This window comes from Bacillus sp. UNC438CL73TsuS30, from assembly GCF_000482325.1.
Taxonomy (GTDB): Bacteria; Bacillota; Bacilli; order Bacillales; family Cytobacillaceae; genus Neobacillus.
Genome location: NZ_AXVA01000010.1, coordinates 173,014 through 230,684, shown reverse-complemented (window position 1 = coordinate 230,684; position 57,671 = coordinate 173,014). Strand labels below are relative to the sequence as shown.

Genomic DNA, 57,671 nt, shown 5'->3' with positions numbered 1-57,671 from the left:
CTAAGATTACAATATTACGGGTAAAAAAAGGTCCATGACAGCCGCTTAGGGTAAGCAGTGCACTATCATATCCGGCAACGGGAATCACTTTCATATCTGTGATGATGGGGGATCCTTGTTTTCTCATTCCTACTATCCCTCCTTTAAAGAATTATTTGACAGCGCTATCAATTTAGCGTGTTCTGGCTCATTACTAAAAAAAGTTTGCTTTTAAAGCTTCGCAGATAAAAGTCTGAGTATCGCAGATAAATGCCCCAGCAACGCAGATAAAAGTTCATTTTCGGCAGATAGATCTTTTTGAATGTGTAATTTTCTAAGTTAATCTATGAAAATAGCTATTTTTGGCGACCCTTTCGGGGGGATTCCCCACCCAAAGTGTCTCCTATTAGACTCATTGGCGACAATTTCTGCGTGATTCATGGCCTAACTGTCGCCTAGATGCCTTATTGGGGACAATTCCTGCGTGACCCATGGTCCAATTGTCGCCTAGATCATTCATTGGCGACAATTCCAGTGTGATACGTGGTCCAACTGTCGCCTAGATCATTCATTGGCGACATTTCCAGTGTGATACGTGGTCCAACTGTCGCCTACAGGACTCATTGGCGACATTTTCTTCGTGATCCGCGGTCCAACTGTCGCCTAGAGGACCCATTGGCGACATTTCCTGCGTGTTCCGCGGTCCAACTGTCGCCTAGAGCGCTCATTGGCGACATTATCATGCTGATACGTGGTCCAACTGTCGCCTATAAGCAAAGATTTCATCAAAAATTCGGCCATACCAGAAAATTTTCACGTAATCGGAGCTGGATTAAACAAGGCTAAGTCATTGTGCAATCCCCAATGCTCCGTCCATGTTTTCTTTTGGCCGCTTGCCACTTCCAAAATAAAGTGGAAAATCTCCCAGCCCACTTCTTCGATCGTTCTTTCACCCGTCGCAATCGTGCCAGCATTAATATCAATCAAATCGTCCCAATGCTCTGCCAAAGCGTTCCGGGTAGCCACCTTCACGACTGGTGCCATGGCCAATCCATAAGGCGTCCCTCTTCCCGTTGTAAAAACTTGAAGATGCATCCCCGAAGCCAGCTGTAAGGTGCCACAGACAAAATCACTGGCTGGTGTAGCTGCAAAAAGTAACCCTTTTTCAGTTGCCTTTTCACCAGGTGCAAGTACGCCGGAAATCGGACTTTTCCCTGACTTTGCAATCGAACCCAATGATTTCTCCACTACATTGGCTAATCCGCCTTTTTTATTCCCTGGAGACGGATTCGCCGATCGGTCTACTTGCCCTCTGGACAAATACTGATCATACCATTCCATTTCACGAATTAACGCATGTCCTACTTCTTCATTGACCGCCCGCGGTGTTAATAAATGAATCGCATCGCGTACTTCAGTAACCTCTGAAAATAATACCGTTGCCCCAGAGCGAACCAATAAATCGGCTGCATAACCAACGGCTGGGTTCGCTGTGACACCTGAGAAGGCGTCACTTCCCCCGCATTGAAGGCCGATGACTAGATCGGAAACCGGACAGGTTTCCCGTTTTCTTCTATTTAATCGGATTAATCTCTCTTCGGCCATTTCCATAATCGAGTGAACCATGCCCATCATCCCCTGCTGGTCTTGCAGGGAAAGGATATCAGTTTCATTCCGGTTCGGAGTGATTCGAATTGGTGAGAGCTTCTCACATCCCAGACCAATGACCATTGCTTCTCCCCCGAAATTCGGGTGTTTGGCTAGGTTTGTAATGGTACGAATCGGAATTTCAGCTTCTGGGGCATTGATCGCCACCCCGCATCCATAACTATGGTTTAAGGCCACGACATCATCCACATTCGGATACTTCGGTAAAATCTCTGCCTTTATTTTTCGAACAACAAAATCAAGAACGCCGACCACACATTGAACACTTGTGGTAATCCCTAGGATATTCTTGGTTCCGGCACTGCCATCCTGATTCCGAAACCCTTGAAACGTATATCCTTCTAATGGAGGCAACGCTTCGGGAACCTGATTGGCGATCGGCAACTCGTTTAAATTAGGAGAGGCCGGCAGTTTTACTAACGACTCTTCCACCCAGCTGCCTTTCTGAATGAAGGCAGCTGCATAACCAATCACTTCTCCGTAGCGGATAATCGCTTCATCTTCCTGGAGATCGGTTAAGGCTACTTTATGCCCCTGCGGAATTCTTTCTTTCAGTTCCAGTCCACAGGAGAAAACCGTCCCGGAATCCAATCCCCCTGTATTCACGACAATCGCTACATTGTCTTTTTGATCTACTTGAATGTAAAGAGGTGTTTCTTTTACCTTCGTTTTCAAGTTCATGGTCCTCCCGTGTTTTTATTTAACAAAAACCGTTTTAATCGATGTAAAGAACTCTTTTGCGGCTTCTCCTTGTTCACGGGAATGCGAGCTGGAGTTTTTCATGCCACCGAATGGCGCCTGCAGTTCCACCCCGGCACTTTCTGCATTGACCCGAATCAACCCTGCTTCCATATCACTGACGAAGGATAGCAGATTCTGAATGTTTGTGGTAAAAATCGAAGCGCTCAATCCATACTGCACATTGTTCGCAATCTTCAGGGCATCCTCTATAGATTCAGCCTTCAAGAGGGCGATGACTGGTCCAAAGATTTCTTCCTGGACAATCGCCATATCCTCAGTACAGTGATCGAAAATGGTTGGTTCTACATAGAAGCCGTTCGCCAAATCCCCTTCTACCACGCGTTTTCCGCCGGTAAGCAGTTCAGCGCCTTCCTCAAGCCCATTCTCTATGTAGGATAGAACGGTGTTGAGCTGGCTTTCACTTGCACTTGGTCCCATCCATACCGTGCTGTCGAGTCCATTTCCAATTGTAATCTCTTGTGTTTTTTGCATAAGCTTTTCTTTGAATTCTTCATAAATTCCTTGCTCCACGACCACGCGGCTGGTTGCCGTGCATTTTTGCCCAGTGGAACGGAACGCACCGGCAATGACAGCTTCTACTGCAAGATCAAGATCGGCATCCGCTGCCACAATCACAGGGTTTTTCCCGCCCATTTCCAGCTGGTATTTGGCCCCGCGCTGTAAAGCAGCCTGCCCAATTCTTTTTCCAACACCATTTGAACCGGTAAAGGTAATCCCGTTAATATCCTCATGATCGGCAATCCCCTGTCCAATCACACTTCCTGGTCCTGTGACCATATTCACGACACCAGCAGGGAAACCTGCTTCTTCAAAACACTCGATGATTTTTGCAAGGGTAACAGCGGTTTCCGTTGCAGGCTTGACGACAATGGTATTCCCGTAAACTAGTGCCGGTGCCATTTTCCAAATTGGGATCGCAATCGGGAAGTTCCATGGTGTGATTACCCCTACAACCCCAAGCGGCACACGTGTTGTAAACATCAGTGCGCTGCTGTCGGTGGATGGAATCACATCGCCTACTTTGCGCATTCCTTCCCCTGCATAATACTTCAGGATGGCAATCCCGCGGGATGTTTCCCCTTTTGTTTCCGCAAAGGTTTTTCCCATTTCTCTTGTTGCGCATTCAGCAATCTCATCGATCCGTTTTTCAAGAATTGCAGCTGCTTTATAGAGATACTCGCCGCGCGCCGCACCTGAAAGTTTGCGCCAGTTCTCTTTCGCTTGTTTTGCCGCGTTGACCGCGCGGTTCAAATCATCCTCGGTTGATTTTTGTACATAGCCGACAATTTCTTGGCTGTCGGCTGGATTGATACTTATTTCTACTTCATTTGACGCAGAAGCAATCCATTCACCGTTAATATAGTTAAGATAGGTTTTTGTTTGCACAGTTGTTGTCATCTCGAACGCTCCTTTTATATGGATTCAACAGGTGTATTTTTTGGATAAAGATCGATTGCTTTTTTCAAAATTGATTCTAGTTCTCTATAATGTTCTTTTTCTACCGGAAGAATTGGCAGTCTTACAGTTTCCCCTACTGGCAATCCCATAATTTCCATACCGGCTTTAATCAGTGAAACAGCATAGCCCTTGCGCTGGCGGCGAATATTGTTAATCGGTAAAATCACTTGTTGTAATAGGTCGTTTACGACTTCCTGCTCCCCGTTCAATAAGGCTTGGTAAAATTTCCTCGAGATGTGCGGGATGTAATTCGAAATCGCTGATGAGTAAGAGTCAAAACCGAGTGGCACGTATGCCGGCATGGTGACTTCCGCTAATGGCATTCCATTCAGCCAGCTAAACCGCTTTCCAAAGGTTTGAGTCAGAATCGTATTTAGCTCCATATTTCCTAAACCATCTTTTACTCCGACGACCTGAGGGACTTCTGCCAGCGCTTCCAAAGCAGAAATGGATAAAGAAACCTGATCGCGCTGATAGACAATTGCATTTAAATCTGTACTTTCCGCAATTGTTTTAAAATAGCCCGCTATACCTGCTTGTTCCCCAGCCACTAGGTATGGAGGAAGGATCAAATAGCCATCTGCACCTTTGTCTTCTGAAATTTTTGCAAACTCAAGGGACGTTTGAATATTGCCGCCAACTCCTGTGTACACAGGTACCTTTCCGCCTGTAACAGCTACGGCCACGTCGACCATTGCTTCATATTCTTCTTTGCTTATTGATTGATATTCTCCAGCTCCACAAGCTACAAAGATCGCTTCAAGCCCTTCCTCAATTAAAAATTGAATATTGGAAGCAAGCCCCTTCTCATCTAGTTGATTGTTTTCGGTAAAAGGCGCAACTGGAAATCCTAAAATTCCTGTTGGAGCCTTACGTGTTGTCGTCATCCTTGTTCCTCCTTTTTGTTTGGTTGTTCGTTTGTTTTATTGTAAGACAAATAAATTAATCGGTCAATTATTTATTTTCAGAAATTTAAAAATGAAATGATTGACAAACAATTTTATTTGTCTTACCATTTGAGAAAATAAAGTGAAACTTCAATCAGTGATGGGTTTTTCCATCCCCCACTTATGCTTACTGCTTACGCTAAGTATTGAAGTGAAGGTCCTTACTGCCCGTTAAAGCGGGATAAATACTTACCGCGTCTTCTTATCAATAGAGTGGTATTTTGTAACCGGTCTCTTTTTAAAAGAAGGTAAGAAATGTTCTACTAATAAAAAGGAGTGATAGATATGGAAGCACAATTCGTTCAAGACGCTAAAAAAACAAGTACACCAATTATTACAGAAATGCTGGTGGTTCCCGTTGCAGGACATGACAGCATGCTTCTTAATTTGAGCGGCGCCCATGCCCCCTACTTCACACGTAACATTGTCATTCTAAAGGATAATGCAGGAAACACCGGGGTTGGAGAAGTTCCAGGCGGCGAAGCAATCCGTCAGACCCTCGAAGATACGAAACCATTCGTGATTGGACAATCGATTGGTACTTATAAAAATATCTTAACTACGATTCGAAACCAGTTTGCGGACCGAGACACAGCAGGAAGAGGACTTCAAACCTTCGACCTCCGTACCACGATTCATGCGGTTACGGCATTAGAGGCTTCCCTCCTTGACTTAGTCGGACAATATCTGCAAGTTCCTGTTGCCGCTCTTCTCGGTGAAGGCCAACAACGCGAAAAGGTAGAAATGTTAGGGTACTTATTTTATGTAGGAGATCGAAAGAAAACAGATCTTGAGTATGTAAGCGCACCGGAAGCGGAAGATGACTGGTTCCGCCTTCGTCACGAAGAAGCGTTAACACCGGAAGCGATTGTACGTTTGGCGGAAGCGGCCCGTGAGCGCTATGGATTTAATGATTTCAAATTAAAAGGCGGAGTCTTACGGGGCGAAGAGGAAATTGAGGCCGTAACGGCACTTGCGGAGCGCTTCCCTGATGCACGCATTACGCTTGATCCAAATGGCGGCTGGTTATTACAGGACGCGATTCGGCTTTGCCGGGATCAGCACCATGTGTTAGCCTATGCGGAAGATCCTTGTGGTGCAGAAGGCGGATTCTCCGGCCGCGAGATCATGACCGAATTTAGACGGGCAACCGGGCTCCCGACCGCAACGAATATGATTGCGACCGATTGGCGGCAAATGGGGCATTCGATTCAGCTTCAGTCTGTGGACATCCCTCTAGCGGATCCACATTTTTGGACGATGCAGGGCTCTGTCCGCGTTGCGCAAATGTGTCATGAATGGGGTCTGACATGGGGATCGCACTCAAATAACCACTTTGATATTTCACTGGCGATGTTTACCCATGTGGCAGCAGCGGCGCCGGGAAAAATCACGGCGATTGATACCCACTGGATTTGGCAGGACGGGCAGCGTCTAACCAAAGAGCCTTTCAAGATTGTCGGCGGCATGGTGGATGTCCCTGCGAAACCGGGTCTGGGAGTTGAAATTGATATGGAACGGATTGAGAAAGCGCATCAGCTTTATCTGCAAAAAGGGCTTGGCTCCCGCGATGATGCCATTGGCATGCAGTACCTGGTTCCGAACTGGACGTTTGATCCTAAAAAGCCTTGCCTGGTTCGATAAATGTTTTTACGGTGCGTTTCTCGATCGAGGGGCGCACTATTTTTTTAATATGTCTTTTTAAAATGGGAATATGTTAGTATAATTGTATTACAATAAGACTATTAATGGAGTCAAATAGAGGTGTTATACTTTGGAACCATCATCAAAGAAACTAGAGGTTCAATCGGTAAACCGGAATACCCTTTCCAAACAAGTCGTCGACCAGATTGTGCAGCTGCTCGTCAGCGGGCAAATGAAGTCAGGTGACAAACTGCCGCCTGAAATGGAACTGATGAAGGAACTCGATGTAAGCCGGCCGGTTTTGCGCGAGGCGCTTAGTTCACTTGAAACGTTGGGTGTGATTACACGGAAAACACGGGAAGGCACGTTTTTTAATAATAAAGTCGGATCCTATCCCTTCTCGATCATGTTAGCACTGGCTACGGATAACTTGCCCGCCATCATTGAAGCGCGGATGTCTCTTGAACTTGGACTTGTGACGATTGCCGCTGAAAAAATTAAGGATGAAGATCTGGCAAGACTGCAAGAAACCATTGAGGCTATCAAGAATAGCAAAGATAATAATTACGGTGAGGCCGATAAGGAATTTCATCGGATTATTGCCATGAGTGCAAATAATCCAATTGTCGAGGGGATGATTGACTCCCTGCTGATTACCCATGAGAAAACGGATAGCCTTATCCAGTACAGGGAACGCGACCTAACCGTAGCCTTTCACCAAGGCATCTACGAAGCACTCGCAGCGCACAACCCACATGAGGCCTTCAGCCAAATGTACAAACATCTAGATTATGTTCGTCAGAAAATTCTTCAACACTCACAAATTAATTAGGTTGGTTTTCGACAAAAAACGGGTGGTGCACCACCCGTTTTTTTTATGTATAAAACATATTCAGCATGGGGAGATGAGCACCTGTTTAAGAGCCGGCCTTATTGGGACTTTACCCTCCGCTTTTACGGATTTACACTCCGGATTTGCTCGTTTACCCACCACTTTGGCTGAAATACCCTCCGCTTCGATAAAGTCTTCCTCATTAAGAGGCCTCTACCTGGCTCAGATACCTTTTTTTGAAAGGAAATTTCCTTTTTTAGTAAATTCCCGTCCCCTCTTTTCCTACAAAACTGCAAATCTTGCTTTTACCCTCCGGTTTCGAGGCTTTACCCCCTGCTTTTTCCGATTTACACTCCGGTTTTGCTCGTTTACCCTCCACTTTGGCTGAAATACCCTCCACTTCGATAATATCCCCAACTTTCCAAAGCCTCTACCGCATCCAAATACCTTTTTTAATAAATTCCTGTCCCCACTTTTCCTATAAAACTGCAAATCTTGCTTTTACCCACAGGTTTCGGGGCTTTTTTCCCCGCTCTTTCCGATTTACATTCCAGTTTTGCTCGTTTACCCACCACTTGGCCGAACCGTCCGCTTGGTCCATCGTCAAAAATCGAGTGGTGCCGCGGACAGGGAAAGAGACGCTGCTTTGGGCGGCGTCTCTTCTTTGATTGGGATTTGGATTTATGTTCCGATGGCTTTGAAAACTTTCATAATACTTTTCTTAACACGTGAAATCTCTCTATTAGGCTACTATTGTGATTCCGTCCATTCTCGAATCCAAGCAACAATTTCCTCAAAGGATACATCTGGCTGAGCAGGATCCACAATTTGAACGCAAAAATCCTCTGCCTTTTTCGGATCGACGATTAACTTATATTTATTTTGTCTCAGAAACATATATAAACTAGCAAAAGCTGTTCGCTTATTTGCATTATGAAAACAATGATTTTTTAATAAGCTTTCAAATAGAGCTGCAGCCTTTTCATAAATAGTAGGATAAGCATCTTCCCCAAATGCACTCTGTTTTGGACGATTAACAGCACTACTTAAAAGACCTTCCTCTTTTACACCAAGTTGTTCCTTTGGTGAATACAATCGGATTTGATGCATATTTAGAAATATTACTTGCTGTTCGGTTAAATATTTTATTTCGTCCATAATTCCCTACCGATCAACCAAGCCCTTAAAAGTTTGGTCGTATTCATTTATCATATCGTTCATTTGCTCTAAGAATTCTTCATCAATTCCCTTTGGCAGCTTTAAATTTGTTTTTTTCTTAATGGTTACTTGACCATTCACAATTTCAAAACGTACTTCATCACCTTGACGAATTCCCAAGTGTTCTAACACTTCATGTGGAAACGTAACTCCTAAACTATTCCCGATTCTTGTTACTTTTCTTTCCACTTCTCTCACCACCGTTTGAGTCATAATCGTTCCTCCTCACTATTTATATACATTTTTCGGGTGGTTTATAACCGTTAAGACAAATATTCCGTACTAATGTTATAACTATTATAACACGCTAACATTAGGGAGGCCACGGGGACGGTTCTCAATGGTTTATGACTGTTCGACAAAAATCGGGTGGTGACAGGCACCACCCGATTTTTGTCGAATTCTATAGCATTTTCTCAATAACAGCGTTAGCTGTAGCTTCTTTGTTGAGTGTTGATTCTTTGTAGTTTCTTCTGAAGAATTCGGCGTATAGGATGTCCAATAGGTAGAGCTGTGAGATTTTGGCAGAGAGGCTGCCGCCTTGGAGCGGTCCTTCGTTTGATCCGCAAAGCAGGGTAATGTCTGCGTAATTGGTCAAGGGTGATTTGGCAAATCGAGTAATGGAGATGACTTTTGCTCCTCTTTCCTTTGCTGCCTTTGCGACATCGATCGTATCCTTCGTCGATCCTGAATAAGAGATCGCAACTGCCACATCCCTGTCTGTCATTAACGAAGCGGACATAATTTGCAGATGGGAATCAATCGAACATTCCGTTTTATTCGTAATCCTCATAAACTTATTCTTCGCTTCCATTGCCGTCATCAACGAAGACCCTACCCCGAAAAAGTGAACCCGGTCTGCCGCGATGAAACAATCAATCGCTTTCGAAATATCTGTCTCATTAATGAGATTCGAGGTTTCAGTCAGCGCATTAATATTCGTCGCTAAAATTTTCGATGCCAAATCTCCGATCGTATCCTGCAAGGTAATTTCACCGGACATTTGCGGCGTTTCTTCATCCTGGGTAATACTGTGGGCCAAGGCAATTTTAAACTCCTGGTAACCTTTTAAATTCATTGTTTTACAAAATCGAAATACACTGGCCTCCCCTACATTGCATGCATCCGCAAGGTCGGTAATGGACATATAGATGACATCCTGCATATGTTCAAGAATATAGTCGGCTACCTTTTTTTCAGATTTCGTAAAGGCATTGTAGTTTGAACGAATCAATGAAAAAATATCTACTTTTGACATACCTAGCACTCCTTCAAGTTCCCACTTCTCAGATGAAGCGAAACCGCCCCAAGAATTCCAGCTTTATTTCCAAGAGAAGCTTTTAAGATTTTTACATCGGAAAAGCTCTCCATGATTAACTCCCGTACTTCAGCCGCTACCATCTTCACCAAAATTTCCTGTTCCATTACACCGCCGCCAATGATGATCGCACGGGGATTAAAGATGTGGACTAACGAAGTCAATCCGATGGCCACTTCGAATACCCACTGATTGAGCACATTGATCATCCTGCTGTCACCACGGTAAAGTTTTTCAAAAATGACTTTCCCATTCAGGCACTCCGGATCCACTTCTTTTGCCATCCGCACCAATGCGGTCGTGGAGGCATATTGTTCATAACAGCCTTGTCCACCGCAGTTACACGGCAATCCTTTAGGATGGGTCAAGATATGCCCAACTTCAGCCGCTACCCCATTATATCCTGAGTAAATTTCGTTATTTTGAATGATGGCACCGCCGATACCGGTTCCATAGGTCAAACAAAGAAAATCCTGAAAATCCCGGCCGGCACCAAAATACTGTTCTCCCAAAGCAGCCGCATTCACGTCATTCTCTACTTTAACGGGAACCTTAAATTTTTCTTCTAACAGATCCTTTAACCGCGTTCCCGTATAGTTGGGGATATTTTCATTGGCATAAATAATGCAGCCCTCCGCACGGTCCACCTGACCGGCTGTACTGATTCCGATGGCATCAAAGCCATCATATTCGGATATAATTTGCATGAGCTTTTCAACGACAAATTTTCCGCCTTTTTTGCTTTCCGTATCATATTCTTTAAAAACAGCCAAATTTCCTTTTTCATCGGAAATTCCCAGTTTAATCGAGGTTCCACCAATATCAGCCGCTAATATTTTCAAGTTTCTCACCCTTTACCCATTTCCTAAGGCGGTATAAATCCCACGAGAATTACCCGTGGGATTTATGCCTTGTATCTAAGAAATCGCTTGAATAAACCTTTTTGTAATCTCCATTGGTCTCGTAATTGCTGAGCCCACAACCGCTGTATGAGCGCCTCGTTCAAAAGCAGTTTTCAAATCCTCCGGGCACCAAATCCCGCCTTCTGCGATAATCGGAAGATCAAACTCTCTTTTTAATTTCCCGATTAACTCAACATCCGGCAGTTTCTTATCTTGTGTGTAAGAGGTATACCCGCTTAAAGTAGTCCCGATACAATCAAAGCCTAATTCGTACGCTAATAGCCCTTCTTCATAGGTGGAACAATCGGCCATAAAGATTTGGTCTGGGTACTTTTTACGGATGATTGGAAAAATTTCATGAATGGTCTTACCATCCGGTCTGATCCGATTCGTTGCATCTATTGCAATGATATCGACTCCCTCTTGATAAAGCAATTCAATTTCTTCCATCGTAGGGGTGATAAAGACTTCCGATCCCTCATATACACGTTTAATAATTCCAATGATCGGCAAGGAAACGGTTTTTTTAATTTCACGAATATCTTCTACGCTATTCGCCCGTATCCCGCATGCTCCGCCAAGCATTGCAGCGTATGCCATCCTTCCCATGATATATGAGCTGTGAAGCGGCTCTTCTGGAAGTGCTTGACAAGATACGATGAGTTTCCCTTTAATTTTTTCGAATAGTTCTTCCTTGTTCTTCATTTCAAAGCATCTCCAGTTGATTATTTAAAAAATGGTTGGTTTTGATTTGCTTTCCAGGGGATCGACAAACCGATCCAATGAACACCAAAGCTTATCCCTTTTCTGCCCCAATCGCCAATCCTTTTGTAAAGTATCTTTGGAATAGAATAAAGATTACGAGCATTGGCACCGCAGCCACCGTAGCACCTGCCATCTTATAAGCAAAGTTTGGACTTAAATCCTGCATCAACGAAGCAATCCCGACCATTAAAGTTTTTGAACCTTCTTCCTGTCCGACAATTAACTGCCAGAGATAATCGTTCCATACCTGAACGAAATTCAAAATGAATAAGGCCCCAATTCCCGGTTTCACAATCGGCATGATAATTTTATAAAAAGTATAAAACTCCCCTGCTCCGTCAATCCGGGCCGCTTCTCGTAGTGAATCAGGTATCGTATCAAAAAATCCCTTAAGCAGAAATACTCCAAAGGCTGTGGCCACATTCGGCCAAATCATGCCATTTAGTGAATTTACCATTCCAAACTCCTGAATAATCCTGAATAAAGGAACGATCATGACCTCTTTTGGAATCATTAAACTGGAAATAAAAATGATATAAATAACATTTTTCCCCTTAAACTTCAACTTCGAGAACGCATAAGCGGCAAGTGAGCTGACAATAATCACCGCAACGGTTGTCACCAGTGAGACAATAATACTGTTAAATGTCCATCTTAATGCCGGTTGGTTCTGGAATACATCCGCATAGTTACTAAAGGACATTGTTTTCGGAAACCAATCAGGCGGCATTTTGATAACATCCGAACTGTTTTTTAAGGAACTAGTCAAAAGCCAATAAAGAGGAAATATATTTAGGACAGCAAAGAAAATGATGATCACATTGGCGATTACGTCAACGGTTTCTCTTTTTTTCTTGTTTTTCGTTTTCATGCGAATTCACCTCTAATCTTTCTTAAACATTGCTCTTAATTGTGGAACCGATAATATTAATGTAATTAAGAACATAATCACACCTACTGCAGAAGCCACACCAAGCTGATTATACTTAAAGGCATTATTGTATAAGAAATACATAAGAGTCGTAGAAGCATTGTTTGGTCCGCCACCGGTCAATAATTGAATGACAACGAATATCTTTAATACGGCAATAATGTTCATGATAATGATGTACATGGTAGTAGGCTTCACCATTGGAATCAGGATTTTCATGATGATGGTCGTTCTGCTTGCTCCATCCACTTCTGCTGCTTCAAAGAGTTCCTTTGGCACCCCGATCATCGATGCAATGTAGAGAATAATGGCTTGACCTACGTTGGTTGCAAACGTAACGAAGATGATCACCGCTAATACCGTTTTTGGATTCCCTAAGAAGTTCACATTTGAAAATTCCAGTTGTTTGGCAACGTATGGAATCAATCCGTTGGCTGGGTTTAATAAGAAACCCCATACCATACTCATTACAACCATCGAAACCATTACAGGGATATAATAGCTTCCGCGAATAAAGGAAACATATTTTGCATTTTTATCAAAAACGGCCGAAGCAACAAATAAAGCAAATAGGACCGTTAAAGCAACAATGAAGATTACGAATACGACTGTGTTAATGGTTGATTTTACAAAAACTGGGTCATGGAATAATTGGGTGTAGTTTGCAAATCCGACAAATACTTCATTGGTATAATTAATTCGATATAAGCTCAGGCGGATTCCTTCGATTATGGGATAAACAAGAAATACTAGGAAGAGTAATAGTTGTGGTGCAACAAATAGATATCCTGTCATATTCTCTTTGAACGTATGCTTATTGAATTTCATCGTAACCCTTACCTTTCTAAAACGTAAGCCCCTTTAAAGAGGGGCTTATGTTTTTAGTCTTGATCGTACAAGGCTATTGTTTGATGACTGAATTGGCTCTTGCATTATCAATAATTTTATTACCATTTGTTTGATAGTCTTTAATCGCTTGTTCAGGTGATTTTTGTCCAGTTAGTAGAGCTTGAAGTTCTGGGTATAAAGCCTGTCTTAGCTCGCTGTATCCTGGAACGCTGCCAGTAAAATTAAACATATATTGAGCGTTTTTGTCATATGCAGCGAATAATGGGTTTTGCGATTTAAACTCATTTACTACTGAAGTCCTAACAGGAACTCCATTTTTTGAAGCTTTTACTAGTTCAGGATCGGTTGAGAAGAATTTAACAAAATCTTTACTTACCTTAATTCTTGTTTTGTCCTTTGTATTGAATACAGCAGCACCTGATACATAGGTGAAGGTTAACGGTTCGCCGCTTTCAGATGGAATATTCGCAAGGCGGATATCAAACTTAGGTGCTTTACCTGCTGCCATATCGGCTTTTGCATTGTTAAACAGTACAGAATTAGTGAAGCTGATTGCGAGCTTCTGGTTTTGGAACATGGCATTGGCATCATTAGATGAAACCGATTCTGCCCCTGGATTCGTTAGACCAGCATCATAGATTTTCTTTAACCATTTTGCTGCCTTCACTCCGTTTGCATCATCAAGGATAATGTTGCCTTTGTCATCGAAGAACTTATTGCCAAACATTCTTAAATAAGCTAGGTTCCACGTATCACCTTGGTTATTTAACGCATATAGCGCCATTGGATACTTATCCTTCGGTAAATCCTTCTTCAGCGTATTGAGAATTGTTTCGTAATCTTTTAACGTCCAGGTCTTGATTTCGTCCTTGCCGCCAAGATACTTATCAAGTCCTGCTGCCTTGAACATGTCCGCGTTGTACGCTAAGGTTCCAGGCATATGAGAGAATGGATAGAAGTAAACATCCTTGCCAAATGTCACAGTATCCCAGTACTTTTGGTCAATGTCTTTTTTGGCAGCGTCATCGACAATGTCATTTAATGGAACTAATGCGCCGCGATGTGCATAATCCCCCATGGCAAACGTATTTTCGAAGAAGATATCTGGAGGAGTACCGCCGTTTAGCTTAACATTTAAAAGCTCATCCCTTTGTTCACTTGCGACGACTTCCACTTTTACCTTAACATTGTAATCTTTATACTGTTTTGAGAACTTATCTGCCGCATATTTAAAGAAGCTGTCATAGTCTGCTCCTTTTTCGTCAGGACCCATGACTCCTTTCCATTGCGGTGTTAACATCAGCGACAATTCAACGGTCTTTTTACCATTTGCCCCTTCATCTGATTTACTTGTGTCTTTGTTTGCACAACCGGCTAAAGCTCCAAGTGCAAGCACACCAGTTAAAGCGGTGGCTAGAAAGCGTTTTTTCAACATTCCTTTTTCCCCCTTTATAGCATGTTTTTTATTTTTTGAAGAACAAGCTTGGCTAAAAGCTGATGCCCTTCTTGATCCAAATGCATGTAATCAATGGTATTCATCGGAACATGACCGCTTAAATCAAGAAACTCAGTTCCTTGCAGCTCCAGCAGCTCCTTTAAATGGCCGGGCAGTTCAGCTGATTTCCGATCACAATTTATCCCCATCGATTTCCCTACTTCTGTGTCAACGTACTCTTTCCCAATGGGAGGCGGTGCCATTACGAACACTTTAGGTGGTGCGCCATTCAAGCCTGCCGGAGTATTTTTTGCCTTAAGGGCGAGCCTGGCAATTCCTTGAGCGATATTAAAAGAAGTGAGATTAAATCTTTCCTTTGTATCATTGGTTCCAAGCATGATTACCACCAACTCAAGTGGCGCATGACTCATTAAGCAAGGATGGATATAGCTTAATGCATTTAATCCTTCGAATAACGGATCGTCTACGACACTCGTTCTGCCGGAAAGTCCTTCCTCGATAACTTGGAAGTCATCGCCTAATCCCTCTGTTAGCAGGCTGGTCCATCTAACTCCTTCGGGAAATCTCCCCATCGTTGCCGCATCAAAGCCCCATGTGTTTGAATCTCCAAAGCAGACAATTCTTCGCTTCATGTTAGTTTTTTCCGTATTTTTGAATTGCTTGGTCGATCATTTCTTTAATGGCCGGGATTTTGTTTAAATCTTCTCCGTGTACCGGCTCAAAAGGTGCTCGAACGCTTCCAACATTGACGCCATTTAATTTAAGAACTTCTTTTATGACGGAATACATCGAACCATTTAAGGAACATAAAGCGATAATAATGTCATTGATGTCTCGTTGAATGTTTCTAGCTTGTTCAAAGTTTCCAGTTGAAACAAATTGTTCGGCTTTTAAAAACAACTCCGGCATTGCTGCATAGGTTCCGCCGATTCCGCTATCTGCCCCAATGGTTCTTCCAGCCACATATTGTTCGTCAGGTCCGTTAAAGACGATAAAGTCTTCGCCTGCAGCTGCCTTAAAGCGTTCAATGTCCATCGCTGGCATCGAAGAGTTTTTAACACCCATTACTTTTTTATTCTCAATTAATTGCTTGAATAGATTCATTGATAGATTGTACCCAGTTGTTTGTGGAATGTTATAGATAATGAATGGTAGCTCCGCTGCATCCATAATGTCCGTCCAATACTTATAGATTGAACTTTCAGGAAGTTTAAAGTAAATCGGCGGGATGGCGGATAAGGCATCATAGCCCAACTCTTCCGCATATTTCGCTAATTCCACACTGTCTCTTGTGGAAGGTGCCCCAACATGAGCGATGAGCGTCAGCTTCCCTTTTACGGTTTCAGCCACATATCTTAATGTCGCTTTTCTTTCCTCAAGGTTATGGTAAATGCATTCTCCAGAACTTCCGCTTACATAAAGACCTTGAACCCCTTTTTCATAAAGATAGTTACACAGATCCTTTGTCCGGCTCTCTGATATTTCTCCTGCATCGTCGTAGCAAGCATAGAATGCTGGAAAAACACCTTTAAATTTTTGATTTGTCATTTATCTTCGCCACCTGGAAATGAATTTATTGTTACCGTTTACAAAGTAAATATATCACGCTCGAGTAATTCTGTAAATAATTTTCACCATTTTTATTTTTTCTGGAAAAAATATTCTCCTCTTTTGGAAATTATGCTCGAAACTCCAGATTTACTTCCTTGTTTTTTAAGGAGATCCATAATCGTTTTTGAAAATTTTCGTCCTCATTCGGAAAATCTTCGCGATAATGTGCCCCCCTGCTTTCCCTTCTTTCCAACATGGCCTTTAACAGAATCTCAGAAAGCAGCAGAAAGTTTCTCGCTTTGAAGGCGCTTTTTCGTTCATTTTCGTTTTGTACATGAAGACTCATATCGAATGAGGCCTTTAATTCCGTTACCTTCTTTAATGCGGAGGTAAGATTTTTTTCATCTCTGATCACATTTGCCTTATACCACATTAGTTCTCGGATTTCTTCTATTACTTCATGTGGAGTTTTGGAATTGTTGGTTGTTGTTGGAATAGACCCGTGTAACTGATTGATTGCGGTTTGGACATCAAACGGTTCGAGTTGGCTATTGTTCACATAATCCAGACAATTCTGGGCGGCTCTTTTTCCAAAAACCATACAGGAACCGGTTGAATTTCCGCCTAGTCGATTGGCCCCTTCAATTCCCCCCGCAAGCTCGCCTATTGCATACAGGCCGGGAACGGATGTCCGTCCGAAGCTGTCCACTTTGACCCCGCCATTACTTGCATGCGCAAAAGGAGCAATTTTGCATGCGTCCGTCACAAGATTGATTCCTCTTTCTTTCAGCCAATTGAGATAGATCGTGTAGAAATCCCGCTGATCCTCATAAATCTCCTCATCAAAGATAAGCTCGAAACCTGCCTCGCTTTTGGTGCGGATGATTTCCTTCATCATTGCAATATCAAAGTATTTAGATGGGAGAGAATGGGTAAACGGCCCATGGGTACTGCGGATTTCCAAACATTCTTGCATGCTGAGGCCCTCGGGAAGCTCTTTTTCTAAAATACTGTTCCCTTCTTCATCCACAAAATCTTTGCAATAATTCAGGGTGTGTTCGCCCCATAAGGTCTTATATTTTGGTGAGGTGAATCCAGGGATGAATTGGATAAACTCCATATTCACAAGGCTTGCTCCGGCTTCTAACGCAAGGATATGCCCCGATCCATCGACATCATTTGGGTTTAAGTTATGCTTGTAAAGATTCCCGAAACCGCCTGTTGCCAAGATGACTGCCTTACACTGAACCATCATCAGGTTATTATAGTGGTCCAAAAGGAAAGCACCGGTCACCTTTCCGTTTGTTTTGATTAATGAAATGACCGCGGACCGTTCGTAGATAGAAATATTGGGATATTGTCCGAAAATCGTTTTCACATTTTCGCGGATTTGGTCCCAATCTCTCAACATGTAGATTGTCCGGCTATGTTCCGCAAAGCACGCCTTGCGATCGTCAGGCAGCTTATAGGGTTCAATCCCGATTTCAGGGAATTCCGTTACCCGCTCCCGAATTTCATCCACATAGATTTTGGCCATCTCCTTATCTTCCATTTGATGGCTGACGGCCTCTATGTCTTGTAAAAATACTTCTTTGTCTTGATGATCCTTGGTCACCTGTGTTCCTAGTGAGGCTTTCAGCGGATAGAAGCTTGAGCCAGAGCAAATCTGGGTTTTGGTCGACATGATGACGTTTTTACCGGCTTTGGCCAGTTCGATGCTCACTTTAAGACCGGCGATGCCGCTTCCTACGACGAGTACATCTGTTGTGAGGATTTCATGGAGGTTCATGAGCTCACCCCTAAAGTTTTATTTTGAACACGACTTTTCTGACTTTTTCCGTTGTGTCGACCATGATTCCGGTCATATGGGCATCCTGCGGGAAGAGAATCATGAAGTCTCCTTTTTGCATTCGCACCATTGATTTCAAGCCGCCCTCCAAAAGATAGTAGTCGTCTTGTTCATCATACGGTTGTTTGATTTCCATTCTTTCGAATGACTCGCAGCCAATATATTCTTTTCCTTCTAATATATAGTGAACATCTAAATACTTTTTATGCGATTCCCAAAAACGTTCATCTGGTGTTTTGGTTTCGTATTCTATGAGATTGAAGAATAGGTTTTCTCCGTCTATTTCATGTGTACCGGTTTGTATGTTTGTGAAATCGGTTTGTTGGATATAGTCAATTGCTTGATTGATTCTTTCATGGATACCTTTATAGAAATGAAAATTACGGATGTGATCAACAATCATCCTTATTAGCCCCCTTTTTATGGATTCGTTTTCATAATTAGGATACCATGGGGGGATGGTTTCGTAAATAATTTCCACCATTTAATACTATTTTGGTAAAAATTTTCACCTATTTGTTGAGGGGGTGTGGAGTGGTGGGTAAAACCGCTGAACCGGGAGATAAAGTGCTCAAACCAGTTGGTAACCTTTTCAAACCGGTGGGTAACTCTTCGAAAGTGGTGGGTAAATGGATTGGGTTGTAGTTGGTTAGTGGGTTTTTAGTCTTTTTATCGATTAAATTTCATTTTTGCTTCTGATAATTGGTTTTAAAATTACATTTTGGGTTGTTGTAAGTTGAAGTGGAGGGTAAATGTGCTAAAGCGGTGGGTAACGTTACTGAACCGGTTGGTAAATTGCTAAACCGGTGGGTAACGTTACTGAACCGGTTGGTAAATTGCTAAACCGGTGGGTAAACCTTTACCTTAGAACATTCGGGCGGTGACAGTGCACCACCCTTTGTTCTTTCCAGTTCCTAATCAGCCAGAATGAACTCCTTAAATTTCCTATAAGCCTTCATCGTCCATTCTCCCGCAATTCCTTTACCGATGCTTTGTCCATCCACATTGACGATTGGCAGTATTTCCGACGTTGTACTCGTAATAAATACTTCATCAGCTTGAAGCAATTCCTCAGGTGTAAATTTCTTTTCGATGAAAGAACCCCCTAGAGACTCGGTAACCTTTTTAACAGCCATTCGGGTGATCCCGGATAAAATTTGTTTCGATAGCGGTGTCGTATAGACCACACCATCCTTCACCATATACACATTCGAACTGGTTCCCTCTGTAATATATCCATCTCTTACTAGGATCGCTTCATAGCAGCCGGCGTCATGCGCGATTTGTTTTGCTAATATGTTAGGAAGAAGGTTTAAGGATTTAATATAACAATTGGCCCAGCGCTCATCTTCATGAAAGATTGCCTTCATTCCTTTTTCTCTTGCCTCATTATCCATCGCCTGCACCTTTCGAACCGTCATCGTAATGGATACGGGGGCAGACGGGAATAGATGCTGCCTTATACCAACCCCTCTAGTTATTTGCAAATAAACAGCACTTTCCAGTTCGTTCGATTTTTGAACCGCTTCTAAAATGAGTGCTTTAAAATCTTCCGCTGATTGTTGAATTGGTAATTTAATTGCCTTTGCACTTTGAATCAGCCGTTGTAAGTGCTCCTCCAGCATAAAAGGTTTTCCATTATACACCCGAATCACTTCATAGACACCGTCACCAAATTGATGACCTCGTTCATCAATTGGAATGACCGGTTCATCCAATTGGACATACTTACCGTTAGCGTAGCCAATGTTCATCATTTTTTCCTCCCTTTGATATTTTAAGTAAACGGCAAATGAACTAAAAAATCCAATCAAAGTTTGTCATAATGGCTATAGAATATTTTTATAAGGGGCAACTTGAATGAATATCGAACAAATTGAAGCATTTATTTTTGTGGCGGTCACAAGGAGTTTTAGCAAGGCGGGCGAAGCGTTATTTACCACACAGCCAACGGTCAGCGCACGGATTAAGGCACTAGAAAACTCACTGAACTGTCAATTATTTTATCGATCAGGCAATACTGTGAATTTAACCAAAGAAGGGAGTACGTTCCTCCCTTATGCAAAAGATATCCTTCACAGCCTAAAAGACGGCCAATATGCGATTCAGCGGGAGCAACTGAAATTGGAAGGGGAAATTGAGATTTCAGCCGTTTTTGTAGCTGCCTTTCATTTTCTTCCGGATTTAATGAAAGCATTCCATCATGAATTCCCTCAAGTGAAAGTCAACCTGTATACCGGCCATTCCACTCAGGTCTTGGACATGGTGTTAAATCATCAAGTAACATTTGGGATTGCACGGGCTGTTGATCATCCAAAAATTGAAAGTATCCATTTGTTCCATGATGAAATGATCCTGGCCATATATCCTGAACATCCTTTTGGAGCAAGTGAAGTGGTAACGATGGAGGAGTTGGCCCGCGAAAAATTTATATTGTATAATCGAAATTCGATTGATTGGACCCTGATTCATAATGCTTTTGACCATCTCCAGCTCCAGAAGAATGTCATTATGGAAACAGATAATATCGAAGTCGTCAATAGAATGGTAAAACAAAAAATCGGAATCGCCATTTTGCCTAAGTCGGCAATTCGAGAAGAACTGAATAACGGTACCTTACTAGAGGTAAAAGTGACGAATCTCCCTTACATTCAAAGAGATTATGAATTAATTTACTTAAAAGACAGAAACTTTGACCGCATCTCGGAGAGTTTTCTTGATTTTCTGGTGGAGGGGAAGGAATCTATGGATTCGACAAAATTCGGGCGGTGACAGGCACCACCCGATTTTTGTCGATTCATTTTCCTCCATAAATAAAGGACCTTCCTAAGTATTGCATTAGAAAGGTCCTCTCTTTTATTCCGCTTTATAACTTACCTTTACTTTTGAACTAGTCGTCATTCCGTCCGCTCTTACTGTTAAATATACGTAGCTTTTTTGGGTGCTAAGCTGTTTAACGTAGATGGTTACGGTCGATGAAGTTGATTTTTTGGATGCAAGGAACTTTCCCTTTTTGTTATAGACATAAACCGTATCGTATTTCTGCAGTCCTTTAACGGTTATTGTATCCGACTTTTTCTTGTTGTTTTTAATCGTCACTCTTTTAAGTTTGGATGTAGACGTTTTTTCACCGGTAAAACTTACTGATGTTCTACTGCTTTCTAACATTGTCCCTCTTTTACTAGAAAGATAGAGTTTTCCGCTTTTTGGGCCGATTTGCGGAATCCAGAAGGTAATGGTAGATCTTGTTGCTTTTGGCGATGTGGCTAGCAGCTTACCGGTGCTGGCGTAAACCTTTATGATATCCCCTTTTGCAACATTAGAAATTGTAACAACATCTTTCTTATCAGTATAATTGACGGCTTTTATCTGAGTGTTTTTTAGAGCAGGTGTGTAGGAATAATACCTGAATTGGGCATTTCCAAGCACCACACCTTGGGTTCCTAATGCACCCTTTGTTTGCTTAATTAAGATTTTAAAGCTGGTCGTATTGTTTGGCAGGCGAAGGAAAAGCGGTTTAACCCCTGTTGCCTTTGTTACGTTTTGTGAATAAAGCAATTTGTTGTTTGCGTAAAAGAATATCGCTGTTTTGCCGTAATTGCCCACAATCCACTTGGAATCGAGTGATAAATTCGCAGTGAAGGTATTGTAGTTCATTCCGGTAATATCGTAATTCGCATATGCGCCATCACCTTTGAGCCCAATTCCGGAAGTGACTAAGTTACCGTTCACATCTTGGAAGGCGTTGCCCTGCTGCCAATACCAGTTCCATTCCCCAATCCCATATTCACTTTTGAAATCAGTCGCTCCAACAGTGGTGATATTCGCATTCATCGGAACCACCAATGGAGCATTGCTTGTTTTCTTAATAACTGGGTTAATGAAAACAACTCGTTGTTCTCCCCTCGCCCCTTTTATTTGTTTCGTAATGAGGTATAGGTTTTTTGTGTTTTTCGGTATTTTAAGTTTAAGGGTTTGAACTGGAGTTTCCTTTGTCAGCTGTTTTTCATAAAGCTTATAATCATCAGCGTAAATCCCGACTGCGGTTTTCCCGTAATCACCAATCGTGTAATTGGAGTCAAGAGAAAGCTTTGTTTCAAAAAGATTATAGCCTAATTGGTCGATATTAAATTTAGCTGACGCCGTTCCGTATCCGTTATAAAGTTCCATTCCGGTGGTTACGACATTCCCGTTGATATCGAGGAAAGGGTCATAGTTTAAAAAGTCCTTTTTATAGCTGCCTGCGTAACTAAATGCACCGAGCGTATTTAGGCTCATTTCCTCGTCAAGTTTGACGGTCTTTCCCCCTGTTGATAGGCGGGCTTTGCCAAAGATGATTCCATAAACCCCTTTAGCCCCTTTTACCTGTCTCACGAGGATTTTTAGTTTTTTCGTATTTTGCGGCAAGTCGATATGTACATTTAGGTTTGCATTTTTTAGGGTCAGCTGTTTTTCAAAGAGCAGATGGTCGTCTGCAAAGATTGCAACGGCCGTTTTCCCGAGGTCCCCTAGGATCCATTTTTTATCGATTGTGATTTGCGAGTCGAAAGTTGTGTAATTCATGCCATCGATGTTATAGGTGGCATATGGGGTGTAGTAGCTTGTATAGAAGCCAATCCCTCGATCGATCAGGTTCCCATTAATATCCTCAAACGCCTGGTAACTCCAATCGTAATACCACTGATTCTTGTAAAAATTATCACCCTTTGACTCAGGAGCCATCTCATCCAAATACGTCGTTGTCACTTGTGGTGTGGCCGCCGCTGCTATTGGGAATGACCCAGTTCCCGGCACAACCGGTATAACTAGTAAAGCTAGTAACATAAAAAATATAATTCTAGTAATTCTATTTGTAATTTCCATAAATCCACCTCCCATACAATAATTTACCACGCATTGGATGTGGGCACCATCTAAAATTCGACAGAAATCATGCGGTGACAGTGATTAACCCTAATTTTTTCGAATAAGGAATGGCGTACCTACTGAAATACCTTTTCTTACTATCCTTATGCTTGTCCTTTTACTGCATATTTTGATCATTTTCCGGCATCATGCAGGTACCTTGGCATGAGCGATTTCGATTTCCTACCTTTTTGTAGGTCTCTTCCTTTTCTTCTAGCTCTTTCGTGGCCTCTAAAGTTGCCGAATCCAATAAACTTTACTTTAACACTATTTATAAGAGCATTTTTAATGGTACTGAATATCGCATCTACCACATTTATACAGAAAGCTAAACAGGCGTTCTTTAAAACAACAGTAATTATCATTGCCTTTTATCAGGTGATTTTATTTTATTCTTCCTCTAATAGTTCATCATCATCTGATATGGGGCTACCGTTTACCTCCAGAACATATTCATCATCATTTAAGTAGTATTTAGGTTCAAGGTTATCAGCTAATAGTAGGTTATCAAATCTATTTCGTAAGATGCTTCGAAGTGCTCTATTCATTCCTGTATAGAAGAGGTGAGGATTTATCATATAGCCATATTCACACTTCGCAATAAATTGATTATCACGTAGTTTTTTTACTGACTTCGAGATATTGCCCTTATCCATACGTAACCGCCTAGCCAACTCCTTTTGTTTTATATATGCGATGTTATCTTCATTCTTCATCTTTTCACACAAGTAAAATAGCACTCGATATTCTGGACCGCCTAAGTTACTATTTCGCATTTCACGAAACCATCCTAAAACAAACGACCCCCAGTAAAACTGATATTGCCTAGTGCGACCTCTTGCCATTTCAACCCCTCCAATAGTTGTATTTATTACAATTTTTATCATATTTATTGCTTTATTTACAACTTTAGTATGTAAATTTTACAACTTTTTATAAAACAACACCTCACAAAAACTGTTGGTACAATTGGGCCTATCTCCACTTTTTTACTTTTTTATCGGTGGCCTATATATAATAAGCAGATTAAACTAATGGACAAGCACAGTAATTATTAAATTTTTACTTTTTTGATCTAGGAAAGGGGTTTTTTTAATGTTGTCTTGGCTTCAAAAACATACATGGTGGATAAGTCTTATCGTTGCTTTATCGGTAGCTCTCTTCCCAAATGCCTTCGTAAAGTTAGGTAAACTAATTATCACTTTGGTTTCATTAGATTGGTTACCGATTGGTATAATCATCATCATTGGTTTATTAATCGTTCTGATAGCAATGAATGCAAAAAGAGCTCCCTAGTGAATACTAGGAAGCTTTTTTTGCAATTATGTGTAGAATTCTAATCCTTTTAAAATTGATTTTAAGATTTTTCTAATTCTTCATTTACTGTATTTTAATAATCTGACAACAAAAATAAAATTTATTGTCAGTTCTTACCGATTTTATTTATACACAGAGCTCGGAATTTTTACAGTCGGAAATCCTACAGCATATGGTCCTACTTCGTATTCTTGGAAAACTAATTTAATGCCGCCATCTGTATAATAAAATTGGGTATCTTTATCAATAACAACTTCACTAAGTTTTGTAACTGTGAAAATCTCTGGATGCTTCACCATGTAGTTGTAGGCGTATTTTTGTACCTTGCTGATTTTGGTTTTCGATGTAAGCTTATCCAAAAGCTTTACTTGTTTTCCACTGCTGATGATGAAATTATAGGAGGTTGCAGTTTCTGAGCCATGTGCGCCGCCTAGATACAAAGAATCGTAGATAATAATACTTAAGTGTTTTCCGTCATTGTATTTAACACTATAGAAGGTAGAGTAATCATAGTCACACGCATAAGAATATTCACTGCACCATTCCGGCTCATCTTGTTTGACCTGCTTTTCGTCTGCCAGCATCTTGAGATAATTCTGATATGCGTCCTTCGCATAGCCTAATAATGCCTGGTTCATCTTCTTTTCAGCTGTTTTGCTTTTCAGACCCTTCACCTGTGGGTAAGGCAGATTGCCTTTCCCTTTATAGTAATATTTTTTTACCGTTACTCCAAATTTTAGATATTTGGTTGCGACATAGGCCTTTTTCTCTTTATAGCGGATTTGAGACCAACTTGATTTTTGGGCATAAACCGTTACCTTTGTTCCTTTTTTCAGGGATCCAACCTTTTTATACTGGGTTCCTGCCCCGCTCCTTACATTTAATTTATCGACCGCAACAGTTGCCGTTTTCGTGGTAGCCGCTTTAACCGGTACATTGCTTAAAACAAACGTGGAAACCATCGACAAAACGACCGCCAAAACCAATGAAAGCTTCATTGTCTTTAATGCCTTCATTCCTTTTTCCCCCTTTTCACTTTTCACAACAATCCAAATTTTAACAGAATTGATGTATGATTTACACCAGAAAGTATTCGACAAAAATCGGGCGGTGACAGGCACCACCCGATTTTTGTCGAATGTTTTTGATGCTGTATAATGGTTATACGGATTCGTTTCCTGTTCAAAACTATTAAATGAATGATGAATTTCAGGAGATAAAAGATGAAATTATTACTTGCTGAGCGGGATGAGTTAGAAAGAAAAGGTATGAAATGGCTTTTATTAACCAATCAGGTGCCGATTGATGAATTAAAAGAGACAAGTAGCGAAGAGGAATGCATGGCATTATTGGTAGAATGGAAGCCTGATATTTTTGTTATGGAGCTTGAAATGTTTCAACCAAATCAGCGGGAAAATTTATTCCGGACCGTAAGGAACATGAAAGTTCAAACCATTATGCATACAAGCCATAAAACCTTTCAGGCAGCTGAACAAGCGGTAAAAATAAAGGCAGAAGCTTTGTTTGTTAAACCATATGTTGCCGACGAATGGTTGAAAGCAATGAAACAAATGATCCGCAACCAAAGAAATATTCCCAAAAAAGAAGGAGAAAGTTCGTTATATCATGGGTGGGCTTATGATCTGTTATTTGGGCGGGTCTTCAATGAGTCATTTATGAATGAACAAATTAAAAATTGGGGATATGACCAAGTTCCGAGTATTGTCGCCGTTTTGGCTTTAGATCAACAAAATAAAAAAGAATTTGAACCGATTACCTTGATTCAGTATATTCATGATGAACTTCAGGAATATCGTCCATTTGTTTTGTCCGTTGATGAACATATCGCCCTTCTGGTTAGTGAGGAATATCTTCCAAAAAGTAACGATCCCATCCATTCACTATGGCTGGTCATGATGGTATTTTGCGAACGGATGAAGGAAAAAAATAATTTTTCCATTTCTGTTGGGATCGGAAATCAATATGTTTCACCGAAACTTCTTTATAAATCTTATTTTGAAGCAAAGCAAGCATTGCTACGCCGATTTTATTTTGGCGGCAACCAAGTTTTCCCTTCCATGACTAAAAAATTACATGATCAGTATGAGCATTTTCTTTCTCCAACTGAGAGTGACGAATTAACTCGTTATCTAAATGAAGGCAATCGAGAAATGACAAAAACCTGGCTTTATCAGGTTTTTGGCGGATTTCCCTATGAGGATGGCAGCTATCCTCACTCCGACTTTGTCCGAATTAAGTTAACAAATGTACTATCCCATATTCGCCGATTTATGACAGAAAAACACTTTTTGTTCCAGCATGATCAAGAATATCAGGAAGTATTTCACGAAGTTTTATACGGTGAGGTATTATACGATATCATCCAAAAAATACTCCAGTTTTGTTCTTTACTTTTTGATCGTGTGGAAAAGGAAAATGTACAATTCGGCTCCTTGTTAATTAAAAAAGCAGTTCAATATATCGATCAGTATTACTGCCAGCCCATAACATTGGAGGATGTTTCGGGAATGGTCGGAAGAAGCAGTCAGTATTTTAGTTCATTATTTAAACAGCAAATGGGGTCTACTTTTACAGAGTATCTTCAGGCAAAAAAGATTGAAAAGGCAAAAGAATATTTGAAAACCACTTCCATGAGTGTGTCGGAAGTGGCTGAAGCCGTTGGTTATGTGGATCCTAATTATTTCAGCCGTGTTTTTAAAATAGTTACGGGGAACTCTCCAAGGGCATGGAAAACTAAAAATTGTGCAGATATATTAAAATAATCTAGTTTATCTGATAAACGAATAAGAAATAATTGAAGAAAAAAATATACAGTACTAAAATTCGGAATATCCTCTATGGATATTCCTTTCTTTTTTCATTACCATTATAACTAATAAGAGAATTCAATTTATTTACGAGGAGGAATATTTATGCATTATTCACCAAAGAAAGGTCAGCACCATGGCTTACCCTATGATCCCTTTAAAAGTAGTGCGATACCCCGCCCTATCGGATGGCTTTCAACCCAATCAAAAGATGGAATAGATAACCTTGCACCATACAGCCAATATCAAAATCTTACCTGGGATCCACCTATGGTCATGTTTGCGGCCAATCAATCAATATATGGTGGAAGAAAGGATACGGTTCGAAACGCGGAGGAAACCGGTTGGTTTGTTTGGAACATGGCGACTTGGGATTTACGCGAAGCAGTCAATATTTCTGCAAAGGCGTCTTCGGCAGATTTTGATGAGTTTGAGGCTGCTGGTGTAACGAAGAAAAGTTGCATGGAGGCTCCTGGGTTCCGTGTTGCCGAGTCACCCGTTCAATTTGAATGTGAGTATGTTCAGACCATCAGAATCCCAACTGGTAATGAGGTTTCCACAGTCGATATTGTGATCGGACGAGTAGCACATGTGCATATTGCGGATGACATCATTCTACCTAGTGGGAAACTAGATATCTTGAAAATTAAACCAATTGCCCGCCTTGGGTATTATGATTATACTGTTGTCAACGAAATATTTGAAATGAAGGCACCAGCTGCTTCAAAAGAAGAGTTGGCCGGCCTTGAGGGACGAAACGTTTAATTAGGAAACCTTTTTAAAAATTAATATTTTCATCATTTAAATGACTACAAGAGGCCATGTTTGATCCTCGTGTTAACTCTAACATGCCTCTTAGTCTTTTAATTTTTAAAAGTATGAAAGCGGTTTCGATATATTCAACAATATGGAAATTAAGATGCCTTAAAAGGAGGTTAATTGGATGCAAATTGAACAGCGAAGTATTGAATTTATTCCAGAATCGGAACGTCACGGGAATCCTCGAAGCTTGTTCCCACTTTGGTTTTCGGCAAATTCGCATATCACCACAGTGGTAACGGGGGCACTTGCTATTAAATTAGGTTTAAATCTATGGCAGGCGGTAATTGCCATTATTCTGGGTAATGCGATAGGTGGAATTTTCATGGCATTACAATCAGCACAGGGGCCAAAATTAGGAATTCCGCAGATGATTCAAAGTCGAGCACAATTTGGAATCATCGGAGCCATTTTTCCTCTCGTTCTCGTCATCATGATTTACGTCGGATTCTTCTCCACTGGAACTGTTTTTGGAGCCGAGGCACTTTCTGGGGTATTCCATCTTCCCTATGCTATATGTGTAGTAATTGTCAATGTCTTATCCGTGATATTGGTCATATATGGTTATGATTTTATCCATCGTTTTGAAAGAATTATATCCATTCTCTTCTTTTTGTTATTTATTTACTTAACTTTTCGTCTTCTGCAACATCCCATTCCAGTTAGCACACATATTCAGGAGTTTTCATGGGGTCCATTTATGCTTGTTTTGTCCATTATGGCATCTTGGCAATTGACCTATGGCCCATATGCAGCCGATTATTCCAGGTATTTGCCGACCAATACTTCCAAAAAATCAACTTTCCTCTATACCTATCTTGGATCCGTTTTTGGGGCTAGCTGGTTGATGATTATTGGGGCATTAGCCACCGTTATCGCGCCAAAACAATCTGCACAAATGGTCTCCTATCTTGCAGGTGTATCTGGTTCAGGGTTAACTACAATTACTTATATTATTACAGTACTTGGTGTTTTGGCCATTAATACGTTAACTTTATATGGCGGTTTTATGTCCGTTATGACCACAGTGAGTGCTTTTTCAAAGTCAAAAATCACTTCCAGGAGCCGAATTCTTTTCATTCTGATTCTTCCTATCATTGGAACTTTCCTTAGCATTTGGGGACAAGGCAATTTCTTGGATAACTTTTTCAATTTCTTGCTTGTTTTATTGTATTTCATGATCCCCTGGTCAGCTATTAATATTGTTGATTTCTATCTAGTGAGGAAAGGGAAGTATAATGTGAACGCAGTATTCGATCCAAATGGTGAATATGGACGATTCAACTGGACTGCCATCTCTGTGTATGTCTTCGCTGTCCTTGTGCAATTTCCGTTTATGAATACGAGCCTTTATGTAGGTCCAATCGCTAAATATTTGAACGGAGCCGATATTGCTTGGATTGTTGGGCTGATCGCAGCCTCAGCCTTATACTACTTCCCCATGAAAAAAAAGGTTGCTAAGTCTGAAGGACATTTAACAGTTATTCAAGATGCCACTTTAGAACCGTAGAAAAGTATTCGACAAAATTCGGGTGGTGCCTGTCACCACCCGAATTTTGTCGAACAGCTCCACCACCACCCAATACTTCTGCTATAATGGGTTTAATATGTGAGTGTGCGGGAATGGGGTGAACTACTTGAAAATACGTCTAGGTTTGTTGGGGGTAGCGGATTCGTTGAAGATTATTCAGTCGGTGACGCGTGAGTATTCGGAGTTTATTTGTACGCCGGTTGAGGTGCTGACGGAGGAGGATTTGGATGAGAAGGTAGCTCCTCTGATCAATGAAATGGATATGTGGTTATGTACGGGGCCGATTACCTATGAAATCGTTCAGGATTGGAACAAGATTGATGCCCCTGTCTTTCACGTCGGCTACAATGGATCGACTCTATACAAAACCGTGCTGCGGGTACTATATGAACAAAAAATTGCTGTCGATGAAATCAGTTTTGACTCGTGCGATGCCCCCACCTGGGAAAATGCCTTACAGGAGGCCGGAATTACCACCAAGCTAAAATATGTAGAATCCGAAGTGATTTCGCTCGAAGGATTAATTCACTACCATTATGAACTCTGGAAAAGCGGCAAAACGAAAGCAGCCATCACCGGACACCCGATTCACCATGAACTGCAGCGTCTCGGTGTTCCGGCCTATCGAAGCCTTCCGTCCACCATGGCGGCTGAAGCGGTGCTGACTCAAATCCTCCGCACTTACGAAATGCTGCATTATAAATCAACCCAGATTGCTGTCCAGATCATCGAAATCGACTCTTTTTTAGACTTGAAAAAAGATAATTTTTCGACCGACGAACTTTTTCGCATCGAGCTCAAATACATGGAAACCCTGCTCTCCTACACCAAAACCGTTCATGGATCGGTGAAACCGTCGGGGCTTGGCCGTTATGTTATTTTTACCACAAGAGGTTTATTACAAGATGTAACGAGCAACTTTAGTCAAATTCCGGATATGGAAGATTTTGATCAGATCAGCAAAGAGGCTGTTACCTGCGGAATTGGAATCGGACAAACCGTCTATGATGCGGAAATAAATGCAGGAAACGCCTTATTGCACGCGAAAGAGGCCGGAAAAGGCTCCTGGATGGTTTGTTTTGATGATAAAACGATTGCCGGTCCGCTAGGAAAGCCCGAGCAGCTGACCTATTCCTATACATCCGAACAACTAGAAACCCTCAGCCAAGAAACATCACTGAGTGTCATGACCTTAAATAAACTCAAATCTTCTTTGAAAAAATTAGCAAGTGACGAACTAAACGCCAATGAGCTTGCGAAATACATGCAGATCCCAGCAAGAAGTGCGCGCCGGATCTTAACGACGCTTGAAGAAAAAGGGTATGCTGAGGTCGTTGCTGAGGAAAAGCCGCATACACGGGGAAGACCGCGGAAAATCTATAAGATTGCTCCTTTTTAAAATGAGGAACCTCCACCTAAACAAGAAAACACGCTGAATTAGACTCAGCGTGTTTTCTTCCCTATTGATTCGAAACCTTCATAAAACTTATAGAAAAAAACTCCCTTACGTTGAAGGGGGCTTTCCTATAAATTATTTATTTTGGTTTCTAAGTGCTTCTCGATCAATGGATTGAGGAGGTTTTTCAAACCAGCCATGATCAATTAAGAGTTTTGCACCTTCCCCGGCATATGCTCCGACCTTAAGGATATAACCTTCATAATTGACCGTTAAATCTTTTCGAAGGGATGCGGCAATGGCAAGTCCAAAGTCTCCAAGCCCAATCGCACTTTGCGCATTCGTATGAAATAACATTAATTTATCCGAAAAAGGGGCGTCCGTGCTATTGGTAATCGTTGAATCCCATGTGGAGGGATGAGAATCATCATCTTCATTTAGTTTCATCATAAAATCTTCCACCATTTTCTTCCCTAAATCATATCCCTCTTTAAAGTAGTCACTAAGTTTTTTAGACTGAGCGACTTGGCTAAATCCCAAAAGCATGGTTTTCGCTACATTTGCCACTTCAATGTTAACCCCTAAATGGGCAATTTCCATTCCAAGAAGCGGCCTTCGATGGCCTACTAGTCCACCAAGGAATTTTTTATCTGTAACATACTCTACTTTGTCAGGGTAAGAAATATAGGGAGCTCGGACAAAGACCCCTTTTTCCTGCATCAGTTCCACATTACGGTCATACAACGTTTCTGTTTGATTTAAAAATTGTTTGAACAAGTTACGGACATCTTTGCGGGCAGAAATGGACTTAGCCAAGCTGTATGAATTCAATCCCGTCCTCCCCATATGATGCAAGTAACGCATGTACGTTACATCTGAAAAAAGTTTCTTTGCTTGCAAGTTCACATCCTGTTCTCCAAATCCATTCGGAAGAGGAATCCCTTCCTTTGTGAATAGATCAGCTATTTGAGCGACATGGTCATATGAATAGCTAAGAGCAAGTTCGATGATCGGCCTAATGTCCTGATCTTCGCACGTTTGTAAAAAATGTTTTAGAACACAAATAGACATGGTGTCACCAATATAGGTACTCCACAACATCGAAATTTCAGCAGATGTTATTTTGGGTAAGTGTTCTACCATTCATTTTCATTCCCATCCCATAATTTTTCTTTATCATTTCCATAATTATGGAAGTTGATGCAAACTTAAATAATCCCTCCATCCATTTGGGCATACTTCAAGATGAGGTGTAATGATGAAAAAAACTTTCGAGAAAAGTGTATTATGGGCTTTATTCATTTTTGGGATCATCTCATTTATCAATTTGATTCGAAAGCCCCCCGCTAAGGATTGGTTACTGATTTTTCTTTTTAAAGGATTTTTAGCTTCCATTTTAGATAATTTAATTGTCAAAAAAGGATACATCAAATATCCAGTTAAATTATTTAAATCCTTTGATTTTAGCTTTATTTTTGATTATGTACTTTACCCGATAACATGTGTTTACTATAACCAGGTTACAAAGAAGTCCAATATTTTTGGGATATTTTTTAAAGTATTCTATTTCAGTATTCCGATGACTGTAACAGAGCATCTCTTAGAAAAATACACGTCTTTGATTAAATTTAAAAAAGGGTGGAATTCCTTCACTAGCTTTTATTCCTTGAGTATCACTTTTCTTATTGCTCGGGCTTTTATCGCAATCGTCAGAAAAGCAGATAACAATCCTGTTCCCAAAAATTAATGTTCTTTTGGAACAGGATTGTTAATTAGTGTTGTTCTACCTTTATGACAACATTCCCCTTCTTGTGCCCCTTCTCGACATATCGATGAGCTTCCACAATTTCGTCAAACCTATAGGATCTATCAATGACCACTTTTAACTTCCCCGTCTCAACCAGTTCTTTAAGAAATTCCAATGCTTCCGGGGTTTCAGGTGAATTTCGACTCAATAATAATTTCTTGTTGCTCGTCAATTGTGTCCAAAGCATTCGAGCACTTGGCAGCGGTTCGGTGATATTGATATAGGTACCGCCCTTCTTTAACCCTTTCATACAAGCAGCAAACGAACTCTTGTTTACCGCTTCAAAGATCACATCATACGTCTCGTCTATCTTGGAAAAATCCCCCGTCGTGTAGTCAATCACCTTGTCAGCTCCCAGAGATTTGACCCATTCCAAATTCGTGGTACTGCACACCCCTGTCACATGCGCTCCGAAATACTTGGCAAGCTGAACCGCATAACTTCCTACACTTCCAGAAGCACCATAAACGAGAACCCTTTGACCCCTTTGGATATTAGCCTTTTTTAGGAAGAATAAGGCTGTGCGGGCTCCAATTGGGATGGCGGCGGCTTCCTCATACGTGATATTGGCAGGTTTAAAGGTTACTGGCCCCTCCTCCGGCAGACACTTATATTCAGCATAAGTGCCAAACCCCGCCAGTGATGCCGCAAAAACGGGGTCCCCTTCCTTGAAGCGTTTGACCTTTTTCCCAACGGACTCCACTTCTCCTGCCAACTCCATTCCTAGGATCACTTTTTTGGGTTGTCTAAAACCAAGCGTGATTCGTGCCGGCAGCCAGAAAGCGGGAGGAACGGTAAAGCTCCGCGCCCGAACATCTGCAACGGTAACAGTGGTGGCTTTTATTTTTACCAAGATTTCATTCTCTTTCGGAATCGGTTTTTCTACCTCTTCTAGTTTAAGAACATCAGGGGGACCGTATTTGGTGTACACAATTGCCTTCATTCTATCCTCCTCCATCCGTTATATTTATTGCTTTCAATAAATAAATAGAACATGACCATCGAGTGATGCCCATGTTAAAAGTAAAAATTAAAACAAAGGATCGAAAATTCACGATACCTGTTCCATATGCCCTTTTAACGATGCTTAGTGCCATTCTTACGTCAGAACGGATATTAAACTATGCAAATAAAGCAATCGAAAAAGAAGGAAAATCCTTTAAGGTTCCAAAAATAGATCGAAAAGATTTGAAACCACTGCTGCATGCCCTTTCTGAGAACAAAGGATTACTATTGGTCGAAACCGTCCTAAAGGATGGAACAGAAGTAACGGTTAAACTTTAAAGCATTATTCTTGAAGAATGGACGCAAAAAATGAGCACGCCAAGGCGGCGTGCTATTCTTTATGAATCATAATCTAATAAAGGTATTTTGCACCATAATTGTTCAACAAATTTCGATAGGTAAGAGTAGCTGGTGATACCGGTGATGGAAAAAATGGCACATAAATGGGTGTATGCCATGGATGGTAGTGATGCAAAATTATGTAGTAAGCCATTCCAATCATCCTCTCATTTAAAGTTACAGTAGATTATGAGTGTTCACCCAAATATGATTGGATGGATGCCTAGTTTATTACAAACATCCTAAAAACTAGTATTACAAAAAGGGCAAGCAAAAGCTTGTCCTTTTTGTTTTTTAAGGCTCTTTTCGTCATCTTTGTTGCTGATCGTACAAAATAACGGAACAAAATCGCAATCTGAATTCATATTCTGCGTCCTATGTTCGTTATAATGATTGTCCCCGTATTGCCTTCTCCAGCCCCCCGAAGTGTTTTTGCTACAGTGATCGGTGAATTAAAAGCTGACCCACCGAAGTTGACAACCCCGCCTGAAATGGTACCAATATGGATACCGTCTTTTTTAACAAACAAGTGTATTCCCCCTAAAGAGCTCTTACATCATCGTATGTGCAAGCTGGTATACTTGTTTGTACATATATAATATGATCATTCGCGTCCTGGTAGGGCTTGGCTACCCGAATGGAAAAAAATACCGAGGAATGTTGTGCTGGCTTCCGCCACTTTTTATGCACTTTCATTCCCTGGTATTTTTTATATTCCCTGAATTTAAGAAATTCCAAATCACGAAGGGGAAAAATCACTTTAGCTATTACCATAAATCGGCTGGTCCACTAGATCAGGGTCAACATAATTTGTAGCATTTACACCGGTATTTGATATCACGGCCCCCCCTGTGTTAAATCCTCCAGAACCAGCATAGGTTTTGGATTCATGCTTTGGTGTCATAAAAGCGGTGTCACCAAATTGGACATTACCATCTGTGGTGATATTATCGATTGTTATGGGTCCATTAATAATTGCAGGCATTTAGGCAGCCATCCTTTTCATTATTTTTTACTTTCTTGGAATTTTAAGAGATTCCAAATCACGAAGGGAAAACCGTTTTTATTACTTTAGGCATTACCAATTGTTGGCTGGTCAACTCCGTCAGGGTCAATAAAATTCGTAGAACTTACACCGGTATTTGTTACTATGAACGCTCCTGTGTTAAATCCACCAGCACCAGCAGGAGTCTTAGATGCAACCTTTGGTGAGTTGAACAAGCTATCACCAAATTGGACATCACCATTCCCAGTGATATTATTTATTGTTACTGGTCCAAAAATAATCGCAGGCATTTTGACAGCCATCCTTTTTATTTAAGTAAACTCGTTTTAATAGGCTATGCACCCATTCCTGTTCTTGTGCTTTTTTTCTTTGGAACAGGATTTTTTTAATGATCAAAAGATTGTGTTAGATTGTTCCACTTTTATGACAACATTCCCCTTCTTATATTCAGTCCTATGATAAATGGCTCTTGTTACAATAGGCGTTGTACTATATGGTTAAAACGACTTCAAAGTGACAATTTTATACAATAGGAGGATTAGCTATGGAAGACTTAAAATCCGAATTACATATTGTGGGAATATGCGGCAGCTTACGTAAACATTCGTTTAACCGCGGTCTATTACGTGCATTTGGGCAGCAGCTGCCCGATCACATTAAATTTACAATAGCTGATTTATCAGAACTCCCCTTTTTTAGCGAAGAAAGAGAAAACAACTTGCCTGAAACCGTATTAAAACTTAAAGAATTAGTGGAGTCTGCGGATGCTGTCATCGTTAGTACACCCGAATACAATTTGTCCTATACGGCTGTACTAAAAAATGCTCTAGAATGGTTATCACGCGGTTCTTTACAAAGACCATTAGCAGGCAAACCCACTGCCGTTATGGGTGCTGCCTCCATTCAGGTTGGAGTCTCACAGAGTCATTTACGGGATGTTATGCTTGCTTTAAATGTAAAGTTGATCAATAGACCTATGATCCAAGTGGGGAATGCCCGTGAGAAGTTTGATGAGAAAGGAAATCTGATTGATCGCGGTGTCAAAGAGCAGTTAGAGAAATTAAAAGATGAATTCATGAACGTTTTAAATCCTCATTGAATATAAAAAGGCGTGCTTACAAGGTGCACGCCTTTTCCTTGTCATCAGATCCGAACCTTATATTCCTTTACCTCGGGCGGTAATGGACACACATACTCTTCCCCATCCCGGCGCTCCACCAGTTCCGCCTTTGCTTTTTCGATGAGTTCCGGCTTCTGCAAGACATCGACTGCGGTTGCGGCCATAATTTTTCCAGCATGAAGCATTCCCTTGTGCGCAAGCGACGTCGTTCCCGTCGCAACAATTTGCCACGTATGGAGCGGGGTACCGAGCGGTTCGCAGGCCGTCATACATTGCGCAGTCGGCACAATCCAGCTCACATCCCCCACATCGGTCGAACCTGCCATGAATTCGTCAGGAGAGAACGGATTAATGAGATCCGCCATATCTTTACCGGCCAAAGCTTGATTCTTCTCCACCTCAAACTTCTTGTCCGCCTCCGCCAGTGTCGCACGGATTTTTTGTGCAAATTGAAGCTCCTCTCCAGTATGCTCCGGCACACCCAATTCCACGAAGTTCTCATACATCGCTTTTTCAAGCGTCGTATTCGGAATCACATTCGAGAGCGCTGAGGCAAGGTCAATTTCAACCTCGGTGCCACTCATAAGCGCCGCTCCCCTCGCAATCTCGCAAACCCGCTGGTAGATTTCCTCCGTCTGCGAAACCCTTGGTGCCCTCACAAAATACAAGACTTCTGCCTCCGCCTGAACAACATTTGGGGAAAAGCCGCCCGTGTTGGTGATCGCGTAATGTACCCGTGCTTCAGGAATGATATGTTCCCGTAAATAATTTACACCGATATTCATCAGTTCAACACCGTCAAGGGCGCTTCTACCTAAATGCGGAGTTGCTGCCGCGTGTGAACTTTTTCCCTTGAATTTGAAATAGACTTCATAACAAGCAAGGGTTCTCGCCGACCAGATATTATTCGTAGTTCCCGGGTGCCAGGTTAAGGCAAAATCGACATCATCAAACACTCCCGCTCTCGCCATAAATGTTTTGCCGCCGCCAATTTCCTCTCCCGGGCAGCCGTAATAACGGACCGTTCCTTCTAGATTATTTTCTATCATATAAGTTCTTAGGGCGATCGCTGCAGCAAGAGAACCTGTTCCGAGCAGGTTATGTCCGCAGCCATGGCCATTGCCACCAGTTTTTTCAGGGTCCGGTTGTGTGGCGCCGCCGTTTTGGCTTAACCCTGTAAGGGCATCAAACTCTCCTAAAAAAGCAATGACTGGTTTGCCGCTTCCGTAGCTGCCGATAAAAGCGGTTTCAATATCGGCGATGCCTTTTTCTACCGAAAATCCCTCTTCTTCTAATGTCTTGCATAGCAGGTCTGCTGATTGAAATTCTTCGAAACCTGTTTCCGCATAGCTCCAAATTTTATCACTTACTTGAATTAGTTTTTCCCGCTTTTCTTCGATGATTGCTGATAATCTTGTGCGAAAATCCATGTTTAGTCACCTCTTATGCTGATTGTTTATTCTCTATAATACTAGGGTTATTTTTTGGAATTTTATAGAATAAGCCGCAAATTAACACGACCGCCAGTGCGCAAATGAGGAAGATGAATGCTGCTTGGAATGACCCTCCAAAACTGTCGATTAGCGCCCCCATTGCGGTTGGTGCAATAAACCCGGCCATTCCCCCGGCAAAATACATCATTCCCATAAACGAGCCAATGATATTTTGTGAAACATATTTGAGCGGAATCGTGATAATTGCCATCGCAATCGCCGAATCACCCACAGAGAAGATACTTTGATACGTAAGTGCCTCTTGAATATTTGGTGCTTTAAACATTAAATAGAGGCAAATTCCAGAAACAATTGCACCAATTAAAACGATGAATTTTTCCTTGCCTGCTAAGGATTTGTCGATTAAAAAGCCTGTAAGAACGGCCGCTAGCAATCCACATGCTTGTGGAATCATCGAAAGTGAGCCCACATCTCGTAAATTTAGGTGGCGGGTTTGCTCCAAATATGACGGTAGCCAGGAGGAGAATCCCCAGTGGACCACACTTGAACAAAAATACATGATGACGATCGTCCAAAGAAGTTTGCTTTTGTATAGGTCTTTCATTGGTAAGGTTGTAGATTGATTGCTGGTTGATTTTTCAACCTTTGGTGGATTGTAATATTTAAAGAGTAATAGGGTTGTAATGAGCCCTAGACCGCCAACGATGTAAAACATCACGCGCCAGCCCCATGTGTCAGCGATAATTCCAGCTAGATATAAGGCGAGGACTCCGCCGATTAATTGTGCAGCAAGCAGCATCGACTTGGCCCGTGCGCGAACTTCTCTTTTGTAAATTTCAGTGATCGCGACACCAGAGCCTGTAGGAAGACCCCCGTCCCCTAATCCAAGAACAAAACGAATGGCTAGAATTGCGATGAATGATCCAGTCATCCCGGTTAGCAATGAAAATAATGAAATGATAAATACGGCAATAACGATGATTTTTCTGGACCCAAATTTGTCGGAGACCCAGCCGGCAATCAAGGTCATTAACGCACTGCTCAACCAGAAGCTGCTAATCACCATCCCGCTCTGTGTCTGCGACAAATGCAACTCCTTACTAATCGGAATAATTGCCACATTCATCCCAAACAACGTCAATGAATCCACCAACCACCCCAGGAACAACAACGAAAAAATAAAATGACGCCTACCACTACCCATTCAACTCACCCTCCATCTTTTTGATTGAAATAATTTCGGTTAATAACGGTCCTGACCATAATTATATAACCCAACTCTCCATCGCGCAATAGATTTCTAAATATTCGACAAAATTCGGGCGGTGCCTGTCACCACCCGAATTTTGTCGAATGGCTTAGTGGGCGGGTTGAAATCAATGTGGACGGTAAAGTTGCAAAAGTGGAGGGTAAAACTACCGAGCTGGTATGTAAATGGACTAAATCGGTGGGTGAACCTTTAAATGTGGAGGGTAAACGGATTGGTAGGTAGTTGGTTGGTGGATTTTTCGTAGTTTTGTTTGGAAATCTCACTTTTCCCCTCAGGGAATGTCACCTTTTTCGGAATTAAGATCAAGGAAAGGTCGTAGTGGACGGTTAAACAGCAAAAGCGGAAGGTAAAACTACGGAACTGGTGGGTAAATGACCCAAACCGGAGAGTAAATTCAAATCACCAAAAGCGAAAGCTACCCAAAATAAAAACTAACCCCATATCGTAAACCCTAGATTAACCTGGCTAGAAGGTAACCAAATCAGAGCTAAAATACGATAGGAGCTAGTTCAGTACTAACAGAATGCCCAAGAAACAGTAATTTATTCACCATAGCGGAAAAAATACAATCGACAAATTTCGGGCAGTGCCTGTCACCACCCGAAATTTGTCGATTCAAGCACTCCCCTCCTCTTACCATGATTTTTTGGGTATAATAATGGAATATGGATTTTTTCGGGTAAAGGGGGTTTTGGTTTTGGAGTTGACGGAGGAGATACAGGGATTTGCGGCGGAGATTGCGGATTTGCTTAGTCCGAATTCCACTGAGGATGCGAGGATGGTCCAAAAGGGATTGATGCTGTACCGGCAAGGGTTGGTGTCGCAGCTTTCGTTCGGCAAGGATACGGTCACAGCGACAGTTCAGGATGTGACACCGGTGAAGGTAACCCTCGACCTCACCTTTTTTACGATGAGTGAATGCTCCTGCCCTTCTGACGAATGGTGCCGCCATCAAATGGCTGTTTTTTTTGCGGCTTATTCACGGGTCGGCAGTGTCGCTGAGTGGGTTGAAGCGTGGCGCGAACCGATGAAGGAAAAAAAGGCGGCCACTAGTTGGGGACTCCAGGCGGCGAAAGATTTGATCAAGGCCAACGGTGTGATGAAGCCGGATTACGGACGTTGGGTCCATTCCTTTGAAGTGAGCTTTGATACGCTCCTGCAGTCGAAGAAATCGACGAGCCCTTATGTGGTCGAGGAGTTATTCAAAATTTTTGAACGTCGGGTTCGAGCCAGTGCCCCGGTTGAAAAAGAATGGCGTCTGCTCTATGAAATGGTTGGAACGGTCATTTCGTTTAAAAAGCTGGCCATGCTCAGTGAACGTTCGGAACACTCCGAGGAAATATCGAAACGTACCTATGGCAGCTTGTTTGAAAAATTACTGGATGATGCCGAAGAGCTTGTCGAAAAGATCGGCATGCAGTCGATGCCGTTTGATTTTGATGAGTTTATTCTAAAACTAAAGGACGACGCCTTTGATTTGTTGACCTGTGTGCAGCGTCTTGAATTTGAACGGATCTATTTTTACCGCCTGCTTTGGACCGGATTGTTTAAAAAGAAGGAATGGCGCGAAGAGGAAATTTTGAAGATCCGTTCGCGGATGAAGGAGCTCCAGGATTGGGAAACCCCAGGGCCGCTGATGATTGCCGAGGTTCACTTGAACTTTCTTTTGCAAAAGGATGATTCGGCACTTAAACTGATCCAAGCTTCCGGAGATGATTGGACTGTGCCTTACATCCTTTACTGGATTGATCTTTTGAGCGGCCAGAAGGCATGGAAACGTGTTGGGCCAGTGATTGAACTGTTTATCGGGAAAATTAAAAAGTACTTGGACTCTCTGAGCGGATATCATAGTTGTTCAAGTTTTACGAGAACGGCGATTCGGGCGATTGCTCCCTATTGCGGCGGGAATGACCGCTTTGATTTATTTGAAAAAGCATTGATGCAGACGCTTCCTTACAGCTATTCGGATTATGAATATTTGCTGTTTGAACGTGGGATGTTTGATAAATGGGGCGAGCTCCAGGCGTTTGTCGGGTTGAATTTCTATGATATCCCGAAGGACCGGGTGAAGTTGATTGAAAAAGAAAAGCCCGAGGTGCTGCTCGCGCTGCTCCACCAATCGGCCCAGCGGGAAATCGACGCCAAAAACCGCTCCAGCTACAAAATGGCCGTACGGCACCTAAAAAAACTACGGACCATCTACAAAAAAGTCAAACGTGTCGACGACTGGGAATACTTCATCGAAACCCTTATGGAACGAACCAAACGCCTCCGCGCATTCCATGAAGAATGCAAACGGAGCAAGCTGGTCGAAAGTTAATGCGGTGATTCAACGCGATGATTCAATGCGGTGATTCAATACGGTGACAGGCACCGCCCGTGGACTTTCCGTCAATTTTGTCCATTCCACGCGGACAGAGGAAGAGACGCTGCACTGAGCAGCGTCTCTTTTTTATATAGGTTTTGAGTTTATGTTCTATATTGGTTGGTTTATGTGCCATTTCACATTATTTATGTTCCTAATTGATGAATATATGTTCTAAACCACCTTAAATCGCTTAAAATCCAGGCATTCTGCCTGGCTCTAGTAACTTTCTTCCCTTTATTTTCATTGTATTTTGCTACATTTACCTGATATCACCAATTCAAAGATACCTTTTTCATCGGATTTCTAATTTATGTTCCATATTAATCAATTTATGTTCCATTTTACCAATTTTATGTTCCGCTCCAGCTAATATATGGACCATACTATATTCTTGATCACATAAAAAGCCAGGCACCACGCCTGGCTCTAATATCTACTTTATTTCTCAATTCCCAACCGCTCATTTTGAAGACCTTCGCTCGGTAAGTTAATTTTCTTTTTCATTGGATAGTAATAAAGAATCGTTGGTACCACTAACCCCACCATCCAGGCTAAATCAGTGCCGTCCAACGCCTTAGCAATCGGGCCAACGTACATGGTGGTGTTCACAAATGGAATCTCGAGAACAACTGCAACTAAGTAAGAACTAATCGCAATCCAATTGAATTTTCCGTACTCGCCATTTACATCAAAAATCGCCTCTACATTATATTCGCCGTGGCGGAGCATATAATAGTCTACCAGGTTAATGGCCGTCCAAGGAACCATAAAATAAGACAATAATAGGATAAGATTCTCAAAGTTTTCAAGGAAATTGCCGTGTCCCCAAACGGATAATACCGTACCAACAATCGCTGTAGAAAATACTAGCCAAAAACGTGCTATCGTGGTTCCTTTTAATTTGGTGAATGCCTCTAACGTCGTCGTAACAGACATAAACGCCCCGTAAAGGTTCAAAACATTTACTCCAATTACCCCTAAGATAATAACAAAATACATGAAGATTCCAAACTGTGGACCAACCAGCTTCACAAGCCCGGCGCTGGCATTATCAAGAAATTTCGGGATAGCTGCTGTTAAAAATACACCTAATGACATCATCCAAACCGTCCCAACAACGGTTCCTGCATAAGAATAACCAAATGTTTTTGAAGCCGGCGTATTGCTAGGAAGATATCTAGAATAATCTGCTACGTATGGTGCATATGTTAGTTGCCACGTAGCGACAATACTAATGGTTAATAAAAATGGACCTAAATCAAAATAGGTTGGGTCCCATGAACCAGCTGGTAAGGGGAGACGGAAAATTTCAAAGGTGACAAATAGAAAAACAATCGCAAATAAAATAGCAAAATAGCGTTCAAGTCGATGAATTAAATCGTAACCTAAAATTGTAATAAAACAGGTAATAACGCCTAAGAGGATAATGCCTCCATTGATAGGGAGGGAAAATGCACTGCTGAGCGCCTGAGCACCCAAAACACTGCTTCCCGCAAAGAAACCGATATACATAAGTGTTACAATGATAAGAGGCAGGACTGCGCCAATCACACCAAATTGGGCGCGACTTTGAATCATTTGTGGAACCCCGAGCTTTGGACCCTGAGCTGAATGGGAAGCCATGAAGACGGCGCCGACTAAGTTGCCTAAAACAATTGCAACAATACTCCAAAACAGATTTAAGCCGAACTCAATCGCTAAAGCTCCCGTTACAAGCGTGGTAATTTGCATATTGGAACTAAACCAAATCGAAAATAAATTCCGAACACTTCCATGTCGCTCCTCTTCAGGAATATATTCTATTGTGCGTTTTTCAATCATTAAAACCCCACCATTCCCTTAATTTTTAGATGATGACCCGCCATTCGCAACCGCTTACAATTACCTTCAATCCCTCCTTTTTCTGTATAAAGGATTTTAAAATATTACTAATTGTCTAAATATTATCAATACCAGCATGCTATAAAAAGTAGATAATTTTACTAAATGGTCGATTATTTTTCGTTTGAATTCCTTTTTACGATTGCCGTCCAAATTCAGATTCCCAGCAATAGAATTGTACGAAATTACACCAAACGCTGAAACCACAAAACTGTTTCCAATGCCCAATAAAAAGCCCCACACACAGGCGCGCGTCGGGGTTTCCTATTCCTGCGTTCCAAGCAAGGAATTCCGATATTTACTTGGGGTCTTCCCGCAAACCGATTTAAACACCCGGCTAAAATAGCGGGCATCATGGTAGCCTACAGCATTGGCCACCTGGTAAACGGTTTGATTTAAATTCGTCAGCATCTCTTTTGCTTTTTCAATGCGCAAATGGGTCATATATTCAATGAATGAAGTGCCGGTTGTTTTTTTAAAAAGATTACTAAAATAATTCGGGCTTAATTGAACATGGCTGGCGACCTGCTCCAACGATATATTTTCAACATAACGCTGATCAATAAAAGTAATGGCTCTTTGAATCGACTTCAATGCGGCCTCATTATAATCATCCAATACTCGGTCTAACAGCTGCTTCATGGCCTCTGAAAACCATTGCTTCATTTGAATCGTATTTTCAACCATTAGTAAATCCCGGGCATATTGGAGATGAATCGAGATAATATCTTTTGGCTTTGCCCCGCCATTTATAGCTGATCGGGCTAAAGTCGTCAGTAGATCAAGAATTTGCAGCTTCAAAACTTCTGGGTCAACATTTTGCTGCATAAATACATTGTCAAACACCTTTTCCAAGCTTTGCCTCATGCCGACAAAATCCCCGACCGTCAGCTTATTCGCTAACGTTTCAATCTCATTGTTCGGAAGCAGCGCTGTCTCACTCTCGAACGGCTTCAAATCGGCAATATGAAAAATTGTATCGGTTCCAGCAAAGAATTTATAGGTTTGAGCCTGCAATGCCTCTTGATAGGAAACATGTAAATTTCGGGCGTCCTCGTAATAATGGCCGATTCCAATCGTTACGGTATTCCCCGTTTTCTCATGGATATAGGTTTTTATTTTTCCGCCATAAGCAGTAGCTAATTGCTTATATTCTTCGGTACTGCTTCGTAATGGAATCGAAAGCAGTACCGCAATTTTGTCCGGTGCGGTCACGATCGGCAAGATTTCACCGCAGTCTTGATCCTGAAACTGTTGAATGGCCGTGATGATTTCGTTCCGAATCGTATGCTCCCAAAGCTTGCTTTTATTTTTCGTAAGGCGATGAAATTCATCAATATGAATGACCATCGCGGTGTTCGGGACAACCGAAAGACCCGCCCATTTGCTGCGGTCCCATATCTCCTTCGAATTCTTTACATTTCCAAACATTAAATCATAGGCAAGGTTGCTTTTTAATGAAGTATTACTGACTTTCGACTTACTTTCATTATGAAAAGTGGATGCCCTTTTCTCCATTTCCGCCCTACATTCGTGTAGCAGGTAATAAAGGCTTGTGTCGGAAATTGGCTTTTGTAAGCAATCAAAAGCACCTTTTTTAAAAAATTGACGGAGTTCTTCTTTTGAAAAATTTGATTTAAGAATAATCCAGGGGCTTGGCCGTTTCTCATCAATGATTTTCCGGTCCATCTCGTCCATATCGAGAAACAAGAGTTGGGGTTGGTTCTGCTTAATCCTGTTTTCCCAATCACTCTTGACGTCATAAACCTTAATCGTAAAGTGAAAATGGTATTTTGTATTAACAGATTCGATTAGCTGTATGGCTGTTTCGTCATTTGAAATCATGACAAGCGTCTCGTTCATTGGATCACACCCCTTCACTAAGAAGAATTGCATGCTAGAGTGGTTTGTTGATTCCATACTTTTCTATCATTTTTTTCGCTGTTGGGTAGCCGGCATCTGCATGACGAATGATATTTAAACCGGGGTCAATTTTTAACAGCCGCTTTAATTTTTCGCTGGCCTCCATGCTGCCATCTGCTACTGCTGTCATTCCGGAGTGAATCGAGTTGCCAATCCCGACACCGCCCCCGTGCTGTATGCTGACCATCGATGCACCTGCACAGGTGTTCAACAATCCATTTAAAATCGGCCAGTCCGCGACTGCATCGCTTCCATCCATCATCCATTCCGTTTCACGATTCGGCGCCGCCATCGTACTGCCTTCCGAATGATCACGGGTAATGGCTACAGGCGCAGCGAGCTCGCCTGAAGCCACCATATGATTGATGATTTCCCCGATTTGTTCACGCTCCTTATAATCCAGCCAACATGTTCTTGCCGGAAGTCCGTAAAAATAGATTTTATCTTGCACATAACGAATCCAGCGGCAAATCCGTTCATCGCTATTAAATTTTGATAAGATTACTTCATCAATTTTATAAATATCACCGGGGTCGCCCGATAAAGCAATCCAGCGGCAGGGACCACGTCCTTCACAATAGAGCGGTCTTAGGTATTCCGAAATAAATCCCGGAAAGGCAAAGGCTTCTTGATATCCCGCCTTTGACGCTTGGCCGCGGATATTATTGCCATAATCGAACACTACCGCACCACGGTCCTGAAAAGCGCTCATCGCTTTAACGTGGCTGATAATAGTTTTTGAGGCTAACTCCACATACTTTTCCGGTTTTTTATTTCGTAAAAAATCTGCCTGATCCAAAGTGACTCCACTTGGAATATAGCCGTGCAATAAATCATGGGCCGCTGTTTGATCGGTTACCACATCAGGAGTGACGCCACGCTTAATCAAATCATTGTATACGTCTGCAGCATTTCCGAGCAGCGCAATCGCCATCGGTCTTTCATGGAGAGCCGCTTCATTTGCCAGCTCCAGTGCTTCGTCCACCGTGTGAACCATAATATCACAGTAGTTGTTCAACAGGCGCCGCCCAATCTTTTTTTCATCGATTTCCACAACGATGGCTACTCCGCCATTCATCGTTACGGATAAAGGCTGTGCTGAACCCATGCCCCCTAAGCCTGAGGTGAGGACAATTTTACCTTTTAACGTTCCATTAAAATATCGCTTGGCGACTTCACTCATCGTTTCAAATGTTGCCTGCAGCACACCTTGAACGCCAATATACGCCCAAGATGCTGCGGTTGCTTGTCCATACATCGTTAAACCCTTTTCCTCCAGACGCGAGAATTCCTTCCAGGTTGCCCATTTGGGAACGACCATGGAGGAAGAAGAAATCACGCGTGGAAAAAAAGGAAAGGTGCGGAAGGAGGCTACCGGTTTTCCCGATTGAATCATCAAAGTCCAATCCGGCTCTAATTGTTTCAGCTCTTTGATAATCACTTCAAGCATTTCTTTGCTTCTCGCCGCTTTCCCCGTTCCCCCATAGACGATTAATTCTTGATTGTTCTCGGCAACACGCGGATCCAAGCTGTTCATTAATAAGCGCATTAATGCCTCTGTTTCCCAACTCTTACATGAAAGCTCCCTGCCGATTGGCGAAGAAATCGTTTTCAAAATCGCCAGTCCTCCTTCCTCTCTTAAAACATTTAGAAACCTATCCCACTGCCACTTCCGTTGTTTCAAGAATCTGCTTAAATTCTTTTATTAAGAGCGGCAGCACTTCAAATAGGTCGCCAACAATCCCGTAGTCCGCAATCGAAAAGATATTGGCTTCCGGGTCTTTGTTAATGGCAACTACCACCTTTGAATTGGACATTCCTGCCACGTGCTGGATCGCACCGGATATTCCACAAGCAATGTACAGATCAGGGGTGACTACCTTTCCGGTTTGGCCAATTTGCAGCGAATAATCGCAGTAGCTTGCATCACATGCCCCTCTTGAAGCACCAACAGCACCGCCCAGTACATCAGCCAACTCTTGAAGCAAGGTAAAGCCCTCTGCGCTTTTTACTCCTCTGCCGCCGGAAATAATCACTTTCGCTTCGGTCAAATCAACCCCGGTTACCGCTTTTCGAACGACCTCTTTGACAATGGTCCGTAGATCCTTTACCTCTACTTTAACGGATTGGACCTCCCCTTGTCTCCCTTCTTCTTTTTCCAGTGCAGCAATATTATTCGGCCGAATGGAGATAAGTGATGTTCCTTCGATAATCTGCTTTTCCTCGAAAGCTTTTCCGGCATAGACCGGGCGGGTACAAATGATTTCACCCTCGTTCGCGGTAATTTCAACCACATCCGAGATTAACCCGGCATCCAATTTTGCAGCAATTTTTGGTGATAAATCCTTGCCAAAGGAGGTGTGGCCAAAAACAATTGCCTCTGGCTGTTCCGTGTTGATGATTTGCATTACTGCTTGTCCAAATCCGTCTGAAGTATAACTATCGAGTTTTTCATGTTCAGCTAAAATGACACGGTCTGCCCCGAATTCCACAAGTTCCTTCGCTATCTCTTGGAACCCATTCCCGATTAACAGTCCAATGATTTCCCCGCCGTCTGCCAAAGCAGAAGCAGCCGCAATGGCTTCAAATGAAACCTTTCTGATTGTCCCATTTCGAACTTCTCCGACTACAAGTACTTTTTTCATTGTCCGTCCTCCTTATCCGATTACTTTCTTTTCATTATAAAGAAGGGAAACGAGCTCTTTTGCTTGATCAGCAAGCTCGCCTTGCAGCACATATCCTTCTTCTTTTTCCGGTGGTAAAAAGGTTCTTACTTTTTTTGTTTTTGGACTGATTTCGTCCTCGTCTACGTCGAGATCATCTAGTTCAAGGGTAGTGAGCGGCTTTTTCTTCGCCTTCATAATCCCTGGAAGCGATGGGTAACGTGGTTCATTTAGGCCTTGCTGCGCAGTGATCAACAGTGGCAATGTGGTTTCGATGACCTCGGTATCCCCTTCGCTATCGCGATGAACGGTCACAATGGTTCCGTCTATTTGTAGTTTGGTTACGGTTGTTACATATGGAATGTTTAATAACTCAGCGACACGCGGGCCGACTTGTCCGGTGCTGTTATCGATGGTAGCGTTGCCTGCTAAAATAAGATCAGCGTTTTGGTCTTTTAAGTAAGCTGCGAGAATTTTGGCGCTAACTTGCGGATCCAGCTCCTCTTCGTATTCAATTAAAATAGCTTTATCGCATCCCATCGCAAGTGCTGTCCGTAATTCACTTTCCGTTTCTTCGTCTCCCACTGTTACAACAGTAACCTCGCCGCCATGTTTTTCTTTGAGTTGTAGCGCTTCTTCGATGGCATATTCGTCATATGGGTTAATAATGAATTTTGCATCGTTTTGATCAATTTCTCCTTGATGAACAGTGATTTTTTCCTCGGTATCAAATGTGCGTTTTAGGAGCACAAATAGGTTTAACATGGTATGGCACCTCCATTTTTTCGTAAAATTAGTTGTTATTTGTTTTGATAAAATTGTTGTGGATTTACGGGTTTTATCCGCGAATTTAGTCCATTTATCCGCGATTCTTTGACTTTTATCCGCGTATCTAACCGATTTATCCGCGATTCTCTCACGTTTATCCGCGAATCAATGAAAACAGTCTATTAGAAAAGGGGGGTTCACAATGCTTCCCCCACCTAGTTGTTTTCCTCCAGCATTGGAATCCTTACGCCTCTTTCCTTCGCCACCTTGATTGCTCTATCATAGCCAGCATCCGCATGGCGAATGACGCCCATGCCCGGGTCGGAAACCAATACCCGTTCAATCCGCTCAGCCGCTTCCTTCGAACCATCAGCCACAAGCACCTGACCGGCATGCTGGGAATACCCCATTCCCACGCCGCCCCCTTGGTGAATGCTCACCCAGCTTGCACCGCCGCATGTATTGATTAAGGCATTTAAAATCGGCCAATCGGCAATGGCGTCACTGCCATCCCGCATCGCTTCCGTCTCGCGATTTGGAGAAGCCACCGAACCGCTATCCAGATGGTCTCGGCCAAAGACAATCGGTGCGGTGATCTCCCCGCTCGCAACCATTTCATTAATTTTTAAAGCAAACCTATGCCGGTCTCCGTATCCCAACCAGCAAATCCGGGCAGGAAGGCCTTGCCATTTCACCATTTTCTGCGCCATTTCAATCCAATTCACTAGCGATTTGTCCTCAGCAAACATTTCAAGAGCTACCTGATCGGTTTTATAAATATCTTCCGGGTTTCCGGATAAAGCCGCCCATCTGAACGGGCCTTTTCCTTCACAAAATAGCGGGCGAAGATAAGCCGGTACAAATCCTGGAAAATCAAATGCATTTTCTACGCCCATTTTTTTCGCATATGTCCGAATGTTATTGCCGTAATCAAACGTTTCCGCTCCAGCCTGTTGCAAATCAAGCATCGCTTGGACATGTACGGCCATGGATTCCATTGCTTTTTGTTCATAGGTTTTCGGGTCGGTTTTTCTAAGCGCTAATGCCTCTTCGTACGTCATTCCATGTGGTACATACCCATTGATTGGATCATGTGCACTCGTTTGATCGGTAACGATGTCTGGGATCACCCCGCGTTTTACAAGTTCTGGATAGATATCTGCGCAATTGCCGACAAGACCAATGGAGGCAGGCTCTCCTTTTTCCGTAAGCTCTTTTACCATCAGAAGCGCTTCATCAAGCGTTTCGCAAAGATAATCACAATAACCCTCTTTGATTTTCCGTTCAATCCGCTGCCTTTCTACTTCAACCACCAGGATGACAGCCTTGGCCATTTTTCCAGCAAGCGGCTGGGCACCGCTCATCCCGCCCATGCCTCCTGTTAAAATAAATCGGCCGGTTAAATCTGTGGTTCCGAATGCTTTTTTTCCAGCTTCCACAAAACTTAAGTACGTTCCTTGTAAAATTCCCTGGGCACCGATATAGATCCAGCTTCCGGCCGTCATTTGCCCATACATCATCAAACCCTTTTCTTCTAATTCATAGAAGTGGTCCCAGTTCGCCCATGCTGGTACTAGATTAGAATTGGCGATTAATACCCGTGGGGCCATTTCATGTGTTCGAAATATACCAACCGGCTTCCCGGATTGAATTAACAGGGTTTCATTGTTTTCAAGGTTCTTGAGGGATTCGACAATTTTCTCAAAACACTCCCAATTTCGAGCAGCTTTGCCAATCCCGCCGTAAACTACAAGCTCGTCCGGATTTTCCGCCACCTCCGGATCCAAATTATTCATCAGCATTCGTAATGCTGCTTCTTGCACCCAGCCTTTGCAGGAAAGCTCTGTTCCAGTTGGGGCTTTAATGACACGTTTAGCTGAGGTAACCATGCTACTTCCTCCCATTATTTTAATAGGTGACTTGCGATAACCATTTTTTGTACTTGTGAAGTCCCTTCAAAAATCTCCAAAATCCGTTGATCACGATACATCCGTTCCACTGGATATTCCTTCATGTAGCCGAATCCTCCGTGGATCTGTACCGCTTTGTGAACAACACGCTGAGAAGCTTCAGAAGCCATTAGCTTTGCAATCGATGCTTCTTTCGAAATTCGGTAGCCCTCTTTATCTTTTAAACTAGCAGCATAATACGTATACAAACGGGCGACTTCCACGTCTGCTGCCATCTCCGCCAGCATCCACTGCAATCCTTGGTATTGTGCGATCGGCTTATTGAAGGCGATTCTTTCCTTTGAATAGGATACCGCTGCATCAAGCGCCGCTTGGGATAACCCCACTGCCATTGCGGCAACTCCAATTCGACCGCGGTCGACCACACTCATCGCTATTTTAAAGCCTTCGCCTTCTTTTCCTACCAAGTTCTCTTTTGGAATTCGGCAATTTTCAAAAATCACTTCGTGGGTGCGGGCACCGCGAATTCCCATTTTGTCATCGCCTGCTCCGTAAGAAAGCCCTGGAGTACCTTTTTCGACAATAAATGCGCTAATTCCTTTTGTTCCAGCAGCCGTATCGGTTTTGGCATAAACGACGATGATATCAGCTTCGGCACCATTGGTGATGAAATGTTTTGTTCCATTAAGGACATATTCGTCGCTATCCAAACGGGCATTGGTTTTCATTGAGCCTACATCCGTGCCCCCGTTTGGTTCGGTTAAACCAAAGGCAAATAATTTTTCACCTGTGCACCCCGGCACTAAGAAATTTTCCCTCTGCTCTTGATTCGCCGCCAGGAATAGTCCGTCAATTCCTAGGTAATGCGCAGTTAAAATCGATCCCGTTGCAGCGCAGGCATAGGTGATTTCTTCAACTGCAATCGCTTCTGCAATCGAATCTGCTCCAACACCGCCATCTTTCTCCGGATAAGCAATTCCCAATAATCCTAATTCAGCCAACTTGCTGATATGTTCCGTTGGAAAACGGTTTTGTTCATCTAATTCTGCTGCTTTTGGTAAAATAACTTCGCGGCTAAAGTCTCTTACCATAGCTCTTATACTTTTTTGTTCATCTGTTAGTTCGAAATTCATATGTTTTGACTCCTTTTTTATGTTGTTTTTTTTATTCGCGGATAAGGTGCTTAGATTCGCTGATAAAACACAGTAATTCGCTGATAAAGGGCTTAGATTCGCTGATAAAACGCAATAATCCGCTGATAAGGTGTAATTTTTTACACTTTATATTTCTATATATCTATACTTCCTGCTCCTCTAAGTCTTGTAATCTTCTCCAATCCCACTTTAATACGTCTTTTAACACTTGGCCGGTATGTTCACCAAGGATTGGGGATGCTGTTTTTATCACCGCAGGGGTTTGGGAAAGTTTAACTGGGTTTCCTGGTATCTTCATTTGCCCTGCCACAGGATGGTCGACTTGAATGAGCATTTCCCTCGCTTTTGTATGTTCATCTTGACATACATCCCCAATAGTTAGGATTGGGGAGCATGGAACCCCGCCTTCAGAAATCATCTCGACCGCTTCAGCGACAGTATATCCGCTCAACCAGGTTTCAATGATCGCCTTCAATTCGGTTTCGTTTTCGGTACGCAACGAATCAAGGTAAAATCTTTTATCTTTAGCCAGCTCGGGCTGTTTCATAACCGCAGTTAATTTTTCAAATAAAGATTCATTGGCAACTGCAATCACCACATGGCCGTCTTGTGCTTGATAAATATCAAACGGCGAACTAATTGGGTGCCGGCTGCCAATGCGTTCCGGCACGATTCTATCTACCGTGTAGCGCATCACATTATTTTCTAAGAGTGCAAAGATGCTATCCGTCATGGCGACGTCGATCAATTGTCCCTCACCCGTGCGTTCTCTGTGGAACAGCGCAACCATGATTCCATATACTGCGTAAAGAGCGGCACTCATGTCACCTAGTGATGCGCCAGAGCGTGTCGGCGGATCATTCGGATGACCGGTTATGCTTGTCATCCCTCCCATCGCTTGGGCAACCAAGTCATAGGCTGGCCGCTGGCTATACGGTCCATATTGGCCGAATCCTGAAATCGAGGTATAAATGATGGACGGATTCAATTCTTTTAGGCTTTCATAATCCAGTCCTAGTTTTTTCATTACGCCTGGGCGGAAATTTTCTACTATTACGTCGGATTCTTTCACTAATTCCTTTATGGCCGTAATGGCATGTGGATTTTTTAAATCTAGTGCCATACTTTTTTTACCACGATTTAAATAAACAAAGTAACCGCTTTCACCGTTCTGAAACGGACCGAAGTGCCTCGTATCATCCCCTGCACCGGGTCTTTCAATCTTAATTACTTCCGCACCCATGTCTGCCAAAAGCATCGTACAATACGGTCCGGCCAACACTCTCGTAAAATCTAATACTCGAACATTCTCAAGTGATCGCTGCATCGCCTTTCCTCCTTTTGATTTCGTAATTCCATTATCTCCTCCCAGATCAAAGGATTATAGTCTGAATTATTACTCTTTTGTAGACTATTTTAAGGTCCACCGAAAAATAATCCACCAAGTACGGTGACATCATACGGTGACAGGCACCGCCCGTGGACTTTTTGCTGATTTTGTCCATTCCACGCGGACAAAGGGAGAAATGATGGTGATTTTGCGCCATTTAGCCCTTAAACAGCTAAAGAGCCAGGCATCCATGCCTGGCTCTGGTAACTTTTAAACTATAGGTCATATCTGATTGTTTTTTATTTGCTCATGATTATACTTTTCTAATTGTGTCCGCAAGACGGTTATGTAATTCATCATCGCCATTCTGACAATCGAAGGATAGTAGCGATTATAAAGCTCGTATTCACATTCCTCAATATCCATCTTTTTTAAGGCAATCATTTTATTTAATTCCTCTGTATACATCGATCATTCCCCTTTTCACTGGCACTCTCCCAATTTACTCTTGTATAGAATCAGGTTAGACAAAGAATTCAAGGATTATACTAGAATTTCGGCTCTATTTTTTTCTTAAACTCGTTTTTTAAAAAACTACACTTGTAATCTGAAAATTAAAATTCCAGATTATATTTTGCTAGAAACCTGTCCATACTAGTTTTAGAGTTTGAAAAAGAAGGAGGTTACGAAAATGATCACAACCAAACTCAAGAACTTCGGCCTGGTGAAACTGCTGATCGGCCTTAGTGTCATCGCGATACCCTTTGTCGAAATGGATCAAGATGCATACGCAAATCCCTCCCCAGCGAAAGTCACCGTAACAGCAACCAATCTGAACGTCCGGGAATCCCCTGGCATTTCGGGCAAGGTGCTGGGTCTTGTACATAAAGGGGACACATTTGAGGTCATTCGGAAAAAGAACAACTGGGACCAAATTAAGCTGAAAAACAATCAAATGGGCTGGATCAGCCACGCTTACACGGCCCCGCCAAAAAACGAAGGAGCGACCGTAAATGCTGATTTCCTAAATGTTCGCACGGGACCCGGCGTATCAAACCCCGTCATCGGTAAATTAGATTGGGGCGCCAAAATCACCGTGCAAGCGGAACAAGCAGGCTGGGCCAAAATCGTATCTTCCTCCGGCATCAAGGGGTGGGTAAACGAATCTTACCTAACAAAAAATGCACCGGTCAAGCTTCACACACAAGCGGTTTCTAAGCCTCCAACATCAAAGAACACTTCGGACCATAACAAAAAGAATCCTACACCCGTGACAAAATCATCCCAGACCGCTGCAACAAAAACAACTACCCAAGGACCGCTTAACGGAAAAACCATTGTACTGGATCCCGGACATGGCGGAGTCGATATCGGGACCACAAGCATTGACGGTACACATGAAAAAAAATTAACCCTAGAAACAGCCAAAGCAGTGGAGCAAAAGCTTAAAAATGCCGGTGCCCATGTCATTATGACCCGGACAAATGATACCTATATTTCTTTACCAGAACGATCTAATATCTCTAACCAAAACGGCGCTGATGCTTTTATCAGCTTCCATTACAATTGGATCAAAGACCCGACCGTTCATGGTGTGACTGATTTTTACTTCCAAAAATCAAGAGATAACGAATTAGCCTCCCACATTCTAGAGGAAGTTGCCAAAGCAACAAAATTAGAGAATGTCGGTACAAGATTCAATAACTTAAGTGTGCTGCGAAATAACTCACAACCTAGTACCCTTATAGAGCTTGGTTTCCTATCAAATAAACAAGATGATTCAGTTGTCGAAGGTTCTGCTTTCAATGAAAACGTCGCTCAGGGGATTTACTTAGGATTGCTAAATTATTTTTCGAAAAAGTAAAATGGGACCTCATTACGAAGTCCCATTTTATTATGCTAATCTTCTCGTCCTGCACCTTCATCGACAGCGTTATCAGCAGCATCTCCCGCTTTGTTACCTAATGCTCCACCGACAACTGCTCCAGCGACTGTACCAATTGGTCCAAGAACAGAACCTACAGCAGCACCTGCGACTGCCCCGGCACCTGTTCCAACCGCTTCACCAGCGTCAACATCAGCACGATTGCGTTCTCTGTTTTCAGCCATTCTATTCACTCCCACATTTTTAATCGGGAAACATCTTCCCGGACCTATTTTTCCCTTTAGGGACAAATTTACTCACCGAAGCAAAACCCCAACTTTTGGGTTATAATAAAGGAATATGGATTTTTGTACGGTAAAGGAGCACGGGGATCGATGCTTAAAACTAGGTTTATTAAATTGCTGACAATGAAATTAGAAGATGGGCGCTATTTTCTCGCAGCGCAAGAGGAGCGCGGGCACTTTTTACATCCGGATGACTGGAAGAATCTCGTGTTCAGCCAACATGAGGAAAGCTTTTTTGGCACGTTGTTAGAAACGGAGAATGTACGGGGAATGGAGGGTGTTCCGCTGAGCGGCTGGCAGCTGGTATCGCTTTTTGCGAAGGAGTCGTTCAATCGTTTTATTGAGTGGGACTGGAGTGAAGAGGCGGAAATTTGCCTCGCTGCAGCTTTCGCACTTCACGAAGGTATCCTTGAAAAAGATTGGCTTCCGGACTTTTCGGTGTGGGAGCATGGAGATTTCCGCTGGCAACTCCCGGAACGGGTAAAGGAAGAGTTTGACCCCTCTTTTTGGGAGCAGGAAATGGAAAATCCCTCGGAAACCGCACTCCAATTTATCGGTGAACTCTACAACAACGCACTCGATGGTTATTTAACAAGGAACTCAGCAATGAAGGAATTGTTCGGACCAAAGCTAGACCTCTTGAAAAAACAAAATATTTCCGGCGGGGAACTTGCCCGGTATTTTGATGAGGAAAGCTGGCTCGAGTGGGTTGGAATTAAGGAAAGCGATACGCCATTTACCATTGGCTTGCGGCTAGAAGAACCGGAGGACGGTGAAGGCGCCTGGAATTTAGATGTGTTTTTGCGCGGAAAGAAAAATGTCGATGAGATGGTTGGACTCGAGTCGAAAATTCCCGGGAAATGGAAGCCTTATATCGACAAAGTCGACCGGGAAATTGCCCGCTGGGTGCGATTAATTCCGTGGCTTGAAAATGATGTCGACCCTTCCCATTTAAAATCGCATCTCACCGAGGAAGAAGCCTGGATGTTCTTAACCGAAGCAAGTGAAACCCTTGTGGCACTTGATGTCGAGATCCTCCTCCCTTCTTGGTGGCAGGCAATGAAAAATGCCAACCTAAAAGTGAAGGCGTCGCTAAAAGGAACATCCAGTCACCGCCCGTCGTTCGTTGGCTTACAGGCAATGCTCGATTTCAACTGGCGTTTTTCGATGAACGGAGTCGACCTGTCTGAGGATGAATTCAGCCAGCTTTTCGAAGAAAAGCGCCGACTTGTCTATATCCGCGGCCGCTGGGTGAAGCTCGATCCGCAGTTTATTCGCCAAATTCAAGATTTAATGAAGCGGGCTGAAAAAGAAGGGTTGCAGGTCCGTGATTTGCTTGAGCAGGAGCTGGTGAATTCAGAAGAAACCGAGGATGAACTGGAAAATCCAAAGGCATTTGCAAAAATTCAAATCGAATTGAACCGTCAGTGGAAACAAATGATCAAGCAGCTTTCAGAAGTAAAAGAAATCCCAATGGAACCGGTGCCGGAGGGCTTGAACGGAGAGCTCCGCCCTTACCAGCAGCTAGGTATGAGCTGGCTGTGGTTTTTAAGGCAGCACGGGTTTGGCGCGGTCCTTGCCGATGATATGGGGCTTGGAAAAACGGTGCAGTTGATTTCTTATTTGTTGAAGGTGAAGGAGCTTGCTGGGGATGAACCGGCTATGGTTGAATCCGAGTCTCGCAGCCGGAAACGGAAAAAAGATGCGGAAGAAGCCGCTCCAACGGTGAAGACTCCGACGAAATCGTCGTTGATTATTTGCCCAACCTCGGTTCTCGGTAACTGGCAAAAAGAGCTCGAACGTTTTGGACCGGAAATGGATGTCTATTTGCATTATGGTTCAAACCGCTTGAAGGAAGAAGCTTTTTTGGAAAAGGTAAAAAATGTCGATGTGGTGCTAACTTCTTATGGCTTGAGCCATCTCGATTCCGATGAGTTTGAATCGGCGATTTGGAGCACGATTGCGATTGACGAGGCGCAAAACATTAAGAACGCGCAGACGAAACAATCGAAAGCGGTACGCAGGCTGCGAGGCCGTCACCATGTTGCTTTAACCGGAACGCCTATGGAAAATCGCTTGTCGGAGCTATGGTCGATTTTTGATTTCACGAATCATGGGTATTTGGGAAGCTTGGGGCAGTTCCAGAAGAAGTTCGTGATTCCAATTGAGAAGGATGAGAAGAAGGAAAAGGTGCATCAGCTGCAGGCGTTGATTCGGCCCTTCTTGTTGCGGCGGACGAAGAAGGATGAAGAGGTTGCGCTGAATTTGCCGGATAAGCAGGAGCAGAAGGAGTACTGTCCACTGACAACGGAGCAGGCATCGCTGTATGAACAGCTCGTGCGCGATACGTTTGAGCAGATTGAAAAATTGACCGGGTTTGAGCGTAAGGGCTTGATTTTGCAGATGTTGAGCCGTTTGAAACAGTTGTGCAATCATCCGGCGCTGTATTTGAAAGAGCAGTCTGCCGGACGTGTGCTGCTGGAGCGTTCGAATAAATTAGAGAAGCTGGTTGATTTAGTCGATGCGGTGCTGGACTCTGGCGAAAGTTGCTTAATTTTTACGCAGTATATCGAGATGGG

53 protein-coding genes (2 of these 53 only partly in view) are annotated in these 57,671 nt (G+C 42.5%); 15 read left to right on the top strand and 38 right to left on the bottom strand.

All coding sequences use genetic code 11. The features are described from left to right. From M028_RS0104255 to kdgD, 4 genes are all read right to left on the bottom strand, one after another. Positions 1-127: the 5' portion of a glucarate dehydratase family protein gene (locus M028_RS0104255; protein ID WP_026572806.1), read on the bottom strand. 1,223 nt of this gene lie to the left of the window's left edge; only the first 127 of its 1,350 coding nucleotides appear in the window; the start codon lies at positions 125-127; its stop codon lies off the left edge, out of view. 665 nt (positions 128-792) lie between these two features. Beyond that, positions 793-2,322: a galactarate dehydratase gene (gene garD / locus M028_RS0104250; RefSeq protein ID WP_442852771.1), complete on the bottom strand. Its 1,530-nt coding sequence runs from the start codon at positions 2,320-2,322 to the stop codon at positions 793-795. 21 nt (positions 2,323-2,343) lie between these two features. Next, on the bottom strand, positions 2,344-3,807 hold the full coding sequence (gene gucD, locus M028_RS0104245) for an alpha-ketoglutaric semialdehyde dehydrogenase GucD (protein WP_026572804.1): 1,464 nt from the start codon (positions 3,805-3,807) through the stop codon (positions 2,344-2,346). Between the two features lie 14 nt (positions 3,808-3,821). After that, complete coding sequence (gene kdgD, locus M028_RS0104240; RefSeq protein ID WP_026572803.1) at positions 3,822-4,754, bottom strand: 5-dehydro-4-deoxyglucarate dehydratase; 933 nt, start codon at positions 4,752-4,754, stop codon at positions 3,822-3,824. A gap of 345 nt (positions 4,755-5,099) precedes the next feature. On the opposite strand from kdgD, the gene gudD reads away from it, so the two are divergent. After that, entirely contained in the window at positions 5,100-6,458 is a 1,359-nt protein-coding gene (gene gudD, locus M028_RS0104235) for a glucarate dehydratase (protein ID WP_026572802.1), read from the top strand. A gap of 130 nt (positions 6,459-6,588) precedes the next feature. Beyond that, positions 6,589-7,290, top strand: coding sequence for a FadR/GntR family transcriptional regulator (locus M028_RS0104230; protein WP_026572801.1), 702 nt, complete (start codon positions 6,589-6,591; stop codon positions 7,288-7,290). 750 nt (positions 7,291-8,040) lie between these two features. On the opposite strand, the gene M028_RS0104220 is transcribed toward M028_RS0104230, so the two are convergent. From M028_RS0104220 to dat, 13 genes are all read right to left on the bottom strand, one after another. Then, positions 8,041-8,448, bottom strand: coding sequence for a type II toxin-antitoxin system death-on-curing family toxin (locus tag M028_RS0104220; protein ID WP_035423718.1), 408 nt, complete (start codon positions 8,446-8,448; stop codon positions 8,041-8,043). Between the two features lie 6 nt (positions 8,449-8,454). After that, positions 8,455-8,721, bottom strand: coding sequence for an AbrB/MazE/SpoVT family DNA-binding domain-containing protein (locus tag M028_RS0104215; RefSeq protein ID WP_051590919.1), 267 nt, complete (start codon positions 8,719-8,721; stop codon positions 8,455-8,457). Between the two features lie 190 nt (positions 8,722-8,911). Then, complete coding sequence (locus M028_RS0104210; protein ID WP_026572798.1) at positions 8,912-9,766, bottom strand: MurR/RpiR family transcriptional regulator; 855 nt, start codon at positions 9,764-9,766, stop codon at positions 8,912-8,914. 2 nt (positions 9,767-9,768) lie between these two features. Continuing rightward, positions 9,769-10,668, bottom strand: a complete 900-nt coding sequence (locus tag M028_RS0104205) for an ROK family protein (protein ID WP_026572797.1) — start codon at positions 10,666-10,668, stop codon at positions 9,769-9,771. Positions 10,669-10,743: 75 nt separating this feature from the next. Next, a complete protein-coding gene (locus M028_RS0104200; RefSeq protein WP_026572796.1) occupies positions 10,744-11,433 on the bottom strand; it encodes an N-acetylmannosamine-6-phosphate 2-epimerase in 690 nt (229 codons plus the stop codon). Between the two features lie 91 nt (positions 11,434-11,524). Next, entirely contained in the window at positions 11,525-12,364 is an 840-nt protein-coding gene (locus M028_RS0104195; RefSeq protein ID WP_026572795.1) for a carbohydrate ABC transporter permease, read from the bottom strand. 12 nt (positions 12,365-12,376) lie between these two features. Next, positions 12,377-13,252, bottom strand: a complete 876-nt coding sequence (locus tag M028_RS0104190) for a carbohydrate ABC transporter permease (protein ID WP_026572794.1) — start codon at positions 13,250-13,252, stop codon at positions 12,377-12,379. Between the two features lie 73 nt (positions 13,253-13,325). Beyond that, positions 13,326-14,708, bottom strand: a complete 1,383-nt coding sequence (locus M028_RS0104185; protein WP_051590918.1) for an ABC transporter substrate-binding protein — start codon at positions 14,706-14,708, stop codon at positions 13,326-13,328. A gap of 14 nt (positions 14,709-14,722) precedes the next feature. Beyond that, on the bottom strand, positions 14,723-15,361 hold the full coding sequence (locus M028_RS0104180) for a GDSL-type esterase/lipase family protein (protein WP_026572792.1): 639 nt from the start codon (positions 15,359-15,361) through the stop codon (positions 14,723-14,725). A gap of 1 nt (position 15,362) precedes the next feature. Continuing rightward, positions 15,363-16,277 (bottom strand): dihydrodipicolinate synthase family protein, encoded by a 915-nt coding sequence (locus M028_RS0104175; RefSeq protein ID WP_026572791.1) that lies wholly within the window; start codon positions 16,275-16,277, stop codon positions 15,363-15,365. 130 nt (positions 16,278-16,407) lie between these two features. After that, entirely contained in the window at positions 16,408-18,069 is a 1,662-nt protein-coding gene (locus tag M028_RS0104170) for an FAD-binding protein (RefSeq protein ID WP_026572790.1), read from the bottom strand. Positions 18,070-18,079: 10 nt separating this feature from the next. Continuing rightward, positions 18,080-18,532 (bottom strand): YhcH/YjgK/YiaL family protein, encoded by a 453-nt coding sequence (locus M028_RS0104165; RefSeq protein WP_026572789.1) that lies wholly within the window; start codon positions 18,530-18,532, stop codon positions 18,080-18,082. 511 nt (positions 18,533-19,043) lie between these two features. Continuing rightward, on the bottom strand, positions 19,044-19,886 hold the full coding sequence (gene dat / locus M028_RS0104155) for a D-amino-acid transaminase (protein ID WP_026572788.1): 843 nt from the start codon (positions 19,884-19,886) through the stop codon (positions 19,044-19,046). 103 nt (positions 19,887-19,989) lie between these two features. Between dat and M028_RS0104150 the strand changes: the two genes are divergently transcribed. Next, positions 19,990-20,901 (top strand): LysR family transcriptional regulator, encoded by a 912-nt coding sequence (locus M028_RS0104150; RefSeq protein ID WP_026572787.1) that lies wholly within the window; start codon positions 19,990-19,992, stop codon positions 20,899-20,901. Positions 20,902-20,985: 84 nt separating this feature from the next. Here M028_RS0104150 and M028_RS0104145 read toward each other — a convergent pair whose 3' ends face one another. The 3 genes from M028_RS0104145 to M028_RS0104135 all read right to left on the bottom strand — a co-directional run bounded on the left by M028_RS0104145 (position 20,986) and on the right by M028_RS0104135 (position 23,879). Continuing rightward, the gene (locus tag M028_RS0104145) at positions 20,986-22,992 is read right to left on the bottom strand and encodes a hypothetical protein (protein ID WP_026572786.1); all 2,007 of its coding nucleotides are present in this window, start codon (positions 22,990-22,992) and stop codon (positions 20,986-20,988) included. A 176-nt stretch (positions 22,993-23,168) separates the two neighbouring features. Continuing rightward, positions 23,169-23,399 (bottom strand): HU family DNA-binding protein, encoded by a 231-nt coding sequence (locus M028_RS34020; RefSeq protein ID WP_026572785.1) that lies wholly within the window; start codon positions 23,397-23,399, stop codon positions 23,169-23,171. Between the two features lie 24 nt (positions 23,400-23,423). Continuing rightward, on the bottom strand, positions 23,424-23,879 hold the full coding sequence (locus M028_RS0104135; protein WP_026572784.1) for a replication/maintenance protein RepL: 456 nt from the start codon (positions 23,877-23,879) through the stop codon (positions 23,424-23,426). A gap of 250 nt (positions 23,880-24,129) precedes the next feature. Here M028_RS0104135 and M028_RS0104130 point away from each other — a divergent pair, with 250 nt between their 5' ends. After that, entirely contained in the window at positions 24,130-24,330 is a 201-nt protein-coding gene (locus M028_RS0104130) for a hypothetical protein (protein ID WP_026572783.1), read from the top strand. Positions 24,331-24,473: 143 nt separating this feature from the next. Here the strand turns inward: M028_RS0104130 and M028_RS0104125 are convergent, their stop codons facing one another. After that, on the bottom strand, positions 24,474-25,367 hold the full coding sequence (locus M028_RS0104125) for an SH3 domain-containing protein (RefSeq protein ID WP_026572782.1): 894 nt from the start codon (positions 25,365-25,367) through the stop codon (positions 24,474-24,476). A gap of 207 nt (positions 25,368-25,574) precedes the next feature. Between M028_RS0104125 and M028_RS0104120 the strand changes: the two genes are divergently transcribed. From M028_RS0104120 to M028_RS0104105, 4 genes are all read left to right on the top strand, one after another. Next, a complete protein-coding gene (locus M028_RS0104120; protein WP_026572781.1) occupies positions 25,575-27,134 on the top strand; it encodes an AraC family transcriptional regulator in 1,560 nt (519 codons plus the stop codon). A 150-nt stretch (positions 27,135-27,284) separates the two neighbouring features. Further along, entirely contained in the window at positions 27,285-27,944 is a 660-nt protein-coding gene (locus M028_RS0104115; RefSeq protein WP_026572780.1) for a flavin reductase family protein, read from the top strand. Positions 27,945-28,122: 178 nt separating this feature from the next. After that, positions 28,123-29,508, top strand: coding sequence for a purine-cytosine permease family protein (locus tag M028_RS0104110; protein WP_026572779.1), 1,386 nt, complete (start codon positions 28,123-28,125; stop codon positions 29,506-29,508). Between the two features lie 166 nt (positions 29,509-29,674). Beyond that, positions 29,675-30,928, top strand: a complete 1,254-nt coding sequence (locus M028_RS0104105) for an ArsR family transcriptional regulator (protein ID WP_231510768.1) — start codon at positions 29,675-29,677, stop codon at positions 30,926-30,928. A 132-nt stretch (positions 30,929-31,060) separates the two neighbouring features. Here M028_RS0104105 and M028_RS0104100 read toward each other — a convergent pair whose 3' ends face one another. After that, positions 31,061-32,068 (bottom strand): DUF3231 family protein, encoded by a 1,008-nt coding sequence (locus M028_RS0104100; protein ID WP_026572777.1) that lies wholly within the window; start codon positions 32,066-32,068, stop codon positions 31,061-31,063. A 112-nt stretch (positions 32,069-32,180) separates the two neighbouring features. Between M028_RS0104100 and M028_RS33965 the strand changes: the two genes are divergently transcribed. Continuing rightward, on the top strand, positions 32,181-32,672 hold the full coding sequence (locus M028_RS33965; protein ID WP_331280301.1) for a CBO0543 family protein: 492 nt from the start codon (positions 32,181-32,183) through the stop codon (positions 32,670-32,672). Between the two features lie 25 nt (positions 32,673-32,697). Here M028_RS33965 and M028_RS0104090 read toward each other — a convergent pair whose 3' ends face one another. Then, positions 32,698-33,675, bottom strand: coding sequence for an NAD(P)-dependent alcohol dehydrogenase (locus M028_RS0104090; protein WP_026572775.1), 978 nt, complete (start codon positions 33,673-33,675; stop codon positions 32,698-32,700). Positions 33,676-33,746: 71 nt separating this feature from the next. Here M028_RS0104090 and M028_RS0104085 point away from each other — a divergent pair, with 71 nt between their 5' ends. Further along, positions 33,747-34,016, top strand: a complete 270-nt coding sequence (locus M028_RS0104085; protein ID WP_026572774.1) for a hypothetical protein — start codon at positions 33,747-33,749, stop codon at positions 34,014-34,016. A gap of 421 nt (positions 34,017-34,437) precedes the next feature. Here the strand turns inward: M028_RS0104085 and M028_RS31880 are convergent, their stop codons facing one another. The 3 genes from M028_RS31880 to M028_RS0104065 all read right to left on the bottom strand — a co-directional run bounded on the left by M028_RS31880 (position 34,438) and on the right by M028_RS0104065 (position 35,372). Then, positions 34,438-34,605: a spore germination protein gene (locus M028_RS31880; protein WP_197031373.1), complete on the bottom strand. Its 168-nt coding sequence runs from the start codon at positions 34,603-34,605 to the stop codon at positions 34,438-34,440. Positions 34,606-34,836: 231 nt separating this feature from the next. Then, complete coding sequence (locus M028_RS0104070) at positions 34,837-35,061, bottom strand: spore germination protein (RefSeq protein ID WP_026572772.1); 225 nt, start codon at positions 35,059-35,061, stop codon at positions 34,837-34,839. An 86-nt stretch (positions 35,062-35,147) separates the two neighbouring features. Then, the gene (locus tag M028_RS0104065; protein WP_026572771.1) at positions 35,148-35,372 is read right to left on the bottom strand and encodes a spore germination protein; all 225 of its coding nucleotides are present in this window, start codon (positions 35,370-35,372) and stop codon (positions 35,148-35,150) included. Positions 35,373-35,626: 254 nt separating this feature from the next. On the opposite strand from M028_RS0104065, the gene M028_RS0104060 reads away from it, so the two are divergent. Further along, on the top strand, positions 35,627-36,181 hold the full coding sequence (locus M028_RS0104060; protein ID WP_035423711.1) for an NADPH-dependent FMN reductase: 555 nt from the start codon (positions 35,627-35,629) through the stop codon (positions 36,179-36,181). A 44-nt stretch (positions 36,182-36,225) separates the two neighbouring features. On the opposite strand, the gene M028_RS0104055 is transcribed toward M028_RS0104060, so the two are convergent. Together M028_RS0104055 and M028_RS0104050 are read right to left on the bottom strand one after the other, a co-directional pair. Next, positions 36,226-37,632, bottom strand: coding sequence for a M20 family metallopeptidase (locus tag M028_RS0104055; RefSeq protein ID WP_026572769.1), 1,407 nt, complete (start codon positions 37,630-37,632; stop codon positions 36,226-36,228). A 13-nt stretch (positions 37,633-37,645) separates the two neighbouring features. Continuing rightward, entirely contained in the window at positions 37,646-38,860 is a 1,215-nt protein-coding gene (locus tag M028_RS0104050; protein ID WP_026572768.1) for an MFS transporter, read from the bottom strand. A 763-nt stretch (positions 38,861-39,623) separates the two neighbouring features. On the opposite strand from M028_RS0104050, the gene M028_RS0104040 reads away from it, so the two are divergent. Further along, positions 39,624-41,246 carry an SWIM zinc finger family protein gene (locus tag M028_RS0104040; protein WP_026572767.1) on the top strand — a complete coding sequence of 541 codons (1,623 nt, stop codon included), beginning with the start codon at positions 39,624-39,626 and terminating at the stop codon, positions 41,244-41,246. A gap of 486 nt (positions 41,247-41,732) precedes the next feature. On the opposite strand, the gene M028_RS29380 is transcribed toward M028_RS0104040, so the two are convergent. The 8 genes from M028_RS29380 to M028_RS0103990 all read right to left on the bottom strand — a co-directional run bounded on the left by M028_RS29380 (position 41,733) and on the right by M028_RS0103990 (position 52,920). Then, positions 41,733-43,115, bottom strand: a complete 1,383-nt coding sequence (locus M028_RS29380; RefSeq protein WP_051590916.1) for a purine-cytosine permease family protein — start codon at positions 43,113-43,115, stop codon at positions 41,733-41,735. Positions 43,116-43,439: 324 nt separating this feature from the next. Continuing rightward, positions 43,440-45,038: a helix-turn-helix domain-containing protein gene (locus tag M028_RS0104025; RefSeq protein ID WP_026572766.1), complete on the bottom strand. Its 1,599-nt coding sequence runs from the start codon at positions 45,036-45,038 to the stop codon at positions 43,440-43,442. Positions 45,039-45,072: 34 nt separating this feature from the next. Next, the gene (hutU, locus tag M028_RS0104020) at positions 45,073-46,722 is read right to left on the bottom strand and encodes a urocanate hydratase (RefSeq protein ID WP_026572765.1); all 1,650 of its coding nucleotides are present in this window, start codon (positions 46,720-46,722) and stop codon (positions 45,073-45,075) included. Between the two features lie 31 nt (positions 46,723-46,753). Next, positions 46,754-47,743: an electron transfer flavoprotein subunit alpha/FixB family protein gene (locus M028_RS0104015; RefSeq protein WP_026572764.1), complete on the bottom strand. Its 990-nt coding sequence runs from the start codon at positions 47,741-47,743 to the stop codon at positions 46,754-46,756. A 12-nt stretch (positions 47,744-47,755) separates the two neighbouring features. Further along, entirely contained in the window at positions 47,756-48,526 is a 771-nt protein-coding gene (locus tag M028_RS0104010) for an electron transfer flavoprotein subunit beta/FixA family protein (RefSeq protein ID WP_026572763.1), read from the bottom strand. 218 nt (positions 48,527-48,744) lie between these two features. After that, positions 48,745-50,418: a urocanate hydratase gene (gene hutU / locus M028_RS0104000; protein WP_026572762.1), complete on the bottom strand. Its 1,674-nt coding sequence runs from the start codon at positions 50,416-50,418 to the stop codon at positions 48,745-48,747. 14 nt (positions 50,419-50,432) lie between these two features. After that, positions 50,433-51,572, bottom strand: a complete 1,140-nt coding sequence (locus M028_RS0103995) for an acyl-CoA dehydrogenase family protein (protein ID WP_026572761.1) — start codon at positions 51,570-51,572, stop codon at positions 50,433-50,435. 163 nt (positions 51,573-51,735) lie between these two features. Beyond that, entirely contained in the window at positions 51,736-52,920 is a 1,185-nt protein-coding gene (locus M028_RS0103990; protein ID WP_026572760.1) for a CaiB/BaiF CoA transferase family protein, read from the bottom strand. Positions 52,921-53,056: 136 nt separating this feature from the next. Here M028_RS0103990 and M028_RS32595 point away from each other — a divergent pair, with 136 nt between their 5' ends. Continuing rightward, positions 53,057-53,197, top strand: coding sequence for a hypothetical protein (locus M028_RS32595; RefSeq protein ID WP_155925439.1), 141 nt, complete (start codon positions 53,057-53,059; stop codon positions 53,195-53,197). 8 nt (positions 53,198-53,205) lie between these two features. Here the strand turns inward: M028_RS32595 and M028_RS0103980 are convergent, their stop codons facing one another. Further along, the gene (locus tag M028_RS0103980; protein WP_026572759.1) at positions 53,206-53,391 is read right to left on the bottom strand and encodes a hypothetical protein; all 186 of its coding nucleotides are present in this window, start codon (positions 53,389-53,391) and stop codon (positions 53,206-53,208) included. A gap of 223 nt (positions 53,392-53,614) precedes the next feature. Here M028_RS0103980 and M028_RS0103975 point away from each other — a divergent pair, with 223 nt between their 5' ends. Continuing rightward, positions 53,615-54,787, top strand: coding sequence for an N-acetylmuramoyl-L-alanine amidase (locus M028_RS0103975; protein WP_026572758.1), 1,173 nt, complete (start codon positions 53,615-53,617; stop codon positions 54,785-54,787). Between the two features lie 35 nt (positions 54,788-54,822). On the opposite strand, the gene M028_RS0103970 is transcribed toward M028_RS0103975, so the two are convergent. After that, a complete protein-coding gene (locus M028_RS0103970; protein WP_026572757.1) occupies positions 54,823-55,032 on the bottom strand; it encodes a glycine zipper domain-containing protein in 210 nt (69 codons plus the stop codon). Positions 55,033-55,182: 150 nt separating this feature from the next. Here M028_RS0103970 and M028_RS0103965 point away from each other — a divergent pair, with 150 nt between their 5' ends. Beyond that, a protein-coding gene (locus M028_RS0103965) for a DEAD/DEAH box helicase (protein WP_026572756.1) crosses the window boundary here: on the top strand, positions 55,183-57,671 show its 5' portion. Its footprint extends 424 nt past the window's final position; only the first 2,489 of its 2,913 coding nucleotides appear in the window; the start codon lies at positions 55,183-55,185; its stop codon lies off the right edge, out of view.

Excerpts from the sequence above, each read along its gene's own strand:
- gucD (WP_026572804.1), bottom strand. The coding sequence starts at position 3,807 with ATGACAACAACTGTGCAAACAAAAACCTATCTTAACTATATTAACGGT.
- kdgD (WP_026572803.1), bottom strand. The coding sequence starts at position 4,754 with ATGACGACAACACGTAAGGCTCCAACAGGAATTTTAGGATTTCCAGTT.
- gudD (WP_026572802.1), top strand. The coding sequence starts at position 5,100 with ATGGAAGCACAATTCGTTCAAGACGCTAAAAAAACAAGTACACCAATT.
- M028_RS0104220 (WP_035423718.1), bottom strand. The coding sequence starts at position 8,448 with ATGGACGAAATAAAATATTTAACCGAACAGCAAGTAATATTTCTAAAT.
- M028_RS0104215 (WP_051590919.1), bottom strand. The coding sequence starts at position 8,721 with ATGACTCAAACGGTGGTGAGAGAAGTGGAAAGAAAAGTAACAAGAATC.
- M028_RS0104210 (WP_026572798.1), bottom strand. The coding sequence starts at position 9,766 with ATGTCAAAAGTAGATATTTTTTCATTGATTCGTTCAAACTACAATGCC.
- M028_RS0104200 (WP_026572796.1), bottom strand. The coding sequence starts at position 11,433 with ATGAAGAACAAGGAAGAACTATTCGAAAAAATTAAAGGGAAACTCATC.
- M028_RS0104195 (WP_026572795.1), bottom strand. The coding sequence starts at position 12,364 with ATGAAAACGAAAAACAAGAAAAAAAGAGAAACCGTTGACGTAATCGCC.
- M028_RS0104190 (WP_026572794.1), bottom strand. The coding sequence starts at position 13,252 with ATGAAATTCAATAAGCATACGTTCAAAGAGAATATGACAGGATATCTA.
- M028_RS0104185 (WP_051590918.1), bottom strand. The coding sequence starts at position 14,708 with ATGTTGAAAAAACGCTTTCTAGCCACCGCTTTAACTGGTGTGCTTGCA.
- M028_RS0104180 (WP_026572792.1), bottom strand. The coding sequence starts at position 15,361 with ATGAAGCGAAGAATTGTCTGCTTTGGAGATTCAAACACATGGGGCTTT.
- M028_RS0104175 (WP_026572791.1), bottom strand. The coding sequence starts at position 16,277 with ATGACAAATCAAAAATTTAAAGGTGTTTTTCCAGCATTCTATGCTTGC.
- M028_RS0104170 (WP_026572790.1), bottom strand. The coding sequence starts at position 18,069 with ATGAACCTCCATGAAATCCTCACAACAGATGTACTCGTCGTAGGAAGC.
- M028_RS0104165 (WP_026572789.1), bottom strand. The coding sequence starts at position 18,532 with ATGATTGTTGATCACATCCGTAATTTTCATTTCTATAAAGGTATCCAT.
- dat (WP_026572788.1), bottom strand. The coding sequence starts at position 19,886 with ATGATGAACATTGGCTACGCTAACGGTAAGTATGTCCAATTGGATGAA.
- M028_RS0104150 (WP_026572787.1), top strand. The coding sequence starts at position 19,990 with ATGAATATCGAACAAATTGAAGCATTTATTTTTGTGGCGGTCACAAGG.
- M028_RS0104145 (WP_026572786.1), bottom strand. The coding sequence starts at position 22,992 with ATGGAAATTACAAATAGAATTACTAGAATTATATTTTTTATGTTACTA.
- M028_RS34020 (WP_026572785.1), bottom strand. The coding sequence starts at position 23,399 with ATGATAATTACTGTTGTTTTAAAGAACGCCTGTTTAGCTTTCTGTATA.
- M028_RS0104135 (WP_026572784.1), bottom strand. The coding sequence starts at position 23,879 with ATGGCAAGAGGTCGCACTAGGCAATATCAGTTTTACTGGGGGTCGTTT.
- M028_RS0104130 (WP_026572783.1), top strand. The coding sequence starts at position 24,130 with ATGTTGTCTTGGCTTCAAAAACATACATGGTGGATAAGTCTTATCGTT.
- M028_RS0104125 (WP_026572782.1), bottom strand. The coding sequence starts at position 25,367 with ATGAAGGCATTAAAGACAATGAAGCTTTCATTGGTTTTGGCGGTCGTT.
- M028_RS0104120 (WP_026572781.1), top strand. The coding sequence starts at position 25,575 with ATGAAATTATTACTTGCTGAGCGGGATGAGTTAGAAAGAAAAGGTATG.
- M028_RS0104115 (WP_026572780.1), top strand. The coding sequence starts at position 27,285 with ATGCATTATTCACCAAAGAAAGGTCAGCACCATGGCTTACCCTATGAT.
- M028_RS0104110 (WP_026572779.1), top strand. The coding sequence starts at position 28,123 with ATGCAAATTGAACAGCGAAGTATTGAATTTATTCCAGAATCGGAACGT.
- M028_RS0104100 (WP_026572777.1), bottom strand. The coding sequence starts at position 32,068 with ATGGTAGAACACTTACCCAAAATAACATCTGCTGAAATTTCGATGTTG.
- M028_RS33965 (WP_331280301.1), top strand. The coding sequence starts at position 32,181 with ATGATGAAAAAAACTTTCGAGAAAAGTGTATTATGGGCTTTATTCATT.
- M028_RS0104090 (WP_026572775.1), bottom strand. The coding sequence starts at position 33,675 with ATGAAGGCAATTGTGTACACCAAATACGGTCCCCCTGATGTTCTTAAA.
- M028_RS0104085 (WP_026572774.1), top strand. The coding sequence starts at position 33,747 with ATGTTAAAAGTAAAAATTAAAACAAAGGATCGAAAATTCACGATACCT.
- M028_RS0104070 (WP_026572772.1), bottom strand. The coding sequence starts at position 35,061 with ATGCCTGCAATTATTAATGGACCCATAACAATCGATAATATCACCACA.
- M028_RS0104065 (WP_026572771.1), bottom strand. The coding sequence starts at position 35,372 with ATGCCTGCGATTATTTTTGGACCAGTAACAATAAATAATATCACTGGG.
- M028_RS0104060 (WP_035423711.1), top strand. The coding sequence starts at position 35,627 with ATGGAAGACTTAAAATCCGAATTACATATTGTGGGAATATGCGGCAGC.
- M028_RS0104055 (WP_026572769.1), bottom strand. The coding sequence starts at position 37,632 with ATGGATTTTCGCACAAGATTATCAGCAATCATCGAAGAAAAGCGGGAA.
- M028_RS0104050 (WP_026572768.1), bottom strand. The coding sequence starts at position 38,860 with ATGGGTAGTGGTAGGCGTCATTTTATTTTTTCGTTGTTGTTCCTGGGG.
- M028_RS29380 (WP_051590916.1), bottom strand. The coding sequence starts at position 43,115 with ATGATTGAAAAACGCACAATAGAATATATTCCTGAAGAGGAGCGACAT.
- M028_RS0104025 (WP_026572766.1), bottom strand. The coding sequence starts at position 45,038 with ATGAACGAGACGCTTGTCATGATTTCAAATGACGAAACAGCCATACAG.
- M028_RS0104015 (WP_026572764.1), bottom strand. The coding sequence starts at position 47,743 with ATGAAAAAAGTACTTGTAGTCGGAGAAGTTCGAAATGGGACAATCAGA.
- M028_RS0104010 (WP_026572763.1), bottom strand. The coding sequence starts at position 48,526 with ATGTTAAACCTATTTGTGCTCCTAAAACGCACATTTGATACCGAGGAA.
- hutU (WP_026572762.1), bottom strand. The coding sequence starts at position 50,418 with ATGGTTACCTCAGCTAAACGTGTCATTAAAGCCCCAACTGGAACAGAG.
- M028_RS0103995 (WP_026572761.1), bottom strand. The coding sequence starts at position 51,572 with ATGAATTTCGAACTAACAGATGAACAAAAAAGTATAAGAGCTATGGTA.
- M028_RS0103990 (WP_026572760.1), bottom strand. The coding sequence starts at position 52,920 with ATGCAGCGATCACTTGAGAATGTTCGAGTATTAGATTTTACGAGAGTG.
- M028_RS0103980 (WP_026572759.1), bottom strand. The coding sequence starts at position 53,391 with ATGTATACAGAGGAATTAAATAAAATGATTGCCTTAAAAAAGATGGAT.
- M028_RS0103975 (WP_026572758.1), top strand. The coding sequence starts at position 53,615 with ATGATCACAACCAAACTCAAGAACTTCGGCCTGGTGAAACTGCTGATC.
- M028_RS0103970 (WP_026572757.1), bottom strand. The coding sequence starts at position 55,032 with ATGGCTGAAAACAGAGAACGCAATCGTGCTGATGTTGACGCTGGTGAA.